At 69.8% G+C, this 54,362-nt stretch carries 46 protein-coding genes; 23 read left to right on the top strand and 23 right to left on the bottom strand.

Annotated elements, in window-relative coordinates; genetic code table 11:
- Positions 1-102: 102 nt before the first annotated feature.
- On the top strand, positions 103-1,176 hold the full coding sequence (gene ada, locus K8556_RS26185) for a bifunctional DNA-binding transcriptional regulator/O6-methylguanine-DNA methyltransferase Ada (RefSeq protein WP_223742823.1): 1,074 nt from the start codon (positions 103-105) through the stop codon (positions 1,174-1,176).
- Complete coding sequence (locus K8556_RS26190) at positions 1,173-1,856, top strand: 2OG-Fe(II) oxygenase (protein WP_223742824.1); 684 nt, start codon at positions 1,173-1,175, stop codon at positions 1,854-1,856. The genes ada and K8556_RS26190 overlap by 4 nt, the downstream gene beginning before the upstream one ends.
- A gap of 374 nt (positions 1,857-2,230) precedes the next feature.
- Here K8556_RS26190 and K8556_RS26195 read toward each other — a convergent pair whose 3' ends face one another.
- Entirely contained in the window at positions 2,231-4,105 is a 1,875-nt protein-coding gene (locus tag K8556_RS26195) for a vWA domain-containing protein (protein ID WP_223742825.1), read from the bottom strand.
- A gap of 1,473 nt (positions 4,106-5,578) precedes the next feature.
- Between K8556_RS26195 and K8556_RS26200 the strand changes: the two genes are divergently transcribed.
- The 4 genes from K8556_RS26200 (at position 5,579) to K8556_RS26215 (ending at position 8,282) form a co-directional block, all read left to right on the top strand.
- Entirely contained in the window at positions 5,579-6,031 is a 453-nt protein-coding gene (locus K8556_RS26200) for a transposase (RefSeq protein ID WP_223742826.1), read from the top strand.
- Positions 5,950-6,516, top strand: a complete 567-nt coding sequence (locus K8556_RS26205) for an IS5 family transposase (protein ID WP_223742827.1) — start codon at positions 5,950-5,952, stop codon at positions 6,514-6,516. Before K8556_RS26200 ends, K8556_RS26205 begins: the two co-directional genes overlap by 82 nt.
- Positions 6,517-6,629: 113 nt before the next feature.
- Positions 6,630-7,007 (top strand): CARDB domain-containing protein, encoded by a 378-nt coding sequence (locus K8556_RS26210; RefSeq protein ID WP_223742828.1) that lies wholly within the window; start codon positions 6,630-6,632, stop codon positions 7,005-7,007.
- A gap of 153 nt (positions 7,008-7,160) precedes the next feature.
- Entirely contained in the window at positions 7,161-8,282 is a 1,122-nt protein-coding gene (locus tag K8556_RS26215) for a DUF3103 domain-containing protein (RefSeq protein ID WP_223742829.1), read from the top strand.
- Positions 8,283-8,362: 80 nt separating this feature from the next.
- Here the strand turns inward: K8556_RS26215 and K8556_RS26220 are convergent, their stop codons facing one another.
- Positions 8,363-8,920, bottom strand: coding sequence for a cysteine hydrolase family protein (locus K8556_RS26220; protein ID WP_223742830.1), 558 nt, complete (start codon positions 8,918-8,920; stop codon positions 8,363-8,365).
- 112 nt (positions 8,921-9,032) lie between these two features.
- Between K8556_RS26220 and K8556_RS26225 the strand changes: the two genes are divergently transcribed.
- Entirely contained in the window at positions 9,033-10,016 is a 984-nt protein-coding gene (locus K8556_RS26225; RefSeq protein ID WP_223742831.1) for a GlxA family transcriptional regulator, read from the top strand.
- 38 nt (positions 10,017-10,054) lie between these two features.
- Here K8556_RS26225 and K8556_RS26230 read toward each other — a convergent pair whose 3' ends face one another.
- Positions 10,055-11,473, bottom strand: coding sequence for a cytochrome P450 (locus tag K8556_RS26230; RefSeq protein WP_223742832.1), 1,419 nt, complete (start codon positions 11,471-11,473; stop codon positions 10,055-10,057).
- Between the two features lie 21 nt (positions 11,474-11,494).
- Positions 11,495-13,525: a lipoxygenase family protein gene (locus K8556_RS26235; protein ID WP_223742833.1), complete on the bottom strand. Its 2,031-nt coding sequence runs from the start codon at positions 13,523-13,525 to the stop codon at positions 11,495-11,497.
- Between the two features lie 242 nt (positions 13,526-13,767).
- Here K8556_RS26235 and K8556_RS26240 point away from each other — a divergent pair, with 242 nt between their 5' ends.
- Positions 13,768-15,831 carry a lipoxygenase family protein gene (locus K8556_RS26240; protein ID WP_223742834.1) on the top strand — a complete coding sequence of 688 codons (2,064 nt, stop codon included), beginning with the start codon at positions 13,768-13,770 and terminating at the stop codon, positions 15,829-15,831.
- A 6-nt stretch (positions 15,832-15,837) separates the two neighbouring features.
- Here the strand turns inward: K8556_RS26240 and K8556_RS26245 are convergent, their stop codons facing one another.
- On the bottom strand, positions 15,838-16,731 hold the full coding sequence (locus tag K8556_RS26245; RefSeq protein WP_014395551.1) for a 1,4-dihydroxy-2-naphthoyl-CoA synthase: 894 nt from the start codon (positions 16,729-16,731) through the stop codon (positions 15,838-15,840).
- Between the two features lie 87 nt (positions 16,732-16,818).
- On the opposite strand from K8556_RS26245, the gene K8556_RS26250 reads away from it, so the two are divergent.
- Genes K8556_RS26250 through nth form a run of 3 tightly spaced genes read left to right on the top strand, consistent with a single transcriptional unit; the run spans position 16,819 to position 18,950 of the window.
- Complete coding sequence (locus K8556_RS26250) at positions 16,819-17,136, top strand: putative quinol monooxygenase (protein ID WP_223742865.1); 318 nt, start codon at positions 16,819-16,821, stop codon at positions 17,134-17,136.
- Position 17,137: 1 nt separating this feature from the next.
- Positions 17,138-18,304: an iron-containing alcohol dehydrogenase gene (locus tag K8556_RS26255; RefSeq protein WP_223742835.1), complete on the top strand. Its 1,167-nt coding sequence runs from the start codon at positions 17,138-17,140 to the stop codon at positions 18,302-18,304.
- A gap of 10 nt (positions 18,305-18,314) precedes the next feature.
- Positions 18,315-18,950 (top strand): endonuclease III, encoded by a 636-nt coding sequence (nth, locus tag K8556_RS26260; protein WP_223742836.1) that lies wholly within the window; start codon positions 18,315-18,317, stop codon positions 18,948-18,950.
- Between the two features lie 4 nt (positions 18,951-18,954).
- On the opposite strand, the gene K8556_RS26265 is transcribed toward nth, so the two are convergent.
- The 3 genes from K8556_RS26265 to K8556_RS26275 all read right to left on the bottom strand — a co-directional run bounded on the left by K8556_RS26265 (position 18,955) and on the right by K8556_RS26275 (position 21,295).
- Positions 18,955-19,740: a hypothetical protein gene (locus K8556_RS26265; protein ID WP_223742837.1), complete on the bottom strand. Its 786-nt coding sequence runs from the start codon at positions 19,738-19,740 to the stop codon at positions 18,955-18,957.
- A 114-nt stretch (positions 19,741-19,854) separates the two neighbouring features.
- Entirely contained in the window at positions 19,855-20,160 is a 306-nt protein-coding gene (locus tag K8556_RS26270; RefSeq protein ID WP_223742838.1) for a hypothetical protein, read from the bottom strand.
- A gap of 109 nt (positions 20,161-20,269) precedes the next feature.
- Complete coding sequence (locus K8556_RS26275; protein WP_223742839.1) at positions 20,270-21,295, bottom strand: AraC family transcriptional regulator; 1,026 nt, start codon at positions 21,293-21,295, stop codon at positions 20,270-20,272.
- A gap of 96 nt (positions 21,296-21,391) precedes the next feature.
- Here K8556_RS26275 and K8556_RS26280 point away from each other — a divergent pair, with 96 nt between their 5' ends.
- The 4 genes from K8556_RS26280 (at position 21,392) to K8556_RS39865 (ending at position 27,048) form a co-directional block, all read left to right on the top strand.
- Positions 21,392-22,222 carry a hypothetical protein gene (locus tag K8556_RS26280; protein ID WP_223742866.1) on the top strand — a complete coding sequence of 277 codons (831 nt, stop codon included), beginning with the start codon at positions 21,392-21,394 and terminating at the stop codon, positions 22,220-22,222.
- Positions 22,219-22,449 (top strand): hypothetical protein, encoded by a 231-nt coding sequence (locus K8556_RS39860; protein ID WP_223742840.1) that lies wholly within the window; start codon positions 22,219-22,221, stop codon positions 22,447-22,449. The genes K8556_RS26280 and K8556_RS39860 overlap by 4 nt, the downstream gene beginning before the upstream one ends.
- Before the next feature lie 36 nt (positions 22,450-22,485).
- Positions 22,486-24,150 (top strand): M14 family metallopeptidase, encoded by a 1,665-nt coding sequence (locus K8556_RS26290; protein ID WP_223742841.1) that lies wholly within the window; start codon positions 22,486-22,488, stop codon positions 24,148-24,150.
- Positions 24,151-24,321: 171 nt separating this feature from the next.
- A complete protein-coding gene (locus tag K8556_RS39865) occupies positions 24,322-27,048 on the top strand; it encodes a CHAT domain-containing protein (protein ID WP_223742842.1) in 2,727 nt (908 codons plus the stop codon).
- A gap of 12 nt (positions 27,049-27,060) precedes the next feature.
- Here K8556_RS39865 and K8556_RS26300 read toward each other — a convergent pair whose 3' ends face one another.
- The 5 genes from K8556_RS26300 to aspS all read right to left on the bottom strand — a co-directional run bounded on the left by K8556_RS26300 (position 27,061) and on the right by aspS (position 33,513).
- A complete protein-coding gene (locus tag K8556_RS26300; RefSeq protein ID WP_223742843.1) occupies positions 27,061-27,942 on the bottom strand; it encodes a cupin-like domain-containing protein in 882 nt (293 codons plus the stop codon).
- Positions 27,939-28,718 carry a cupin-like domain-containing protein gene (locus K8556_RS26305; protein WP_223742867.1) on the bottom strand — a complete coding sequence of 260 codons (780 nt, stop codon included), beginning with the start codon at positions 28,716-28,718 and terminating at the stop codon, positions 27,939-27,941. Before K8556_RS26305 ends, K8556_RS26300 begins: the two co-directional genes overlap by 4 nt.
- Before the next feature lie 518 nt (positions 28,719-29,236).
- A complete protein-coding gene (locus tag K8556_RS26310; RefSeq protein WP_223742844.1) occupies positions 29,237-30,226 on the bottom strand; it encodes a cupin-like domain-containing protein in 990 nt (329 codons plus the stop codon).
- 61 nt (positions 30,227-30,287) lie between these two features.
- Positions 30,288-31,541, bottom strand: coding sequence for a carbohydrate porin (locus K8556_RS26315; protein ID WP_223742845.1), 1,254 nt, complete (start codon positions 31,539-31,541; stop codon positions 30,288-30,290).
- Between the two features lie 154 nt (positions 31,542-31,695).
- Entirely contained in the window at positions 31,696-33,513 is a 1,818-nt protein-coding gene (gene aspS, locus K8556_RS26320; protein WP_223742846.1) for an aspartate--tRNA ligase, read from the bottom strand.
- A 190-nt stretch (positions 33,514-33,703) separates the two neighbouring features.
- Between aspS and K8556_RS26325 the strand changes: the two genes are divergently transcribed.
- From K8556_RS26325 to K8556_RS26340, 4 genes are all read left to right on the top strand, one after another.
- The gene (locus tag K8556_RS26325) at positions 33,704-34,801 is read left to right on the top strand and encodes a hypothetical protein (protein WP_223742847.1); all 1,098 of its coding nucleotides are present in this window, start codon (positions 33,704-33,706) and stop codon (positions 34,799-34,801) included.
- A 24-nt stretch (positions 34,802-34,825) separates the two neighbouring features.
- Complete coding sequence (locus K8556_RS26330) at positions 34,826-36,121, top strand: hypothetical protein (protein ID WP_223742848.1); 1,296 nt, start codon at positions 34,826-34,828, stop codon at positions 36,119-36,121.
- An 11-nt stretch (positions 36,122-36,132) separates the two neighbouring features.
- Complete coding sequence (locus K8556_RS26335; RefSeq protein WP_223742849.1) at positions 36,133-36,909, top strand: hypothetical protein; 777 nt, start codon at positions 36,133-36,135, stop codon at positions 36,907-36,909.
- 198 nt (positions 36,910-37,107) lie between these two features.
- Positions 37,108-37,347 carry a YHS domain-containing protein gene (locus K8556_RS26340; RefSeq protein ID WP_223742868.1) on the top strand — a complete coding sequence of 80 codons (240 nt, stop codon included), beginning with the start codon at positions 37,108-37,110 and terminating at the stop codon, positions 37,345-37,347.
- A 24-nt stretch (positions 37,348-37,371) separates the two neighbouring features.
- On the opposite strand, the gene recJ is transcribed toward K8556_RS26340, so the two are convergent.
- Entirely contained in the window at positions 37,372-39,087 is a 1,716-nt protein-coding gene (gene recJ, locus K8556_RS26345) for a single-stranded-DNA-specific exonuclease RecJ (RefSeq protein ID WP_223742850.1), read from the bottom strand.
- A 170-nt stretch (positions 39,088-39,257) separates the two neighbouring features.
- On the opposite strand from recJ, the gene K8556_RS26350 reads away from it, so the two are divergent.
- A complete protein-coding gene (locus K8556_RS26350; RefSeq protein ID WP_223742851.1) occupies positions 39,258-39,842 on the top strand; it encodes an outer membrane beta-barrel protein in 585 nt (194 codons plus the stop codon).
- A gap of 66 nt (positions 39,843-39,908) precedes the next feature.
- On the opposite strand, the gene secF is transcribed toward K8556_RS26350, so the two are convergent.
- From secF to K8556_RS26380, 6 genes are all read right to left on the bottom strand, one after another.
- A complete protein-coding gene (gene secF / locus K8556_RS26355; protein WP_223742852.1) occupies positions 39,909-41,078 on the bottom strand; it encodes a protein translocase subunit SecF in 1,170 nt (389 codons plus the stop codon).
- 31 nt (positions 41,079-41,109) lie between these two features.
- Positions 41,110-42,882 carry a protein translocase subunit SecD gene (secD, locus tag K8556_RS26360; protein WP_223742853.1) on the bottom strand — a complete coding sequence of 591 codons (1,773 nt, stop codon included), beginning with the start codon at positions 42,880-42,882 and terminating at the stop codon, positions 41,110-41,112.
- Positions 42,882-43,235 carry a preprotein translocase subunit YajC gene (gene yajC / locus K8556_RS26365; RefSeq protein WP_223742854.1) on the bottom strand — a complete coding sequence of 118 codons (354 nt, stop codon included), beginning with the start codon at positions 43,233-43,235 and terminating at the stop codon, positions 42,882-42,884. Before yajC ends, secD begins: the two co-directional genes overlap by 1 nt.
- A 151-nt stretch (positions 43,236-43,386) precedes the next feature.
- Positions 43,387-44,583, bottom strand: coding sequence for a tRNA guanosine(34) transglycosylase Tgt (gene tgt / locus K8556_RS26370; protein ID WP_223742855.1), 1,197 nt, complete (start codon positions 44,581-44,583; stop codon positions 43,387-43,389).
- A gap of 5 nt (positions 44,584-44,588) precedes the next feature.
- Positions 44,589-45,677: a tRNA preQ1(34) S-adenosylmethionine ribosyltransferase-isomerase QueA gene (gene queA / locus K8556_RS26375; protein ID WP_223742856.1), complete on the bottom strand. Its 1,089-nt coding sequence runs from the start codon at positions 45,675-45,677 to the stop codon at positions 44,589-44,591.
- A gap of 51 nt (positions 45,678-45,728) precedes the next feature.
- Entirely contained in the window at positions 45,729-46,835 is a 1,107-nt protein-coding gene (locus K8556_RS26380; RefSeq protein ID WP_223742857.1) for a SpoIID/LytB domain-containing protein, read from the bottom strand.
- Between the two features lie 114 nt (positions 46,836-46,949).
- Between K8556_RS26380 and K8556_RS26385 the strand changes: the two genes are divergently transcribed.
- The 3 genes from K8556_RS26385 to K8556_RS26395 all read left to right on the top strand — a co-directional run bounded on the left by K8556_RS26385 (position 46,950) and on the right by K8556_RS26395 (position 48,514).
- Entirely contained in the window at positions 46,950-47,498 is a 549-nt protein-coding gene (locus K8556_RS26385; RefSeq protein ID WP_223742858.1) for a hypothetical protein, read from the top strand.
- A 38-nt stretch (positions 47,499-47,536) separates the two neighbouring features.
- A complete protein-coding gene (locus K8556_RS26390) occupies positions 47,537-47,872 on the top strand; it encodes a hypothetical protein (RefSeq protein ID WP_223742859.1) in 336 nt (111 codons plus the stop codon).
- 63 nt (positions 47,873-47,935) lie between these two features.
- A complete protein-coding gene (locus K8556_RS26395) occupies positions 47,936-48,514 on the top strand; it encodes a hypothetical protein (protein ID WP_223742860.1) in 579 nt (192 codons plus the stop codon).
- Positions 48,515-48,527: 13 nt separating this feature from the next.
- Here the strand turns inward: K8556_RS26395 and K8556_RS26400 are convergent, their stop codons facing one another.
- The 3 genes from K8556_RS26400 to K8556_RS26410 form a co-directional block, all read right to left on the bottom strand.
- Positions 48,528-49,763, bottom strand: coding sequence for a KamA family radical SAM protein (locus tag K8556_RS26400; protein ID WP_223742861.1), 1,236 nt, complete (start codon positions 49,761-49,763; stop codon positions 48,528-48,530).
- A complete protein-coding gene (locus K8556_RS26405; RefSeq protein WP_223742862.1) occupies positions 49,763-51,133 on the bottom strand; it encodes a KamA family radical SAM protein in 1,371 nt (456 codons plus the stop codon). Before K8556_RS26405 ends, K8556_RS26400 begins: the two co-directional genes overlap by 1 nt.
- A 116-nt stretch (positions 51,134-51,249) precedes the next feature.
- The gene (locus K8556_RS26410; RefSeq protein WP_223742863.1) at positions 51,250-54,012 is read right to left on the bottom strand and encodes a serine/threonine-protein kinase; all 2,763 of its coding nucleotides are present in this window, start codon (positions 54,010-54,012) and stop codon (positions 51,250-51,252) included.
- Positions 54,013-54,362 lie beyond the last annotated feature (350 nt).

The raw sequence follows: 54,362 nt of genomic DNA on the forward strand, positions 1-54,362 counted from the left end.
GCCCTGTTCCAGGGCGGCCCGAATTCGACCGCAAGGCGCGGAGTGCTGGCCTGGGGACCGGGGGTTAGGTTTCGCCTCGGAGTCAACGAAGGGAGGCGGAGCATGGCGACGAAGACGGAGGCGCTCGCGGCGGCGACGGTGGGCGACCCGCGCTGGGCGGCGGTCGTCGCCCGGGACGCGGCGGCGGACGGGCGCTTCTTCTATTCCGTGAGGACGACGGGGGTGTACTGCCGTCCGTCCTGTGGCGCGAGGACGCCGCGACCGGAGAACGTGGGGTTCCACGCGACGGTGGCGGCGGCGGAGCAGGCGGGGTTCCGGGCATGCAAGCGGTGCAAGCCGGGGGAGCCCTCGCTCGCCGTGAAGCACGCGGACCGGGTGGCCGAGCTGTGCCGCTTCATCCAGGCCTCCGAGGAGCTGCCGAGCCTGGACGCGCTGGCGGAGCGAGCGGGGCTGTCGCCGTATCACCTGCACCGGGTGTTCAAGGCCGTGACGGGGCTGACGCCGAAGGGCTACGCGGCGGCGCAGCGAGCGGAGCGGATCCGCACGGGCCTGACGAAGCGCGGCTCCGTGACGGAGGCCATCTACGACGCCGGGTTCAACTCGAGTGGCCGCTTCTACGAAACCTCCAGCCAGGTCCTGGGCATGACGCCGACGAACTTCCGCGCCGGGGGCGCGAACACGGAGATCCGCTTCGCCATCGCGGAGTGCTCGCTGGGACCCATCCTGGTGGCCGCGAGCGACCGGGGCGTGTGCGCCATCCTGATGGGGGATGATCCGGACGCGCTGGCGAAGGACCTCCAGGACCGCTTCCCGCAGGCGACGCTGGTGGGCGGGGATGCTGCTTTTGAGCAACTGGTGGCGAAGGTCGTGGGCTTCGTGGAGGCGCCGCGCGTGGGGCTGGACCTGCCGCTGGACGTGAGGGGCACGGCGTTCCAGCAGCGCGTGTGGCAGGCGTTGAGGGAGATCCCGGCGGGGAAGACAGCGAGCTACACGGACATCGCGGAGCGGATTGGCGCACCGAAGTCCGTGCGGGCCGTGGCGCAGGCGTGCGGCGCGAACGCGCTGGCGGTGGTGATTCCGTGTCACCGGGTGGTGCGCAATGACGGCGCGTTGTCTGGCTACCGGTGGGGCGTGGAGCGCAAGCGCGCGCTGCTGGAGCGCGAGGCGCAGCGGTGAGGGATTGGGAAGCAACGGGCCGGGAGCTGGATGCCCGGGGGTGCGCGGTGCTGGAGCAGTTGCTGACGCCTGATGAATGCGAGGCATTGGCGCTGATCTACGACCTGGACGACGCCTTTCGCAGCCGCGTGGTGATGGCGCGGCATGGGTTTGGCCGGGGTGAATACAAATACTTCGACCATCCGCTGCCGGAGCTCGTGACGAGGCTGCGCACGGCGCTGTATCCGCACCTGGTGCCCATCGCGAACCGCTGGAACACGGCGATGGGAATCGACGTGCGGTATCCGGACGCGCACGCGGACTTCCTCGCGCGCTGCCATGAAGCCGGGCAGGTGCGGCCCACGCCCCTGCTCCTGCGCTACGGCGTGGACGACTACAACTGCCTGCACCAGGACCTGTATGGGGAACACGTCTTCCTGCTCCAGGTGGCCATCCTCCTCTCCGAACCCGGGCGGGACTTCACGGGCGGCGAGTTCGTGCTGACGGAGCAGCGCCCCCGCATGCAGTCCCGCGCGGAGGTCGTCCCGCTGCGCCAGGGAGACGCGGTCGTCTTCGCGGTGCACCACCGCCCGGTCCAGGGCACGCGGGGCACGTACCGCGTCAACCTGCGTCACGGTGTCAGCCGCGTGCGCTCCGGGCAGCGGCACACGGCGGGGATCATCTTCCACGACGCGGCTTGAACCCATGAACGTGGACACCGAACACTGACCGAACAGGCACTAGCAACCACCTCCACTCCAACACAAACAGCACATCTAAAAAACCAGAGATGCTACCGGCCGCAAAACTCTACCGCAACAAGGCTCACATTCTACTCAAGAGGCGACGCAGGCCGCGCCTTTGCAGCATGACCGCCCGCTTTGAGCGCAGGCATGGGCTCTGGAAAGACTCTGGCACTACCTCTCGATCGTGGAGCGCACGCTGGTCGAGAAGCCCCCCGTGCGCCACCTTCGCTTTCTCGAAAACACAATGACGATGTCCACTGCTGACTCCTCGCACTCGGCAGATGCATCACACTCCATCAATGCATCTGCCGAGGCATCACCAAGCGTTGCTAGCGGCCACACGCAGCACGGAGTTCGAATCCCAACGCACGATACGCGCCTCCATGAAAGGCAAGACCAGGCACATACTCCCATGTGCTCGAAGTGCGCCCCCTCATGTACGCAGGCTGAAGCTGAGTCGATGGCGACTGATCCGCACAGAAATACACATCATCTCGCGCCGTCCGATCGAACGCAGCACCGACGTAGATTCGACCTGACACCACCACGTTCGACGCAATGCCCACTTCGGTCGGAGTAAAGCAATCTGACGTGAGTGCTCTCCCCGAGAACGCGACTTCAGCCAGAGGTGTTCCCGGCGCCCCGCCCGAACCATTATCATCATAGACAACCACGGTTCCGGACCACGATCCAGCTCCAACGCTGCTTCGAGCACGAACCGTGATGGCATCAAGACGAACAGGCACCGCACCTACATCGAAAGCCCCAACATACTCACCAACGCCAGTGACAGAAGCTATCCACCCATAGGAATTTTCGAACACCCCATCATTCGGAACCCTATTACCAACAAAAACCTCGCACCCATTTGCCACAACTCCATCGCAGTTTGCATACCCAGGAACGCAATCAATCGAACACCCACTCCGACAGGCGGGAGTAGCGTTGGGCGCAGCAGCGCAGACACTGCCACAGGCAAGACAGTTGTCCTTGTCTGCCTGAGGATTAACGCATCCTGTCGCACAGGCGATTGTCCCTGCGGAACACGCACACACACCATTCCCCATGCATTCAGACCCTTCCGTGCATACGCCGCACGATCCGCCGCAACCATCAGGTCCACAACTGCGACCAGAACACTGTCGCGTGCAGCAGGCACCGGTTGCTTCACTGCAAATCTGGCTTGCATCACATGAACCACACGTGACACCGCCGACGACACCGCACGTCCTCCCTCGACAAGGATTCAGCACAAGTTCAGGGCGGCAGTCGATTAGATTGAAGCCAGTGGCATCATACTTGACTTGCAGCGTGCCGGACTTTCCCCCACTCATGACGCGGATAGACAGAGAGCGATTCGGCCCCTCCAGAGGGCTGCAAATCCCGACTACGTAGTTCGATCGCGAACGAGCATCGAGCCGATTGGCAATTTCCGCAAATTTGGCAACGATAGCATTCGGATCACTAACGAAACACCTATCAGGCTCCCCGGCAAGCTCACAAACCACATTGACATCAAACTCCGCCGACGACTCCTTGACCGGAATTGCAAAAGCTTCAAACCCGTCCTCAGGCATTGCTCTCAACTTCGACAGAGCCTCTGACTTGAGCCGTTCGGAATCGCCCGTTTCATGTACACCATCCGTCAGCAACACAAGTGAGCGCGAGGTCAGCGAACTCTCTCCAGTTGGAGCCTGCATTTCAAGGTATTCAAGCGACTTGATATAGGCGCCGTAAAGATTTGTGGATCCGCGTCCGGGATCTTTCTCGAGAGTTTGAAGAGTGGCCTCGATCATTTCCGGATCGGAGGTGAAATCCAGGGCCAAGCTCGACGCCGCTGTGCTTCCGAAAGCATAAATGGCGACCTTGGGACGAAGCCGCAGATCTGGCTGCTCTGTTAGTATTGTTCGAACAAGCTCTCGTGCGCCCTGAACAACCTGCGCCTGCCGACCAGGGGTTCGAGTGATTGAGAAGCTCATATCGAGAACAAGCATTACATATGAACGAATATTATCGTTTCGCTCGACCAGAGGCACCGAACCGCCCTCCGAGCCAAACTCATGCCCCGTCTCATCATTAATGATTTTGATCTGGTCGCCAGTCTGAAGGCCTGCCATCGGTGCGCCTTCGCAGGTCTCGACCACAAAGGGAACTCGTACGCCAGCAATCTCCGGGCTAACCCAGACTTCGCCGCGGCGGCTCACTCGGAGTCCTTTACAGATCTCCTGCCCCGAACCACCATCGGTAGGTTTTGGTGCGGGGTCATCTGAATCAGGGCACCCGCAGAGAATGATTACACTGAGGATTACTAGCAGTGCCCGTCCATTGATAGCGCCAACCCAGGCATCGGCAGTTCGTTGAGTCATCACGTACCCCCCACGATGTCCTATTGAGTATACTCGATCATGAGAATCGGTGATTACAGCAGGGCATACTCCTTCCGCCCCTCATTCGTTACACCGTCGGACACACCTGACCGCCGCAAATGCAGTCCCACGCGGAGGTCGTTCACTTGAGCAAGAAGAAGCGCGGTCGCTTTCTCGGTGCATCGCCGCCCGGACCAGAGCACGTGGGGTATGCATGCACCGCGTCAATCAGCGGCACTGAGTCAGTCGAGTGGGCTCTGCTGGTAGACACGCTTCGGGAATCAATTCCCGTGAACCGGAGCAGCCTTGATCACAAAGTTGCACATTCGAGTCCACAAGCACGCAACAGTATCAGTACAAATGCAATAGTGGCTTTCCCCAGGGGTAAACCCCACCCACACAAAGCGCCCTTCATTTGCCGTAAGCGCTCACGGGGTGGTGCGCGCCTGCGGGGTCAGTGAGTCAGCGAACGGTGGGCCTCACCGCGCTCGACGTGGGCTGGGGGCGGATTAGAAAGACTGGAACATCGCCACGCCCGACCCGAGAGATGCGCGTATCGCGGAACGGGAGGCGCATCTGCGCAAGCACCTCGCGTAACTCCTCGAAGCCTCCGTCCTTGGACCCGCCGGGGTACGCCGCCGAGGAAGTCGGAGCCGACAGGGCGCAAGCCAGGAGGCCAGCCTGGACACAGGGGCGGCAAGCGCGAGTTGCTGCCGTCGGACAAGGTGGCGCAGGGGGTGACGGTGCCCGCACCGGAGCATTGCACGGACTGCACCGGGCCTCTGTTGCGACTGGAGCGCACGCCTCACGCACGACTCCACCAGGTAGTGGAGTCGCCGCGCATCGTGCCTGAAGTGAAGCAGTACGATTTGCACGCGGGATGGTGCGCCGGGTGCGACAGATGGCGCAGCGCACGGCTGCCGACGGGAGTGCCCGAGGGCGCCTCCGGTCCGCGCCTGACAAGCTTCATCTCCCCTTGCACCGGGCGCGTCCGCCAGTCCAAGCGGCGGGGGCAAGAGTTGCTGGAGGACGTGCTGGGCGTGGAGCTGGCACTCGGCAGCGTCAGCAACCTTGAGCAGGCGGTGAGCAGCGCCCTGGCGGCGCAGGTAGACGAGGCCCGTGCGTATGTCCGGACGCAGTCGGCCGTGTGCATCAGGCTGAAACCAGGTGATGGCAAAAGCAAGCCAGGCACTGGCTGTGGGTTGCCAGTACCGCGAACCCTCATCTCTGACAGGTGGTGTACCGACAACCAGGCCCTGTCTGATGGATGTGAGAGCGCCGGTTGTTGTCTCCGCAAAGAGGCAGGCCGAGATGATGCGCTACGAGTTGGACGAGCGGCAGTGGAGGGCCCTGGCCCCTCTGCTGCCGCACCAGGGGCGAGGTGGGGCCTGGAGTGACCACCACACGGTGCTCAATGGGATTCTCTGGCGCCTGCACACGGGCGCTCCCTGGCGCGACCTGCCCTCGCGCTATGGCCCCTGTCAGATCGTCTATGACCGCGTCGTGCGCTGGCGCAAGGACAGCACCTGGCTGCGGATGATGCACACGCTCCAGGCGCAGATGCGGACCCAGGACGAGTTGGACTTGAGCGTCCTCTTCGTCGACTCAACCGTCGTGCGTGCCTCCCGCGCCGCTGCGGGAGGCGGCAAAAGGGGAGCCTACACGAGCCCGAAGACCACGCCTTGGGGCGCTCGCGCGGGGGCTTTTCCACCAAGCTCCACCTCACCTGCGAGTCGCATCGCCACGTGCTCTCCGTCGCCCTGATGGCGGGACAGGCCAGCGACTTGACGGGCGGCGTCCACGCCCTGGACGCGGTCCGCGTCCAAGGCCCACGCGGGCGCGCGCGCCAGCGGCCGGGCACCCTGGTGGCGGACAAGGGCTACCGCTTCGAGGCCGTACGCACCTGGGCCCGGAAGCACCACGTGCGCGCCGTGCTTCCGCGTCGCGCGGACCAGACCCGCTTCAACGCTCGATGCCGCACGAGCTTCGACCCAGCCCTCTACCGGCAAAGCAATGTCATTGAGCGCGCCATCGGCCATTTAAAGGACAAGCGCGCCATCGGCACGCGCTACGACAAGCTCGAGATCAACTACCTGACCCTGGTTCAGGTGGCGCGCATCTTCTCCTACCTGCGCCGCCTGCATCCATCAGACAGGGCCTGGCGGCGGCCGCGAATGCCTGCGCTCCGCAGAGCTTCTACATCCAGGTCGAAGCGGACTTCGGGCTTCCGTGGGGCGACGACACGCTGATTGGCACCACCAAGCTCCCGGACTTCTACTTCACGGCCGGGACGCTGACGCCCACGACCATCACGCCGGGCGGGACCACCAGCTTCACGGCGGACCTCTACACGGCCTGCCCCGTGAGTTCCGCGTCCACGATTGGGGGCTTCCTGACGAACGCCAGCTACAACGTGCTCAGCTACATCGGTGGGATTGGCGTGGGCACGGGCGCGGGGACGCTCTCCGTTCCGTCGACGTCCATCACCTTCTCGTCGGCCATCGCGCCCGGGACCTACTACCTGGTCCTGGTGGCGGACGTGGACGCGGTCATCTCGGAGAGCAACGAGAACAACAACCAGGGTGCGTTCACATTGCAGGTCGTCGCGAGTCCGCCCTTGACGGTGCAGGATTCGGCCAGCGTGCTGGATTCCGACCTGCCCGGCCCGGTCCGCGCGAAGCTGGAGCAGTACGCCCCCACGATCGGGTTCGTGGACGGCTACGCCTCCATGTCGCGCTGATGAAGTGAGCCAGCCGCCGCAATCTTGTTTTCCCAGTGTATCTGGGAAGGCAGACTGTGATGGATAATGGCCCGGACAGCGTTGCCGTGCACCTGCGGCTGCTGTCGCAGTCCCCTCGCTCACTCACCGGAGAATCCAATGAAGCGGATAGGGATGATCATCGCGCTGTTCGTCTGCGTGACCGCGGCCTCTCAAGCTCGAGCCGCCGCCATGAAGCCAGCGGCGCTGCGCGAACGCATCAGCGTGTCGCTGGCCGCCGACAAGCGTGAGGTGGCGCTGACCCTGGCGAAGCAGGACACGGTGCTGCGAAAAGCGCTCGCTTCCCGCTTGAGCGGCGAGCACCTCTCCGTGGATCTGAAGCAGTGGCTGGGCGCCGTGTCGGCCCCGTCCTCTGTCAGGGGCGTGGCGGAGCGAGCGGACCTGAACATCCGCCGGCTCAAGGGCATCGATCGGGAGCTCGACAGCCTGCTTCAGCTTCGTCTGGCCAGCGCGTCCATGCTGGCGGCATTGCAGCAAGGCGTTGAGCCCCTCTACGCATACGAGCCGGATGGCGATGACGCCCAGTGGCGATTCATCGAGGCCTTCGATGGCCTGGGCCGCGTGCACCACCTCGACGTGCACCGCATGCCCGACCAGCCGGTGCTGGTGGTGGACCTCGACGCGCGCAGGGACCTGGCCGCCGGCATCAAGCTGATGCGCGAGCAGCTCGTGGCACTCGGGCAACGTCCCCTGCCCGCCCTGGACACGGCCGCCGCGGCGACCAGCACGCCGGTGACCATCCTCGATCGCATCTACCTGAACGACGACCAGGAGCCCTGGATCTCCGGTAACGCGGAGGTCTATGCCATCGTCAACGGTGTCGACCCCAGCCGTGACGCGCCGCAGGTGGACATCGTCGACATGCCCTATCTGGACGTGGCCGGCAGGACCTACTCCCCGAACCAGGTCCTCATCTTCTGGGAGCGTTACCGCTGGGCGGCGGCGAACGTCATCCTCATGGAGCACGACGACAACACCAGCTACCAGGAGCTGGTGAGCTACCTGTTCAATGTCGCGAGCCAGATCCTGACCGCCATGGGCCAGCCGGAGATTGGCGCCCTGGTGGCCCTGGGCAGCGGGCTGGTGGACCGCATGCCAGGCGAATGGTTCACCAACGACGACGACTACGTCGATTCGTTCTACACCCTGGAGAAGAACCACTTCTACACCGACTACAGCGGAGCACGCGGTAACGCGGTGGTGTCGCTCAGGCCGTACGAGCTCGCGAGCCAGTAACCGTCGGCAGGCACGGGAAGCCGTACCGGCGCTGCTGGCCGGCGGTGGGGGGCGAGGTGGCCATGCTCGCCCCCTCCTGGTCAGCGTCCGGCCTGGGCCAGGAAGTCGGCGGTCGGCAGGACCCTGGCGTAGCCCATCCCCAACGCGGCCAGGAACGCGGCATGGACCTGGGGCGCGGGCACGTGCTGGCCCTGGAACTCCAGGCTCCGGGCCGCGCACGCATCCCCAAGCACGGTGACCGTGTAGCCCAGGTCCGCGGCCGCCCGCACGGTGGCATCCACGCACATGAGGGTCATCATCCCCACGACCACCAGGTGCTTCACCTCCAGGGCCCGCAGACGCTCCTGGAGGTCCGTCTCACGGAAGCTGTTGGGGAAGTGCTTGAGCACCACCGCTTCACCCTGTCGGGGCGCGACTCGAGGATGGATCTCCGCGCCCGGAGTCCCCGGAAGGAAGAAGGTGGCGCCGGGCTGCGGTGATTCGTGGCGGATGTGGATGACCGGAGCGCCGAGCTCCCGGAAGCGGTCCAGGGCCGCCCGGGCCTCCGTGGCCGCGGCATCCGAACGATCCAGTTCGAACCGCCCCCCGGGGAAATAGTCATTCTGGATGTCGATGAGCAGCAGTGCGGTGTTCTCCACGGACGTCCTCCTTCATTCGGGTCCTGGTGCGTCGCCACGTCGAATACGCGGGCCCGCGCCCGGGGGGGAGTGTCCGGATTGACAAATCCGGGGCGGAAACCGACAAACGCGCATGCCTGCCGGGTCCTCGTCGATTCGTGTCGCGGTGCTGGCCCTGGAGGGCTGCGTGGCCTCCAGCGTCTCGGGCCCGCTGGACGTGTTCGCCATGGCCAACCGCCTGAGCAGGGACCAGGGAGGCGGAGAACCCTTCACGACGGAGCTCGTGGCGCCCCTCCCCGGCCCCGTGCGCAGCTTCCATGGCCTGATGCTGGGCCCGGCGCGGGTGCCGGAGCCGACGGAACGCTTCGACGTCGTCATCATCCCCGCGCTCGTGGGCGACCTGGAGCAATGCGTGGCGGAGCGCTCCACCCGGGACTGGCTGGCGGGACAGCACACGCGAGGCGCGAAGCTGGCGGCGGTGTGCGCGGGCGCCTTCCTGCTCGCCGAGGCAGGGATCCTGGAGGGCCGGGAGGCCACCACCCACTGGGGGCTGGCCCGGGACTTCGCGACCCGCTATCCGCGCGTGGCGCTCAAGCCGGAACTGCTCCTGGTGGACCATGGCGACGTGCTCACCACGGGCGGCATCACCGCCTGCCTGGACCTCTGCCTGCACCTGGTCGCGAAGCAGGTCTCCGCGGAGCTGGCCGCGCTTTGCGCCAGGATGCTCCTGGTGGAACCCGGCCGGCGGTTCCACGCCCCAGACAGGGTGCACGCCACGCCTCGCGACCACGGCGACACCGCCGTGCTGCGCGCCCAGGAGTGGCTGGAGGCCCACCTCTCGGAGCCGGTGACCCTGGCGGGAGCGGCCGGGGCCGCGAGCCTGGGCGAACGCACGCTGCTGCGCCGGTTCCGCAAGGCCACCGGCGATACGCCCCTGGACTACGTCCAGCGCCTGCGCATCGAGGCCGCCCGGCGACTCCTGGAGACCACGCCTCGAACCGTGGAGGACATCTCCCAGTCCGTCGGCTACGCCGACACCACGTCGTTCCGGCGCCGCTTCAAGGCTCGCACCGGACTGTCTCCAGGCTCCTACAGGAAGCGGTTCGCGCTGCGCTAGCGTTGCCGTGCGCCACTTCCACCGGGAGGGCCTCCGTTCTAGGCGCTCCGGGCGCGTACGTCCTGGAGTGCCGTGGCTGTCCGCGCGACGAGCCTCCCCGTGACGCCCTTCGGCAGCACCACGCCGAAGAAGAAGCCCTCCTCGAAGGGCTCCGTCGAATCCAGGTGGACCTTCACGCGGGAGGCAATCGTCGTCAGCGCCGTCTTCAGGAACACCATCGCGAAGTCCGCGCCCACGCACGCGCGTGGCCCTCGCCCGAAGGGGAAGAAGTGGCCGCTCCCCAGCGGGTCTCGCGTCGTGCCTCCGTCCAGCCAGCGCTCGGGCGTGAACGTGTCCGGGTCCGGCCAGTGCGCCGGGTCGCGGTGCAGGTGCTGGTTCGAGATCATGATCATCGCCCCCGCCGGCAACGTGACCCCGGCGAGCTGCGTGTCCTTCGACGGCGTGCGCGTCATCACCCGGACCGCGGGCAGGATGCGCAGCGCCTCATAGGCCACCGCCTCCGCCCACTTCGCGGACTCCAGCTTCTGGAACGTCAGCGGCCCGTCCGCCACCAGCGCAGCCGCCTCGGTGGCAAGACGCGCGTCGGCCTCGGGATACTTGTTGAGCTGGTGGAACGCCCCCACCAGCGTGACGCTGGAGGAGAACGCGCCTCCGAAATACGTGCCCCCGAGCATGTGCGCCAACACCTGATCATCGATGCCCGGGGTCTCCCGCAGGTAGCGGGACATGACGTCCATGGCCCCCGGGTCCCGCCGCTTGCGAGCCTCACGGATGCGGTCCACGAAGTGCCCGTAGAAGCGGGCCTTCACCGCCTCGAAGTCCTTGGGCGGCTTCACGAACTTCAGCGGCAGCTTCGACTGGATGCGTGCGTCCGCCGCCCTCGCGAGCAGCATGAAGTCCTCGAACACCTGATCCGGCAGCTTCTCCCCCACCTGCGCCACCGAGAACGCGTCGAACGTCATCCGGCGCAGCGCGGGCGTGAAGTCGATGCGGTCCTGCTTCAGCAACGCGTCCACGGACTCGGAGATGGCCGCCTGCATGGGGCCCACCATGTCCGCCAGCGACTCCGCGGCCCACGGCCGGGCCGTGGGCTCCAGGGCGCGCTTCTGGACCCAGTCCCCGCGCAGCTCCGCCGTGAAGGCCGTGTCGTCCGTCGTGGACGGACGGATCTGCTCGCTGATGTTGCCCTTCTCGAACTCCATCCGGCGCGGGGACTCGTAGACCTCCGCGATGAGCGCCGGGTCGTTGAGCACCAGCCCGGGATTGGGTCCCATCCAGATGAGCGTGACGCCGCCGTACTCGCGGCCATAGCGCGCGCAGACATCCCAGGGCGAAGCCCCCAGGAAGTCCCCGGCCGTGCCGAGGATCCCCGGCTGGGGGCCGGGCAGTGACGCGAACGGCTTGCGCTTCGCGCCGAAGAACAGGTTGAAGATGCCGCGAGAGAGGGCGTTGGGCACGGGCGGTGGCTCCTGACAGCGCTAGACGGTGATGCCGCAGGGGATGCGGTCGGCCTGCAGCACGGTGTAGGGCACCGCGCTCTGCGCGTTGCGCGCCTTCACGGCCTCGCTCTGCGCGCGCAGCCGGGAGTGGAAGCGGTCGCGGATGGCGATGAGCTCCGGCTCCTGGAAGTAGTCCTCGCGCCAGCCGCCCTCGTGGAGCAGGTACTCCTCGTCGTCCCCGAAGCTGGACAGCGCGCGGCCCACGGCCACCTGCCAGAGCATCTGCGTCTTGGAGGGAATCATCGCGTCGATGTCCTTCTCCCCCAGGACGCCCTTCTTGCGCGGCGGAGGCTGGCGCATGCACAGCGGCGCGTTGGGCACGAAGGCGTAGTGCTCGTACTGGAGGTAGTTCACCGCCGCGTGCTGGACGCTCACCGTGAAGAGGACCGTGGTGAGGATGTCCGTGAGGTCGGATACGCGCTTCAGCTCCGCGCACGGGAGCTTGTCCACGGGCAGGCCGTGCTCGGTGAGGTCCTTCCACCAGCGCTGCATGTCGGTGTCGTGCACCAGGTCCTCGTCGGACCTGTAGAAGTGCCCCAGCACGCCGCCCACGTACTCCTCCAGGGCGTCCCACAGCAGCAGCGCGTCATCCCGGTACGGGTAGTTCGGGAGCACCGCGGGGTCGAGCACGCCGCGCCGCTCGATGTCCGGGCGCGGCTGGTTGTCCGTGAGCTTCCAGGCCCGGTATCCCTTCTTGCCCAGGAACAGGTGCCCCTGGTCGGGGCCTCCGGTGGCGATGAGGTCGTCGAACACGCCGCCCTCCGCGAGCAGGCCCTTCCGCGCGCCCTCGTTGATGGCGAGCGTGTAGCGGAAGTGGCGCCGCAGCAGCTTGTAGACAGGGTGCGGGTCCGGGAGGTTGCGCATCGTCGCCACCACGAACGGCTCCGCCACGAAGTGGGTGCGCAGCGCGTGGCCCACCATCTGGTGCGCGTTGCCCTCGCTGCACCGCAGGTAGATCTTCGCGGCCAGCCAGTCGTGCGGACTGTCATTGGGCGTGAACACCGGATCCAACTCCGGATCCCGCCCGAGCTGGATGGCGATGGGCCGCAACTGCCGCGTGTCATCCAGGTACAGCAGGCACCGGGACGCGGGCGCCCACCGGCGCTCCTCGACGCCCGCCTTGTCCGTCTTCTTGAACATGGGCACGTCGCCCAGGATCTCGAAGTCGAGGAGGAACACGCGCTTGCCGGACAGCGCCTGCTGGAGCGTCGTGCCGGGCGAAAGCTGCCCCTTCAGCGCGTCGTCCGTCACGGGCATGCCCTCCGGCAGCGCGGTGATGGACTGGATGTGGACGGGGCTGATGCCCTGGACGGCCTGACGGGCGAACTCCACGTCGTCCTGCCAGCGCTGGGCGAGCTTGGGAAGCTCCAGCCCCTTGAAGAAGTCGAAGATGTCGACCAGGCCGTTCCACGCCTTGGTGAGCACGGGCATGTGCAGCTTGATGGCCGCCAGCGTCTTCGCGATGACGACCTCGTAGCTGCCGTCCACGAGCCCCCGGTAGAGCTCGTCCTTGGGGAGCGGGCGCGCCTCCGAGATGTCGAGCGCGCCCGGCAGGCCCGCGGTCGCCTCCGCGGGGCGCCACGGATACATGCGCTGGCGGGCCTGGAGCAGCTCGTGCCGGGCGGCCTTCTCCCGCTCGTGCGGGACGTGCTGGGGCAGCCGCGCGGTGCCCTCCAGGACGTCCGCGGTCGTCTTCGCCAGGACCCAGCGGTAGTACGGGAAGAACCAGTGCCTCCCCGTCGCGGTGACGGTCACCGAATCCAACAGCCAGTCGCCGCCCACCCCGCCGCCCGCGTTGGAGAAGCGCAAGAGCAGCAGGTCGCCCAGGTCCTCCGCCTTGACGACATAGGCATCCACCGCCCCGGCCTCGAAGTCGTTGTGGAAGCGCTTGTCCAGGGTCTGCGGCGGGCTTTCACCCTTCGTGCCCACCAGGACCACGGAGATGGTCGCGTTCGTTCCGGCACCGAGCTTCGAGTTCGTGCGAATCGTTAGCGTGTAATCGACAGTCATGGATTTCCCCACTAGCACGTCAAACCCAAGGTACGCCGATGAAGTCGCGGCGGACAAGCCACGGCTCGCGCCGGGCCGCTCATCGCAGGCGCGTGCCTGGGAGCCGATAGTGGATCGCCCCCAGGGATGAAGGCCCGGGCCACCGTGGTAGCTTCCGGCGCGATGAAGCGCGCTCCTGATCGTCCCCTGTGGGTGGGTGGTTCCGCCAAGACCTCACTGCATGGGATTGAGGCCCGGCGCTGATGCGGACCGCGTGGCGCCGGCTGTTGACCTCGCTGGGGTTCTCGTCGAAGGCCGTGGAGCCGCCGCTCCTGGAGGCGGAGGAGCTGGCCCGGTGGTACGCGGGGCTGGGGCTGAAGGAGCGGCTGGCGGTCAGCCGCAACCTGGTCCAGCAGGTGCGCGCGCCGCGAGCGCTCCGGGACGTGTCGGCCCTCCCCGCCGTCGTCACCGGCAGGTTGATGTTCGAGCATGACGGGCCCCAGGGCCCCATTCCCCTGCACCACATCAAGGTCGAGCTGTGGGACCGGGACTTCGGCACGCCAGACGACTTCCTGGGAGAGGGCTTCACGGCGGCGGATGGTTCGTTCGCCATCCGCTACGACCCGGCGGACGCGGGTGAAGGCGACCTGCCGGACCTGGAGCTGCGCTTCTTCGAGCCGCAGCACACGTTCCGCCAGGACGGCCGCGTGGTGGAGACCTGGAGGCGCATCGGTTCGGAGCGGGGACCGGATGACCACGCGGGGCGGGAGTACGACTTCGGGACGCTGCGGCTGCCCTACTGGGAATACGATCCGACGACGCCGCTGGCGCGCCTGCTGGTGGTGGAGGAAGGCACTCCGCCGACGGGGTACGCGCCCGGACGCGCGCTGGCGATGCTCAAGGCCGTGGCGCCCATCGAGCTGGTGAAGCGTCAGCACCAGTTGCAGATCCGCCTGGGACAGGCGCCAACCCTGGCGAAGATCCAGGCGGACTACCCGGAGACGACGACGGTCCGGATGGAGCGCGAGTCCCCAGGCTCCTCGCGGAGCGATGCGTGGTTCGGGGAGCGCCTGCTCAACGGGATGTTCTCCAGCGTCCTGGACCGCGACCCGGAGGTGCCTGGGGACGACCAGGCCTTCCGGCTGTACCTGCCGTGGAACGCCTATGAGCAGGACGGCGTGCACTGCCTGCCGGACGTGGACCTCCGGCTGCGGCTGGTGGACGGCAAGCTGATGCCCCAGCGGATCATCCTGGGCATGCGGGAGCCCGGTGCGACGGCGCCCGGCTCACCCGTGACGCGCCGGACGTACACGCCCGCGGACGGCGCGGCCTGGGAGGCGGCGAAGCGGATGGCGCGGGTGAGCGCGACGCTGGACGTGGAGCTGGGCAACCACCTGGGGCAGTGCCACTTCAACGTGGAGCAGTACGCCATCGCCGCGCACCGCAACCTGCGCCGCAATCCCTTGCGCTGGCTGCTGATGCCGCACCTGCGCGAGGTGGTGTTGATCAACCACGCCGCCAACGGGTTCCTGGTGGGCCCCACGGGGTACATCTCGCGGGCCAGCGCCTTGACGGAGCGGAGCATCAACCAGCGGCTGGAGCACCTGCTGGGGAGCTACGACTGGAAGGGCTTCGCGCCCGCGACGCCGGTCTGCGAGGGGCACCGCTACGCGCACGCGGGGCAGCTCTTCTGGAAGCTGCTCGGGGAGCACATCGACGCGTTCTTCGCGGAGCACGGCGCGGCGATTGAAGCGCAGTGGCAGGAGGTGCACCGGTTCTCCGACGACCTCGTCGCGCACTCCGCGCCCGCGTTCGTCTGCCGTTATCTCCGGGCGAAGGTGCCGGGGAAGGACGCGCCGTGGTTCGTGCGCTCGGAGCGCATGGACCTGGACGCGAAGGTCACCGAGCCCCGCGCCAGGGCGGTGAGCGCGGTGACCCGCACGCAGACGCCCCAGCCCGGCGAGGTGGAGGCGCTGAAGCACCTCTGCCGCTACGTCATCTTCTTCGCGACGTTCCGGCACGCCTGGGCGAACAACCTCCAGTGGGAGGACGCGGGAGAGGTCCTGTACGCATGTCTGGGATTGCGCTGGGGCAAGGGCGGCGCGCTGTCCCCGGAGGAGGACCTGGACGTCGCGCCGACCCCGGATGAGGCGACGGAGATGCTGTGGATCTCCTGGATGCTGTCCAAGACGAACTACGGCTTCATCCTGTCCAACGAAGAGGAGGACGTGCATCCCCGGCTGCTGGAGCTGCTCCGGGCCCACGCCGCGGACTTCGCGGCCCTGGGCCTGGACGTGCGGACGGTCAGCTCCCGCATCAACATCTGAGCGGCCTCAGTACGTCCAGGGGAAGCGCTTGAAGTCGCGCTTGCGCTTCTGCACGAACGCGTCGCGGCCCTCCTGCGCCTCCTCCGTGCCGTAGCCCAGACGCGTGGCCTCGCCCGCGAAGAGCTGCTGGCCCACGAGCCCGTCGTCCGGGAGGTTGAAGGCATACTTCAGCATCTTGATGGCCGTGGGGCTCTTGGTGTTGATCTCCGCCGCCCACTCCAGCGCCACCTTCTCCAGGTCCTTGTGCGGCACGGCCTTGTTGATGGCGTTCATCTGGAACGCCTCGTCCGCCGTGTAGGCCTGGCCCAGGAAGAAGATTTCCCGCGCCCGCTTCTGCCCCACCTGCCGCGCCAGGAGCGCGCTGCCGTAGCCCGCGTCGTAGCTGGCCACGTCCGCGTCCGTCTGCTTGAACATCCCGTGTTCCTTGCTCGCGATGGTCATGTCACACACGACGTGCAGGCTGTGCCCGCCGCCCGCCGTCCAGCCCGGCACCACCGCGATGACGACCTTCGGAAGGAAGCGGATCTGCCGTTGCACCTCCAGGATGTGCAGGCGTCCCAGGCGCGCGGGGTCCGCCGCGTCCTCGCCGGGCTCGTACTTGTAGCCGTCCTTGCCGCGGATGCGCTGGTCGCCTCCCGAGCAGAACGCCCACCCGCCGTCCTTCGGCGACGGCCCGTTGCCCGTGAGCAGCACCACGCCCACGTCCGTCATGAAGCGCGTGGCCTCCAGCGCCCGGGCCAGCTCGTCCACCGTCTTCGGACGGAACGCGTTGCGCACCTCCGGCCGGTTGAACGCGATGCGCACCGTGCCCTGATCCACCGCGCGGTGGAACGTGATGTCCTTGAACTTGTGGCCTTCCACCGGCTGCCAGCGGGACGCGTCAAAGAGGTCCGAGACCATGCGCTGTCTTGCTCCGAATTGGGGAGAGTGAACGGCCCGGAACCCTACCGGTTTCCGCTCGGGGACGCCCGCGCTACCGTGCGCGCCATGTCCACGAGCCTGCTCGTCGTCCATGTCCACGTGCACGTGCTGCCCCAGCACGTCGACGCCTTCCTCCAGGCCACCCTCGCCAACGCCCGCGAGAGCGTGAAGGAGCCCGGCATCGCCCGCTTCGATGTCTGCCAGGACAACGAAGACCCCACCCGCTTCGTCCTCGTGGAGGCCTACCGCACGCCGGACGCTCCCGCCGCGCACAAGGAGACCGCCCACTACCTCACGTGGCGTGACACCGTCGCCCCCATGATGGCCGAGCCCCGCGCCGCCCGCCGCTACACCAACCGCTTCCCCGACGACGCGGCCTGGTGACATGTCCACCGCCCCCTTCGAGTTCGCCACCGCCACCCGCGTCCTCTTCGGCCCGGGCCGCGTCCAGGAAGTCCCCGACCTCGTGCGAGGCCTCGGCGGGCGGAAGGTGCTGCTCGTCACCGGCACCAACCCCACCCGCGCGGAGCCCGTCCGCGCCGGGCTCGAACGGCTGGGCATCCCGTCCGCCTCCTTCCGCGTCCCGGGCGAGCCCACCGTCGAGCTGGCGCGCGAAGGCACCGCCGCCGCCGTGGACTCCGGCTGTGACGCCGTGGTCGCCATCGGCGGAGGCAGCGCGCTCGACGCGGGCAAGGCCATCGCCGCGCTCGCCGCCAACGGGGGCGACCCGCTGGACTACCTGGAGGTCATCGGCCGGGGACAGGCGCTGACGAAGCCGTCGCTGCCGTTCGTGGCCGTGCCGACCACGGCGGGCACCGGCTCGGAGGTGACGCGCAACGCGGTGCTGGGCTCGAAGGAGGCCGGCGTGAAGGCCAGCCTGCGCAGCCCGATGATGCTCCCCCGCGTCGCCCTGGTGGACCCGGACCTGCTGGAGCACGCGCCCGCGGACGTGCTCGCGGCGGGCGGCCTGGACGCGCTGTCGCAGCTCATCGAGCCGTTCCTGTCCATCCGCGCCCAGCCGCTCACGGACGCGCTCGCGCGCGAAGGCATGCGGCGCTCGGCGCGCTCGCTGCGCAAGGCGGTGCTGCACGGCCCCGGTCCAGCGGAGCGCGAGGACCTGGCCCTCGCCAGCCTCTTCGGCGGCCTGTGCCTCGCCAACTCAGGGCTGGGCGCGGTGCATGGCTTCGCGGCGCCGCTGGGCGGGATGCTCGGCGCGGCCCATGGGGCGCTGTGCGCCGCGCTGCTGGGGGCCACGCTGGAGGTGAACCTGGAGGCGCTGCGCTCGCGCGCTCCGGGCCACCCCGCCCTGCCCCGCATCCAGGAGGTGGCGGTGCTGCTCACCGGCCAGTCCAACGCCCGCGCCGAGGACGGCATCACCTGGGTGAAGGACCTGGTCCACGCCGTGCGCATCCGGGGCCTGCGCGACATGGGCCTCACCGACGCGGCCCTCCCGGAGCTCGTCACCAAGGCCCGCGCCGCCAGCAGCATGAAGGGCAATCCGCTGCCGCTCACGGACGCGGAGTTGACGGCGCTCGTCGAACGGTCGATGTGAGGACCCACCCATGAAACCCGCCGCCCTCGTCCCCGTGGTGCTCGAACGCCTGCGCGAGAAGTATCCCGACGCGAAGTACGAGCTGAACTGGAACACGCCCTTCGAGCTGCTGGTGGCCACCATCCTGGCCGCGCAGTGCACCGACGAGCGCGTCAACCGCGTCACCGCCGAGCTGTGGAAGAAGTACGACGGCCCCCAGGCGCTCGCGGACGCGGACACCGCGGAGCTGGAGGAGGACCTGAAGCCCACCGGCTTCTTCAAGCAGAAGACCAAGACGGTGCAGGCCATGAGCCGCGCGCTGCTGGACGCCCACCAGGGGGAAGTGCCTCCTCGCATGGAGGCCCTGGTGGAGCTGCCCGGCGTGGCGCGCAAGACGGCCAACGTGGTGCTCAACACCGCGTTCCAGCAGGCCTCCGGCGTCATCGTGGACACGCACGTGGCCCGCGTCAGCCAGCGCCTGGGCCTGACGAAGCAGGAGAAGCCGGAGGCCATCGAGGCGGACCTGATGAAGCTGGTGCCCAGGGACGACTGGACCTTCTTCGGCCCCGCCGTGGTGCTGCACGGCCGCTACACCTGCGTGGCCAAGAAGCCCAGATGCGCGGAGTGCCTCCTCAACGACGTGTGCCCCAAGCTGGGCGTCGCCTGAGCCGTCACAGGTGCGCGAGCACCGCCAGCGTCAGCACCCAGTCCAGTCCGAGCTGGAGGAAGTAGTAGGTGGAGCCGTCCAGCGAGGAGCCAAACCCGGTGCCCAGGTGGCCCAGGGGCCCCGCGAAGAACTTCATGCCCACCTCGGCCCCCAGGTTGATGGGGTTGCGCCGTGAGCCCTCGACCTCCAGGTAGGGGCCCACGAGCGCCCGGGCGTAGGGCGCGAACCAGTTCGTCACGAAGTGCTGATAGCCCACGGTGGCGTTCAGCGACGCCCGCCTGGGGTCCGCGCTCACGTTGAGGCCCAGCGTCAGCCGCCGCGCCTTGAGCCCCATGGGCTGCACGTTCACGTCCAGCGCCAGGCCCATGCCGCCGTCGAACGGGACGCGCCAGCCGAACGCGAACTCCGTCGTCGACTTGTCGATGGCCAGCGCCTCGTAGCGGAGGTGCGCCGCGCCCGCCACGTCCCCGCGCGCGTCCTGGAGGTCCGCGAGCGCCAGCGTGGCCTCCTCCGAGTCCTCGTCGTACGCCTTGCGCAGCGGCGGCTCCGCGCCGTCCAGGTCGCCCCGCGACAGCCGGTCCTTGCCCTGCGACAGGCACGCGGACGTGGAGCCCATCGCGCACGCGAGCCCGAAGGCCCGGTCCGCCTCCTCCAGCCGGTGGTCCACCTGGAGCTGCTTCGCCCAGGTCTCACAGGCCCAGGCGCTCCCGGCGTCGCACTTCTCCTCCAGGGTGGGGGCGCGCGTCACCTCGCTCGTCGTCACGCACGCCACCGTCAGCAGGCACGGCAACAGGCACAGCCAACGGCCAGGGGACGCACGAGGACCACGGACGGGTGGGGCCGCAACCATGGTCCACATTCAAACACACCGCCGGGCCGCGGCGCGTCTGGCACGTTGCGTCTTTCAGCGCTCCTCGCTCGGCCTGTCCGTGCGGTGCGCGTCGGCCTTCTGCTTCTCGGAGGCCGTGTCTCCCGAGCCGCCCACCCCCTGCCGGAAGCCCTCAGCGGCCTCGCGGCTGGACTCGCGGACGCTCTGCGCGGCCCGGCTGGCGCCGTGCTGGACGTCCTTGGCGGCCTTGCCCACCTCCTGCCCGGCCTGACGGGCGTTCTCGTTGACGGTCTGCTGCTGGTGTTCGTTGCACCCGGTCGTGAAGCCCACGGTGCCGATCACCCCCAGCACGACGAGCCCGTTGAAGCGGCGTGTCCACATGGTCGTCTCCCCCGAGGGTCCCGGCCCTCTGGGGTGAAACGTAGGCACGCCTGCTCCCCAACGAAGGCCTGGCTTCCCTACCGGAAGGGCTCGGGGCGCCGCTTGCCTGTCAGCCCCCGGCCGCATGGGCCTTGCGGAAGGCCTCCGGGGACGTGCCCCACCAGCGCTTGAAGGCGCGGTGGAAGGCGACCGGATCCGCGTACCCCAGCAGGAAGGACACCTCCGCGATGGACATGCGCCGCTGGAGGTAGCCCTGGGACAGCTCGCGCCGCAGCCCCTCCACGATTCCCGCGTAGGTGCGGCCCTCCGCCGCCAACTGGCGCTGCAAGGTCCGGGAGGGGACGCGCAGGGCCCTCGCCACCGAGGCGAAGGAGAAGTCGCCTCCCGCCAGCGTCCGCCGCACCTGCTCCCGCACCCGGTCCGACAGGGTGTCCGCGGCGGGCAGCCGCTCCAGGGCGCGGCGGGCGTGATGCTCGAACACGGCGTTGAGCAGCGCGTCCGCGTGGACGAAGGGCCGGTCCGCGTCCCCGGCGGCGAACTCCAGGTCGTTCGCGGGGGCGTTGAACTCCAGCGGGCAGCCGAAGAGGGCCTCGTGCTCGCGCGGATCCGCGGGCGGCGCGTGGACGAAGCGCGCGCGCAGGGGCCGCACGTCCACGCCGGTGAAGACGCGCACGCCCGTGGCAAGCTGCACCAGCGCGATCTCCGCGAGGTGCCGGTGCGCGGGCCGCCATGAGGGCCCCACGGGGGTGAAGCGCATCCGCACGCCGCGCGGCGTGTCCTCCACGACGAAGCGCTCTCCGTCGCCCCAGACGCGCTGGTAGCGGCAGCCGCGCACCATGGCCTCGCGCAGGTTGGCGCTGGTGAGGATGACGAGCGACGCGGGGTCGTCCGCGTCCATCACGTCCATGCCCGCCATGTGCAGCCCCAGGTTGTCATCCCCGGTGAGCGCCACGGCCCGCTCCAGGATGTCGTCCAGCACGGCGTAGGGGATGCGCGCCTCCGGGTCGCCCAGGTCCGACCCGCGCAGCCCCACCTCCGCGCAGAGCCGCTCCGAGGGAACGCCGCGCTTCGCCGCCGCGAGCAGCCCCTGCCGGGCCAGGCGGGCGGAGAGCGAAGGAGGAGCGGAGGACGCCACGGGCCGCAACGCTAGCGACCGCCTGGCGCACGCGGCAAGCCGTTCTGGCGCCAGCGGTCAGTGCACCCGACCCGCGCGGGCGGCACCTTGTCCCGCATGGACTCCACCGAGCACCCCGCCCTGCTGCCCCGCCTGCACCTGTTCGAGCTGATGGATCAACCCTGGTATCCGCGCGCGGCGCGCAACCTGTCCACGGACTACCTGCACACGGTGTCCACGCGGATGGGGCTGTTCGACGCGGCGGTGGACGTGCTCGCGAAGGGGCTCCAGGCGTCCGGCACGGACACGCTGGTGGACCTGTGCTCCGGCGGCCAGGGGCCCGTGCCCGGACTTCAGCGGCTGCTGGAGGCGCGCCACGGCCTGAAGACGCGGGCGGTGCTCACGGACCTGTACCCCAACGCGGAGGCCGCCGGGCAGGCCCGTGCGGAGGGCGCCACGTACCTCTCCCGGCCCGTGGATGCGCGGCGGGTGCCGGAAGACCTGCGCGGCATGCGGACGCTCTTCAACGCCCTGCACCACTTCCGGCCGGAGGAGGTGCGCGAGGTGCTGGAGGACGCGCAGCGGCGGGGCGAGTCATTCGCGGCCTTCGAGGTCGTGCACCGCACGCCGGGCGGAGTGCTGGGCACGCTGCTCGTGCCGCTGCTGGTGCTGCTCTTCACGCCGTTCGTCCGGCCGCTGACGCCCCTGCGCCTGCTGTTCACCTACGCGGTGCCTCTGGCGCCGCTGGCGCTCGCCTGGGACGGGCTGGTGTCCACGCTGCGGGCCCACCGGCCGGAGGAGCTGAAGGCCCTGACGCGGAGCCTCCAGCGCCCCGGCTACACGTGGGAGGTGGGCGAGGTGCGTGAGAAGGGCAAGGGCGCCGTCACCTACGTGCTCGGGATGCCCGCGCGCAGAGCGCTCCGTGCATCGCCACCGCGCTGGGAGTGACTCCGCGCACCGTCCAGCGCTGCCGCCGACGCTGGCGTGAGCAAGGGCTGGCGGGACTGGCTTGCGCGAGCCAGATGCCGTGGAACGCATCGTCCGCGCGCTGGAGCCGTTCGAACAGCGGGGATGTGGCCAGGTCCATGGAACGCCCCCTCACGCTGCCTTCGCGGCCGGTTTCATATGGGACACCGCCACGGCGCGGCAATGCGGCCCACTCCACGCGTGCTTGACGCGGCAGGGCCGGAGCGCTCGGATGCGCGGCACCTATGCCCACTCCCAAGCTGCTCACCCGCGCGGAAGCCACCGACTATCAGGAAACGTCCCGCAGCGCCGACGTGGTCGCCTTCGTCGACGCCCTGTGTGCCCAGACCAAGCTCGCGAAGCGCGTGGACTTCGGCCAGAGCGGTGAAGGCCAGCCGCTCATGTCGCTCATCCTGAGCGACCGCAACTGCTTCACGCCGGAGCTGGCGAAGAAGCAGAAGAAGCTCATCGTGATGGTGGAGGCCAACATCCACGCCGGTGAGGTGGAGGGCAAGGAGACCCTCCAGGCGCTCGCGCGCGACCTCACGCTCACGTCCCTGGGCAAGAAGCTGCTGGACCGGCTGTGCATCGTCTTCGTCCCCAACTTCAACCCGGACGGCAACGACCGCATCAGCAAGGGCAACCGCGCGCTGGATTTGAAGAACCTGGAGGGCCAGGTGAACCCGCCCGGCGGTGTGGGCATGCGCTACACGGGCGAGGGCTGGAACCTCAACCGCGACAACATGAAGCAGGAGGCGCCGGAGACGCGCGCCCTGGCGAAGCTGTACCAGACGTGGTGGCCGCACCTCTTCGTGGACTGCCACACCACGGACGGCAGCATCCACGGGTTCGACCTCACCTTCGACATCCCCCACGGCAACGCGGAGCTGCTGCACACCTCGCGCGACTACAACCGCGAGCTGGCCGAGCGCGTGTCCGCCGCGGTGAAGACGAAGCACGGCTTCGACAGCTTCTGGTACGGCAACTTCCGCAAGGAGGGCGACCCGCGCTCCGGCTGGCACACCTACCCCGCCCTGCCCCGCTTCGGCAGCCACTACCGCGGCCTCCTGGGCCGGCTGGACGTGCTGCTGGAGACGTACAGCTACATCGACTTCCCCCGCCGCTGCGCCGTCATCCGCGCGTGGGTGCTGGAGCTCATCCGCGACGCCGCCCGCTACGCCAAGGAGTACCGCCGGGTCACCGACTTCGAGGAGGCCGCCATCATCGCGCGCGGAAAGAACCCGGACGTGCGCGAGTGGGTGGGCATCAACTACGGCGTCGCCCAGCGCGCCACGGACGGGGCGCTGGTGTTCGACTACCCGGCCTACGTGAAGGAAGGCGACACCGCCGCCATCCTCTCCTTCGACGAGGCGAGCATCCAGGAGCGCCGCTACCCGGGCAAGCGCAAGAAGGTCTACAAGACGCCGCACCACCGCACCTTCGTGCCCACGCAGGCCGTGAGCACGCCGGCCGGCTACCTGGTGCCCGCGTCGCTCGCCGCGCGCCTGGACGGCCACGGCATCCGCTACGAGAAGCTGGCCAAGGCGCAGCGCTTCCAGGTGGACAGCTACCGCATCGCCCGCAAGGAGGAGACCTTCAGCCCGGACGTCGCCGCCAACGTGCCGCCCCCCGGCCAGGACGAAGTCCCCTTGAGCCAGAAGCCCAAGCCCGTGCGCTTCGAGACCATCCTCACCGTGGCCCCCGAGCGCTCCGAGCAGGACTTCCCGGCCGGCACCCTGCTGGTGGGCACCGACCAGCGCACAGGCACGCTCATCACCTACCTGCTGGAGCCGCACTCGGACGACGGCTTCTGCCGCTGGCAGTTCCTGGATGACAGCCTGAAGGTGGGCGAGCTGTACCCCATCCACCGGCTGGTGGAGTCCACGCGCGCCCCCCAGAAGGTGGAGTAGGCGTCACACCGCCGGACAGTGCCTCGCCCCCGGGTCTGTCATGCCCGGGGGCATTGGCCGTAGACTGGTGCCCGCAGGACCCGCGGAGATGGTGCGGGGGCACGCGGGAGGCCCCGGATGACTGGCATGCGGCAAACGTCCCGAGGCGCGCGCCTTCCGGGACGGACAGGCGTGGCGCGCGTCTGGGGGCTCGTGGCCCTGGCGCTCTGCATGACCGCGGGCTTCGTCGCCATGCGCGTCTGGAAGCAGCGGGACGCCGGGCCGGAGACGCCGGCGCTGTGGCTCGCGGACGCGACCCACCGCTCCCTGGAGGTGCGGCTGAGCCTCCCCGGCGCGGACGTGTACCGCCCCCATGCGCCCCCCCGGCGGGACGCGCTGGCCCCGCCGGTGCCCCTGGGCGCGCTGTCCCGCCTGGAGGAGCGCGGCGACGTGCACGGCGTGGGCGTCAGCTACCTCCTGCATGGGGACACGGAGCAGGCGCTCGCGTACCTCCGGCGCGCGCCGCCCTCGCTGGACCGCGACAGCGACCTGGCCGCCGTCGCCATCCTGCGCGGCCGTCACGACGAAGCCCTGACCCTGCTGGACGCCACGCTGGAGGCCATGCCCGAGCACCCGCAGGCGAGCTGGAACCGCGCCCTGGTGGCGCGCGAGCTGGGGCTGACGCTGCTCGCCGCCACGGCGTTCGAGGCGGTGGCCGCGAAGGGAGAGCCCGGCTGGAGCGACGAGGCGCGCGAGCAGGCGCGGACGCTGCGCGGCCGGTTCCAGGCCCGGGCGGAGGCCTGGAAGGCCACGCGCGAGGCATTCCACGCCCGGCTGCGCTCGCCCCAGGCGCCCCTGCCCGTGGAGGCCGCGGCCCGCTTCCCGGGGCTCGCGCGAGAGAGGTTCTACGAGCTGCTGGCGACCGCGGAGGGCTCCGGGCAGGTGGAGTCCCTGCTGCCGCTCGCGAAGGTGCTGGACCACGCGGCCGGCGGGGGCGCGGTGCTGGAGGACACGGTGCGGAGGCTGGCGATGGCGGACTTCGCGCGCCGGGCGCCGCTCGCGAAGGAGTACGCGAAGCTGGTGCAGGACGCGCACCCCAACCCCGCGAGCCTCATCGAACGGCTGCGCCAGGAGCCCACGGCGAAGGACCTGCTGCTGGGCGCGCTGCTGCGCACGCCGGGCGTGGCGCGCACGCACGAGGAGCTCCGCGCCCTGACGGCGGGAGAGACGGACCCCTGGATCCTCTCGCGCGTGGCGCAGGAGGCCGCGCGGCTGGACGACCTGTCGGGACAGGGGACGCAGGCCGGGGACCGGCTGCGGGAGGCGCTGGGCGAGTGCCGCGCGAAGAAGCTGCCCCTGCGCTGCGTGGATCTGCTCATCCGGTTGAGCAGCCGCGCGACCGCGTCGAACCGGCTGGTGGAGGCGGAGGAGTCCGCGAGGGCCGCGTGGCAGGAGGCCGCCGCGCTGGGCGAATGGGAGCGCGAGGGACAGGCGCTGGTGATGCTGGCCAACGCGACGCGCTTCCAGGTGCGGGTGGCGCTGTCGCGTGCATACCTCAGCGAGTCCCTGGCCCGTCAGCCCGATGACTGCCTGGCGCGCACCCAGGCGCACCGCAACCTGGCCTCGCTGGCGCTGATGCGCTTCCGTCCGCAGGAGGCGCGGCAGGAGCTGGAGGAGTCGCTGGCGTGCGGCCAGACACCCGGGCTCCAGGGCGCGTGGATCCTCGCGGACCTGGCGCGGCTGGCGCCCCGTCCGTCCGACGAGGCGCGCCTGATGGCGGAGCTGGCGCGGGTGAGCCCGCTCCGGGAGAACGCGGGGCGGCGCGTGCTGGCCACGCTCATCCGGGGGCGCTTCACGGTGGACCGCGACTGGCGCGAGGGCCAGCGGGTGCTGCGGCAGACCATCGCGGAGGCGGAGCCGCTCCTGCCGGTGAACGCGGACGCGCGAGACGCCAGGGCGGTGGCCTTCCAGACGCTCGCGGTGAGCGCGGGCCACGCCGGGGCCTTCCGGGAGGCCATGGACGTGGTGGCCGAAAGCCTCCAGGTGCCCGTGCCGGAGGGCTGCGTGCTGGCGGCGGCGGTGGAGGCGGAGCGCACCGTGACGGTGGTGCGCGGGTCCCGGGGCCAGGTGCAGGGGCACTATGACGCCTCGCGCACGGTGCCCCTGCGCGACGACCTGACGGGGCTGGTGCCCGGCGAGCTGGTGGAGCTGCTGCGCGACTGTCCGCGCGTGGCGGTGCTGGCCGCGCCGCCGCTGGACAGCCGCGCGGGCATCCTGCCGGCGGACCTGGCCTGGAGCTACCGGGTCGGGACGGGCCTGCCCGCGGCGTCCCCCGCGAAGCCGCCCCTGCACGTCGTGGTGTCGGACGTGGAGCCGCCCCTGACGCTGAAGCTGGCGCGGCTGCCCTCGGCGGCGGACGCGGACCTGGCGGGCGCGCAGCGGCTCTTGCGGCTCAAGGGCGCGCAGGCCACGCCCGAGCGCGTGCTGGAGGCGATGGAGGACGCCACGGACATCGACATCCACGCGCACGGCGTGGTGGACCGCGCGCTGTCGGACGCCACCGTCATCGCGCTGTCGCCGCAGCAGGACGGGCGCTACGCGCTCACCGCGGAGGAGCTGCGGCGCCGGCAACTGCGCGGCGCCCCCCTGGTGGTGCTGGGCGCCTGCAGCGCGGCCCGCCTCCCGCCCATCCTGCATGAGACGTCATCGCTGCCGCAGGCGTTCGTCGCCTCCGGAGCGCGGGCCGTCTTCGCCGCCACGGCGGAGATCCCCAACGACGCGGGCGCCTTCTTCCGCGCGGTGCGCGAGCGCATCCAGTCCGGTGAGGAGCCCTCCCAGGCGCTGCGGGCCGAGCGCCTCGACTGGCACCAGAAGCACCCCCACATGCGCTGGGTGGACAAGGTGCTGCTGTATCAGTAGCGCCCGCGCCCTTCAGTCGCGAGGAGGCAGCGGCGAAGGCCGTGGCTCCGCGTCGGCGTCCCACGTCACGTTCGGCTCCGGCAGCGCGAAGGCCTCGAACGACACGGCGACGCCGCCCCCGGGAGCGCTGAAGCCGTACCACCAGCCCACCGGCAGCAGCAGCCACTCCCCCGGCGACAGCGTCACGTCCAGGCGCAGGGGCGCGTCGTCAGGCTCTGGCGACGCCAGGGCCACCCGCCGCAGCTCGAAGGCCGGGACGAGCTGGAGCCGCCGCTCCCCGTGCACCTGCGCCAGCAGCACGTTGCGCCGCGCCGCGCGCAGGGGGACCTCCGCGCCGGGCGGCTCCCACCACAGGCGGGGCTCGCACGCGCGGGCCTCCTCCGCCGTGAAGCCCCGAAGCGGCGTCAGCCCCCGGGCCAGGGGGGCCAGCCGCGAGTCCTCGAACAGGGGCACGCAGCACGCGTGCCGCGCCTCGCGCTCGCCCAGCAGCGCGGCCACGCTCCCGGGGCGCCAGGCCTCCGGCTCCAACGACGCGCTCCACTCCGCCCGCAGCACCACGGGCAGGTTGTCGAAGTAGTAGCGCTCGAAGAACGCGGCGGGCGTCAGCGCGTCATGCCGGTCCACGCGCGGCGGCCCCTCCGTCTGCTGGAACAGCTCCGCGTACACGTCCAGCAGCCCCTCCAGCTTCCGCTGCATGCCCACCGCCCGCAGCGCGCCCGCGACGAAGGGCTCCTGCTGCTCCACCTCCACCGCCCGCCGCGCCTGCTCCGCGGGCACCCCGGCCTTCTCCAGCGACGCCACCAGCTCCTTGGGCGCCGTGCCGCGCACCAGGTTCTCCACCAGCCACCGCCGCCACTCGGGGGTCAGCGGAGAGACTTCGCTCGAACCGCTCATCGGTGCTCCTCCGGAGGCGTGGCGCCCAGCCAGCCCTCCCGCCAGCAGGTGTTCATCCCAGGCGTCTGTTCGAAGCTCACGAACGTCACCGACAGGCTCGGCTCCAGCGCCCGCAGCGCGTGCCACCACCCCACCGGGAGGAAGAGCGTGTCCCCCGGCCCCACCTCCACCGTGTGCAACGCCACCCGCGCGAAGTCCGGGAAGCGCCCCACGTCCGGCGCCAGCACGTCCACCGCGCTGTAGAAGCCGCGCACGTTGGCCATCCACGGCGTCTCCCACGACGGCGCCAGCCACACCTGCTTGCGTCCCCACACCTGACAGAACAGGACGTTGAGGTGATCGTGATGCAGGTTGGACAGCGTCCCCGCCGGCCCCAGCCAGAGGTGGACGCGGTCGGGCTCGCGCAGGTCCGGCTGGATGTAGCCCTCCGGCGCGCGCAGGTCCTCCAGGAGCGGCCGGAACGCGTCACGCAAGAGCAGACTGTTCCGAGCCACCAGATACATGTCGTTCGCCGGTGCGCCGTCGAACCGTGCCAGCAATTCCCGCAGCGGCACGTCCCGGCGCAGGCGGTCCGCGTGCAGGTCCGGCATCGCCTGGGCGTCGCGCCCCGCCATCACCTCCACCGTCTCGTCCCCGAAACGCTCGGCCATCCACGCGGGCGTCCACCGCGTCCGCGCCGGCCAGTCCTCCATCAACCCCTCAATGACAACCGGCCGGTTGCGCCGGTAATAGTCATTGAAGAATTCCGCTGGCGCCAGCCGCGACCGCCGCTCCACGCGCGGCGAGGGCAATGCCTGTCGTCGCGACGCCGACCGCGCCTCCAGCAACGACTCAAGCAATACCAGACGTGTCGTGAATTCACGCGCCCGCGTCACCGCCGCATGTCCCTCCGCGGCCCGAATCGTTTCCCAGACAACCCCTGGCGCGACTCCCTCCGCCTCCAGACGGGCCCCGAGGCTCGCGGCGGACACCCCACGCGCAAGGTTCTCCGCGAGCCACGTTTTCCATACAGGGGGGAGCAAAGACGTCATCGCCCGCCCCCCTGAATCGGGCTGAACCTTTTGGGTCGTCCACATCCACCCCGAGCGGACTCCATGACGCCTCCCGAAAACTCATACAGAATCGTCCCGAACCCCAATCCCCCGTGTGACCCCGCGCAGGAGGACCCCAGCCGCAAGCGGACGCCCGCGGCCCCGCCGCCCACGCCGCCGCCGTCCACCCCGCCCCTTCCTGAAACGCCGAAGGACGAAAACCTCAACGGCTGACGAGCAGTCATTGAAGCGGTCGGCACACCTCAACCGAAGGTGTGCCACCGCGCGTTCCCGCCCGGCACCTCCAGCGACTGGAACGTCAGCGACACGCTCACGTCCAGCGCCAGCACCTGGTGCCACCAGCCCACGGGGATGAAGAGCATCTCCCCGGGGCCCACCACCACCTCGTGCACGTGCGCGGAGGCGAAGTCCGGGAAGCGCTCCAGGTCCGGCGCCGCCGCGTCCACCGGGCTCCACACGTGCTCGCGGTTGTACACGCGAGGCGTCTCGAAGGACGGCACCAGCCAGAAGCGCTTGCGCCCGTGGACCTGGCAGAACAGCACCGAGTCCACGTCATGGTGCAGCGCCGTGTGCGTGCCCGCCGGGCCCACCCACAGCTTGAGGCTGCCGTGCTGCCGCTTCGGGTACACGAAGCCCGGAGCCGGCCGCAGGTCGTCCAGCAGCCCCCGCAGCTCCGGCCGCTCCAGCGCGAAGTTGCGCGCGGTGAGGTACAGGTCATTGGAGGGCCCGCCGTGCTCCAGCCGGTGGAGGAAGTCCGCGAGCTTCATCACCGTGCGGCACGCGTCCGGCGACATGTCGTGGTCCGCGCGGGCTTCACGGCCCGCCATGACCTCCACCTCCACGTCGCCGTAGTCCCGCGCCAGGGCCTCCGGCCGCCAGCGCTCCAGCAGCGGCCAGCCCTCCAGGAAGTCTTCCAGGACGACGGGCCGGTGCGCGCGGTAGTAGCGGGCCTGGAACTCCTCCGCGGACACGCCCCGCCGCCGCTCCACCGTCCGGCGGGACTGCGCATGCAGCGCCGCGCGCACGTCCAGCAGCGACACCACCTCCGCCCCCAGCGCCCCGCGCGAGCCCCCGGCCTTCACCGCCGGGTGCCGCCGCGCGCACGCCACCTCCGCGCGCGCCTCCTCCGGGGCCACCCCTCCGGCGACCAGCGCCCGGGCCAGCGCCTCCTCCGGCACGCCCCGCAGCAGGTTCTCCGACAGCCACGCATCCCACGAGGGTGACAGGGCCATGGCCCCACTCTAGGCCACCCGCGAAGCGGCACGGAAAGGGGGCCCTCCGCCCACATGGGCCCTACAGCGTCAGCGCGCCCTTCAGGCCCAGGACGAGGATGTTGCGCGCGGCCTCGTCACCGCCGGGGCGGATGTATTGGAGGTTCGGCCGCAGCACGAGCCACGGCGTCGCGTGGAGGCTGTAGTACAGCTCGCCCAGGTACTCCGTGCGAGGTATCGGCGTGTCCGGGGCCTGCGCCTGCTTCAGCCGCTGCGCGGTGACGTAGCGCCCGTTGGAGTGCGTGGCGCCCAGCGCGAAGCCCACGTCGTCATCCGCCCGGCCGAAGACGCCCGTGTAGCCCAGGCCCAGCGTGTACTGGCCATCCACCGCGGAGGTGTCCCGGTCCGCGTGCGTCAGGCGCACGAAGACGTTGAGCCCCTGCGCCTTGTTCTCCGAGCCCGCCACGTGCGTGAGCTGCTGACGCGCGACGAAGTAGAGGCCGTATCGCCCTTCGCGCTCCACGCCCTCCAGCAACACGTCCAGCGCGTTGGACGTGTCGTACCAGGCGCCCACCTTGTAGAGCCCCTCCAGCAGGTCGCCGTGGAACTTCGGGTTCCAGCCCAGCTCCAGGGGCAGCAGCACGCCCGTCGCCCCGTTGAAGCGCCCCACGTAGAAGGCCTCCTCCAGGTTGCGGGGGTTCACCTCGTACGCGGCCACCTGCACGTAGGCCACCTTCGCCAGGTCCACGCGCAGCCGGGTGCCCCACTGGCTCACCGGCCAGTTGAACCAGGAGTTGCCCACGATGCTGCCGGGCTGCGCGCCGCAGAAGGACAGGTTCTGGAAGTCGCAGGGGAAGTCCGCCGAGTCCTCGCCCATCGTGACGCGGCCCAGCTTCAGGTGCACCCGCCCGCCCCAGAAGAGCTGGTCCCACCAGAGCTGCGTGAGGCGCCCCACGTTGCCGCGCCCATACACCTCCTGCACCAACTGGAGGTTGCCCAGCGCCATGTCCGCGTTCAGGTTGTTGCCGTTGCGGTGCGTGAACGTGAACTGGAAGGTGCCGCCCTGGAGCCCCGCCAGCTCCTCCAGGTCCAGCCCCAGCCCCACGTTGAGCTGGCCCGCCTGCCGCAGCGCGTGTCCCTTGCCGCCGCGCGCGTTGTAGGCGAGCTCCGTCACGTAGCGGATCTGGATGGCCACGCCCAGCTCGTAGAGCAGGCCGCGCACCCCGCTCCAGTCACCGGTGAGGCCCGGGGGCATCTTCGTCTCGGCCGCGAAGGCCGGCCCCGCGCATAGCAGGGCCCACGCCAGCGCCCACGCCCCCCAAGCCCGTCCCCGCATCCCGCGCCCTTTCCCCTGCCCGCCACCGGTCCTCAATGGCCACGGCCACCGGGATGTCCAGCCGTGCCGGGGGGCCGTCCGTCGGCTTCCATCCACTCCCCCGGCCCTTGGGAAGGGCCCGGGGTGCGGCGAGCAACGAAGCGGCGGGGTCCCGCTACTTCTGGGGCAGCGGCACCGAGCGCACGTGCAGGTCGCGCAACTGCTTCTCGTCCACGTCGCCGGGGGCGCCCGTCATCGTGTCCGTGCCCGTCTTCGTCTTGGGGAACGGAATCACGTCGCGCAGGGACTCCGCGCCGGTCAGCAGCATCACCAGGCGGTCCATGCCCAGCGCGATGCCGCCGTGCGGGGGCGCGCCGTACTTGAGCGCGTCCAGCAGGAAGCCGAACTTCACGCGCGCCTCCTCCTCCTGGATGCCCAGCGCCTTGAACACCTCGCCCTGCACCTTCGGGTCATGCAGGCGGATGGAGCCGCCGCCAATCTCGAAGCCGTTGAGCACCACGTCGTAGCGGTGGCACTTCACGCGGCCCGGGTCGGTCCCCAGGTACTGCACGTCCTCGTCGTGCGGACGGGTGAAGGCGTGGTGCGCCGCGGCCCAGGTGTTCGTCTCCTCGTCGAACTCGAAGAGGGGCGGGTTCACCACCCAGAGGAACTTCCACTGGCCGCCGCTGCCGTACTCGGGGATGAGCCCCAGCTTCTTCGCCACGTGCACGCGCAGGTTCGCCATCACCGTGTGCACCAGCGACTCCTTCCCGAACTGGAACAGGATGAGGTCGCCCGTCTTCGCGTTCACGGCCTGGTTGATGGCCTGCCGCAGCGCCGGCGTGATCGTCTTGGACAGCGGGGACTGGGTCCACTCACCGCCCTCGCCCACCTTCGCGCGCGCCAGGCCCTTGGCGCCCGCCTGCTTCGCGAAGTCCTCCAGCTTGTCGCTCTCCGCGCGGGACAGCGCCTTCTCCGCCGGGACGACCATCGCCTTGACGATGCCCTTGTCCTGCACCGCGTCCCACATCATGGGCACGCCGCCAGCGGCGCCATGCTCGCGGATGACGTCCGTGAGCACCACGTGCTCCAGCCCGAAGCGCAGGTCCGGCTTGTCGTTGCCGTACTTCGCCATGGACTCGTAGAAGTCCATGCGCATGAAGGGCGTCGGGATGTCGATGCCCAGCACCTCGCCCCACAGCTTCTTCAGCAGCCCCTCGATGATGGTGAAGATGTCGTCCTGGGTGACGAAGCTCATCTCCACGTCGATCTGCGTGAACTCCGGCTGCCGGTCCAGGCGCAGGTCCTCGTCGCGGAAGCACTTCACGATCTGGAAGTACCGGTCGAAGCCCGCGACCATGAACAACTGCTTGTACAACTGCGGGCTCTCCGCCAGCGCGTAGAACTTGCCCGGGTTCAGGCGGCTGGGGACCAGGAAGTTGCGCGCGCCGCCCGGCGTGTACTTGCCCATGAAGGGCGTCTCCAGCTCCAGGAAGCCGTTGCCCACCATGTACGAGCGCGTGAGCGCGTTCATCTTCGAGCGCGTCATCAGCGTCTTCTGCAAAGGGCCCCGGCGCAGGTCCAGGTAGCGGTGGCCCAGGCGCTTCTCCTCGGACGTCTCCACGTTGTCCTCGATGAGGAACGGCGTGGGCTCCGAGCGGTTGAAGATGGTCAGGTCCGAGGCCTTCACCTCGATTTCACCCGTCTTCATCTTCGGGTTCACGTTCTTGCCGCGCGACAGCACCTTGCCCTTGATGCCGATGCAGAACTCCAGGCGCAGGTGCCCGGCCAGCTCATGGGCCTCCTTGCTGTCCGGCTCGAACACCACCTGGGTGAGCCCGTCGCGGTCCCGCAGGTCGATGAACACCGCGCCGCCGTGGTCGCGGCGGTTGTGCACCCAGCCGAAGAGGACCACTTCTTCGCCAACGTTCGCGGCCGTGAGCTGACCGCAGGTGTGGGTACGCTTGACCTCGGAAATGAACGGGACCGCCATGGAGACCGCCTGCGTTTGGTTCGGGAAGGAAGGCCGGGCACCATAGCGGATCGTGGAAACGACGCGTCAAGGAATCCATGGCCCCGGCACCCCCGTGTTTTCACCGCCATCTCCCTCGGAAGACGGGCGCGTGAGCAGGCAGGCGCGCACGTCCCCGCAACCCGCGGCCGCATCCCGGGTTGAAGCCTCCATGCAGGGGGAACTGGAGACCCGCCGCCGGCCCGGAGGCGTGCGCGCGGGGTGGGTGCTGCTGGCGCTCGTGGGGAGCCTGGGGGCGAGCACCGCCCGGGCGGAGGCCGCGGAGAGCTCCGTCACGCTCGAGGCGAGCGGCGGCCACGGCTATGCCCTCTGGAGCCTGCTGGGCGACGTGGGCGTGGGGGAAGCGACCTTCCTCACGCTGGGCTACAGCGGCGTGCGTCCGGAGTCCGGCACCGCGGCCACCCACCAGCTCTCCGTGGGCGTGGACCACCTGGCGGGCGCGCACTGGCTTTTGTCCGGCGCCGTCAGCCTGGGGCTGGCCAAGGCCTCGGACACGGAGCTCATCCAGGAGCGCCCCCGCCTGGACGTCCCCGGCCTCACCGCCCGGACGGGCTACGGCAGCCAGGCGGTGCAGTTGGGCGCGGCCTGGGACTCGGCGGGCTTCGGCACCTGGGAGTACGGCCTGGACGCGGGCGTGGGCGTCAGCCGCAACCCGCTGCGCCGCCAGTTGCTCACCGTCTCCGGCGGCGCCGCCACGCAGCGCTACACCCAGGAGGACATCCTCTGGATGGCCCGCCCCACGCTGGGCGCGAGGCTGCTCTGGAAGGGCCGGTGGGAGCTGGGGCTGCGCGGGGCCTTCGCCTTCTACAGCGAGGATCCGCTCACCGCGGGCCAGTTCACCGACGCGGAGACGGAGCAACTGGAGTCCCGGTTGGAAGGCCTGGCCGCCGCCCGCGGGGCCCTGACCGTCCTGCGCCGCCGCCAGTTGCGGGACCTGGGCGCGGCCGTGGCGCGGCGCCTGGGCGAGGTCAACGCCACCACCGGCTTCCCCTCCGCGCCGGTCCGCTGGGACGTGAAGCCGTCCCTCTCCTGGCGCCTCAGCCCCGCCCTCCGGGGCCAGCTCTCCTACGCCTTCACCCGGTACGTGCCGGGCGAGGGCGTGGCCCACGTGGTGGCCACCCGGTGGACGGTGCGCCCGGGCGACGCGGTGCGGCTGTGGGCCTCCGTGGCCCTCCAGCGGGACGTGCCGGAGGGCCTCCCCGCGCAGGACTCCGCCCTGCTCACACTCGGAGGGGAATACACGTTCTGAGCGGTCCGGAGTAAAACGGGCGTCATGCTCCGAACAGTCATCACCGCCGCCGTCGGGCTGACCCTGGCCACGGGCTGCGCGCCGGACAGCGAGGCCCCCGTGAAGGTCTCCGTCCTGTCACGCTCCAGCAATGGCCAGTACGTCCCCACGCAGGTCGAACTCACCACCATCGAGGACGTCGTCGGCCTGAAGGGCACCGTCGGCGACCTCCAGGGCGGTGCGCGCATCGTCATCGACGTGAACGACCCCGCGCTCCAGAACGCCACGGAGGCCACCGTCGCGGACGTACTGCTCAAGAAGCCCGGCCACGACGTGAAGGCCAGCTACATCACCCAGAAGGACGAGAAGACGGGCGAGGACGTCCTCTGGCCCGCGGACTTCCACTCCTGGAACATGGTGACCTCGTATTACAACCTCGAGCGCGCCAACGAGTACTTCCGCACCGTCGCCAACGTGAAGGTCGCGTCCTTCGAGCCCGCGCCGAGGCTCTACTACTTCCCGGAGTTCATCCAGGCGCAGGCGAGCAAGGAGCCGGCGCGCGACAACGCCATCTTCTACCCGGTGCTCCAGTCCTTCCTGGTGCTGCCGTTCGACAAGATCCAGCGCGCCCCGCTCCCCCTCAACGCGGCGGTGATGGCGCACGAGTACTCGCACCTGGTGTTCAACCGGCTGGCGTACGCCGGCCAGAACCTGCCCGTGGCGCTGTCCAACTGGTCCTCGGAGAACCCCAGCCAGGGCGCCAACGTGCTCAAGTCCTTCGACGAGGGCCTGGCGGACTACCACGCCTACGGCGCCACCTGCCGCAGCGTCAGCGGGTGTGACCCGCGCTTCATGGCGCCCTCCTTCGACGGGGGCCCCTACGCCGGGGTGACGGACGCGCGCGACCTGTCCCGCGGCGACCGCTGCATGAGCGCGCTGCTGTACGCCCGCGTGCAGCAGCAGGACGTGAACACCTTCACCGCCGACGGCGCCGAGTACCAGGTGGGCACGCTGCTGGCGACCGCGCTCTACCAGGCGGGCCGCTCCACCGGCCAGGAGGCCCAGCTCCAGCGCGACATCGTCTCCGCGTACTACGACACGGACCCCGCGAAGCCGGGCATCTTCCAGTACACCCAGTTGGTGCTGGGGGATCAGTCCCAGTTCTCGCTGGCCGTCCCCGCCGCCGCCATCATCTCGCACATCTCCGACCTGGAGCTGCGCAAGGCCGTCTGCAACGAGTTCATGGACCACCTGCAGATCCCGCGCGAACTGCTCCTCGGCGCCAACCTCTGCCCGGCGAGCGCCGCGGGCGGCACCACCTGCCCCAGCATCTTCCAGTGAGGCCCGCTCCCTTGAACACCTGGCTCAAGGCCTGCCTCGCTGGCAGCCTGCTCTTCACCCCCGCCGCCTTCGCCCAGAGCGCGGACGACGACGACCCCTACGCCTACCCGGAGGAGGAGGCCGACCGCGCCCAGCAGAAGGCGCGCCAGGAGGACGACGACGCCTACGAGCGCCGCCGCAAGCTGGTGGACGAAACGGACGAGTTCCGCGAGGCCGCCGAGGCCACCAACGACGACGGCTTCCGGGGCATGTCCCGCCTGGACGACCCCAACCTGGGCGTCGCGGTGGAGCTGGTGGGCGGCCTGCTGTTGATTGACAGCGCCCGCGGCGACTTCTCCGACAACAAGCCCGGCTTGGGCGTGCGCGCCACCTGGGAGTTCGGCCGCAACTTCTTCACCGAGAACGCGACCCTGCGCGAGGCCCTCTTCGCGGACCTGCGCTGGCTCTACGGCAGCCTCAGTGACGGCACGGAATTCATCAAGGGGGACACGCGGCTTCACTACTTCACGCTCGCGCCGGCCTGGCTGTTCCAGTTCGGCGACTCGCCCTTCGGTCTGTTCCTCCAGGCCGGGGGTGGACTCGCCTACCAGGCCACCGGCATCACCGTGGGTGAGGACGAGACGAAGGTGAACGGCCTCAAGCCCGTGGTGCAGTACGGCCTGGGCATCCGCGGCCGGCCCGCCCTGTCACGCACGCTGCACCTCACCTTCCGCGTCGAGGCCATGGGCCTGCGCCGCGGCTACGCCAACGACTTCTTCCTGGGTGGCAGCGCCGGCGTCGGCTTCTGAAGCCGCGCCCGGCCCCGTCCCCTCGGCCCCCGCGCCCTTCCCTCCAGGAAGCGGTGGCGGGGGCTGAACTTTTTCCCCTCCTTCGAGGCCCGGACACGCCCTCCTGGTTGGCATTCCCAGGAGATGGACCGCTGGCATGCCCCCTGCTTACATTCGCGTCCGGTGGGGGAGTCAGGGGCGTCGGGCTGGAGGTGGATGATGAACGGCGGACAGGAACACGGGCAGGGCAACACCAGGCACTGGGATCCGGTGTGCGGCAGGCACCTGGAGGCCCCGGAGGGCCAGCCCTCGTCGGAGTACAAGAGGCGCCGGTACTTCTTCTGCTCGGAGGGCTGCCGCACCGCCTTCGAGCGTCAGGCGGAGCGCTTCCGCCTCAACGAGCTGGCGCGGGCCGGCGCGCTGATGTCGCCGGGCCGGGTGCGCTGGGGGCTCGCGTAGCGCGGGCCGGGCCTGGGGGCGGCGTCAGGCGGCCTGACGCACGTCCTTGAGGCGCAGGGACAGCTTGCGCTGGCCGCGGAAGGTGTCGAAGCCGGCCTGGAAGGCCAGGTCCACCGGCCCCTCCACCAGCGACACGCGGTCCGCCATGCCGAAGCCAATGGCGTCCAGCTCCGGCGCGTCCACGAGCGCCAGCTTCAGGTGCCCCGCGCCAGGCGCCCCGGACTTCGCGGGCAGCACGCGGGGCCGGGCCTGCTGGCCGCGCAGCACCAGCACCGGCTCCGGGTTGCCCTGACCGAAGGGCCCCAGCCGCTGCAACGACTCCACCGCCGTCGCGTCCAGGTCGCTCGGGTTCACCACCGCGTCCACGCGGCAGCGCGGAATCATGTCCTCCGGCGTCAGGCGCTGGAGGGCAATCTTCGCGAAGGCCTCGCGGAAGGCGGGAAGCTGCTTCGCGTCGATGGTGAGGCCGGCCGCGTGCTTGTGCCCGCCGTAGCGCATGAGCAGGTCCGAGCAGCCGGTGAGCGCGTCGTACAGGTGGAACGCCTCGATGCTGCGCGCCGAGCCCTTCCCCACCCCGTCCTTCACGCCCACCATCACCGTGGGCCGGTGGAAGCGCTCCACCACGCGCGACGCCACGATGCCGATGACGCCCGGGTGCCAGCCCTCGTCGAAGAGCACGAGCCCCCGCGAGTCCTTGTGCTCCTCCGCCTGCGCCAGCGCCTGCGTGAGGATGCTGCTCTCAATCCCCTGCCGCTCCGCGTTCGCGCGGTCCAACACCTGCGCCAGCGAGCGCGCCGCCTCCACGGAGTCCGCGCAGAGCAACTGCAGGCCCAGCGACGCGTCATGCAGGCGGCCCGCGGCGTTGATGCGGGGCCCCAGGCGGAAGCCCACCTGGCCCGCGGTGACGGTGGCGTCCGGCTCCAGGCCGGCCACCTCCTTCAGCGCGCGGATGCCGGGGCGGCGGCCCTGGGACAGCTCCTGGAGGCCGTGCGCCACGAGGATGCGGTTGGCGCCGGTGAGCGGCACCACGTCCGCCACGGTGGCCAGCGCCACCAGGTCCATCAGCGCCTTGAGGTTGGGCTCCTTGCGCGTGGCGAAGTAGCCGTCGTCGCGCAGGCGCTTGCGCAGGCCCATGCAGAGGTTGAAGGCCACGCCCGCGGCGCACAGCACCTTGGTGGGGTACTCGCAGCCGGGCTGGTGCGGGTTGAGCACCGCGGTGGCGGGCGGCAGCGTGGGCGGCACCGTGTGGTGGTCCACCACCACGACGTCCAGGCCCATCTCCTTCGCGCGGGCAATCTCCGCCACGGAGGTGATGCCGCAGTCCAGCGTCACCAGCAGGCGCGTGCCGTCCTGCGCGATGCGCTCCACCGCGCCCAGGTTGAGGCCATAGCCCTCGTCCAGCCGGTGCGGGATGTACGTGGCGGGGGCCACGCCCAGCTCCTTGAGGAACAGGTACATGAGCGACGTGGAGGACACGCCGTCCACGTCGTAGTCCCCGTAGAGCGTCACCTTCTCCTTGAGCCGCACCGCGCGCAGCACGCGCTCCACCGCGGGGCCCATGCCCTTCATCCGGAACGGGTCCGGCAGGTCCGCCAGCCGGTCCGACAGGAAGGCCGACGCCGCCTCCGGCGTGCGGTAGCCACGGTGCAGCAACACCCTCGCCGCCAACGGGTGCAGCGACAGCTCACCCGCGAGCGAACCGACCTCCTGCTCGACGACATCTGGAAGCAACCACCGCATGGTGAAGGACAGTACCTCAGACGTCCGACCAAGGCAGTCCAACCCGCCCACTCACACCGCCCTCCTGCACGCGTGTTCAGACGTGCACTCGGCTGCCTCCCTGCCCCCGACCTGCACGGCGGGTGCGCGGTGCCCAGCTTGAGTGCACACCCGTGGACAGGGAGGTCCGCATGCTTCGCAGGTTTCTCCAGGGCGGTGCCCTGATGGCCGCCGTGTTGTGCGCCGGGCCCGCGCTCGCGCAGAAGAAGCAGGGGGACGTGAACGTCTTCCTGCGCGGCGGCATAGGCGACTACACGGGAGACCTGGGCGACCTGGCCAGCACCGGTCCGCTGTGGGGCCTGACGCTCAACCTCCAGCCCACCACCTTCCTCGGCTTCGAGGTGGGCTACGAGGGCTCGCAGAACAAGGTGAGCGACAGCCGCCTCTTCGACGCGCCCTCGCTGGTGCGCAACGGCGGCAGCGCGCTGGTGAAGGTGTCGCCGCCCTTCCTCACCGCGGTGCGCCCCTTCGCGGGCGTGGGCCTGGGCCTGTCCTACGTGGACGTGCGCGGCGCGGGCGCGGGGCTCTACGACTCGGACTTGATGGAAGAGGTGCCCCTCGCGGTGGGCCTGGAGTTCAACACCGGCGGCCTCACCGCGGGCGTGCGCGGCACGTACCGCCTCCTCATCGACCAGGACTTCGCGAACGTCACCTCGACGGACGACAACGGCGGCGGCCTGATGGACGCGTCGCTGACGCTGGGCGCGCGCTTCTGAAAAAGCGAAGGCCCTCGCTCCCACGTGGGGAGGAGGGCCCTCGTTGCTTCAAGACCGGCCAACAGCTCAGGCCGTCTTCGGCTCCTGCTTGGCGCCGCCGCCGTGACCCTCGCGGGCGTGCGCGCGCTCGTCCAGCCAGATGACCAGCGGGCTGGCGATGTACACGGACGAGTACGTGCCCACGAGGATGCCCACCAGCATCGCCATGGCGAAGTCGAAGATCTCGCCCACGCCGAAGATGAGCAGACCGACGAGCGACAGCGCCGTCACGCCGGAGGTGAGGATGGTGCGGCCCAGGGTGTCGTTGACGGCGATGTTGATGATCTCCGGCAGCGGCTTGCCCTTGTACTTGGCCATGTCCTCACGGATGCGGTCGTAGATGACGATGGTGTCGTTCACCGAGTAGCCCACCACCGTGAGCAGCGCGGCGATGGACGTCAGGTTGAACTCACGCCGGCTCACCAGGTAGTAGCCCGCCACCATGATGACGTCGTGCACCATGGAGATCAGCGCGCCCGGACCGAACTTGAAGTCGAAGCGGAACGCCACGTAGATGAGGATGGCGATCATGGAGTACAGCAGCGCCATGATGCCGCGGTTGCGCAACTGCTTGCCCACCTGCGGACCCACGTAGTCCACGCGGCGCTGCTCGAAGTCGGGCTTGTCCAGGCCCGCGCTCAGTGCCGAGTACACCTTGTCCGCCATGCCGCTCGCCACGACCTGGTAGTCGTAGCCGGTGCCGCCCTGGTTCGCGCCCAGGTCACGCACCTCCTGCACGCCAATGCCCGCGCCGTCCTGCACGGCCTTCTTCACCGCCTCCGCGGCCAGGGGCTGCGCGGAGCGGAAGTTCACGATGCCGTTGGCCATGTCGGCGTAGACGTTGCGCACCTCACCCAGGCCCTGGATGGCCGTCTTCGCGCGCTCGGCGTTCTCCTCCGTGAGCTGCGTGACGCCGCCCATGCGCAGGAGGAAGGAGTTCTCGTCCGCCGAGCCGATGCCCTGGACGCTGACGTCGTGCAGACCGCCGGCCTGGGCCTTCTCGCGGACCTGCGCCGCCGTGGTGGGCGTGTTGTACTTCAGCTCCACCACCGTGCCGCCGGCGAAGTCCACGCCGAAGTTGAACCCCACCGCGGCGATGCCGACGATGATGGCCAGGTTGATGATCGTGGAGATGAAGAGCGCCGGCTTGCGCTTTCCAATGAAGTCGATGTGCGTCTTGTGCTTGAGAATCTGCATGGCGGATTTCCCGAAGGCGCTCTGAGGCCCGTTAGACGGACACCGACTGCGCGTTGCGGCCGTGGACGAAGTAGGTCGTGATGACGCGCGTCACCACGATGGACGTGAACAGCGACGCCAGCAGGCCCACGATGAGCGTGGTGGCGAAGCCGCGGATGGGGCCCGTCCCCGTGAAGAACAGGATGAAGCCCGCCAGCAGCGTCGTCACGTGCGCGTCGAAGATGGTCCAGAACGCGCGGTCGTAGCCCTGGTCCACCGCCGCGCGCGCGGACTTGCCGTGCGACAGCTCCTCGCGGATGCGCTCGTTGATGAGCACGTTCGCGTCCACCGCGATGCCCAGCGTGAGCACGAAGCCCGCGATGCCCGGCAGCGTCAGCGTGGCGTTGAAGAACGCCAGGCCCGCCAGGATGAGCAGGCCGTTGAGCAGCAGCGCCACGTCCGCGATGAGGCCGGACTTGCGGTAGTACACCGCCATGAAGACGACCACGAGCGCCAGGCCCACCAGCGCCGCCAGGCTGCCCTTCTTGATGAGCTCGTCGCCCAGCGTCGCGCCCACCTGACGGATCTCGCCCACCGTCACCGGCGCGGGCAGCGCGCCCGCCTTGAGCACCAGCGCCAGCGTCTGCGCCTCGCCCAGCCACTCCTCGAAGCTGCGCCCGCTGGCGCGGCCCATGGTGATGCGCGCGCGGCCGCCGCCGATCTTCTCGTTGATGCGCGGCGCGGTGTGCACGTTGTCGTCCAGCACGATGGCCATCCGGCGGCCCACGGCGGCCTCGGTCAGCTTCTCGAACTCGCGCGAGCCGGCCGGGTCGAAGGCGATGTTCACCTCCGGCTCGTTCATCTGGCTGACGGACGCGTCCGCGCCCGCCAGGCTCTCACCCGTGAGCGGAACGTTCTTGTCCAGCAGGTAGCTGCGGTACGCGATGCAGTCGTTCTTCTTCACCGGGTTCGCCACGCACTCGGTGACGACGTCGCGGCCCTCCGGCGTCTTGTCCTTCGCGTACGCGAGCAGCGCCTCGCGGTTGGGCGAGGACAACTGCGGGAAGCCCTCGTCCTCCACCAGGGTGATCTTGCTCTCCGGCGGGGGCGGGTGCTGCTGGTACATCTGCGCGAACACCTGCGGGTTGGTGTCGTCCACCATCCGGAACTCCAACTGCGCGGTGGTGCCCACCAGCTCCTTGGCCTGCTCCGGGTTGCTGCGGCCGGGCAGCGAAATCTGGATGGAGTCCGTGCCCAGCTTGCGCACGTCCACTTCCGCCACGCCCCACTTGTCGATGCGGCGGCGGATGACGAGCATCGCCTGGTCCACGGCCTCGTCGCGGAAGCGGTTCACCTGGCCCTCGTCCGGCTTGAGCACCAGCGTGCCGCCGTTGCGGGACTCCACGGTGAAGTCGGTGAAGGTGGCGAGCACCTCCTTCTGGATGGCGTCCATGGTGCCCGGGTCCTTCGCGGTCAGCACCAACTGCAGCCGCTCCGGATCCGTGTCCGCCGTCACCTCACCCAGCTTCTTGTCGTTGACGTAGGTGGCGATCTGCTGCCCGCGGCGCTCGGTGCGCTTCTGCAGGGCCGTCTTGGTGTCCACCCGCATCACCATGTGGATGCCGCCCTGCAGGTCCAGCCCCAGGTTGAGGCGGTACTTCGCGGGGGGCGCCCACTTGGGCAGCCGCTGCTCCAGCACGGCGATGTTGTTGCGCTCGCTGCGGTCCAGGACCACCAGCGAGTAGTACGTCGGCACGAGGAACCAGATCGTCCCCAGCGTCACCGCGACGATCATCCCGAACTTCCACCACCAGCCGCGGTCCATTACTTCTCCTCCTTCTTCTCAGCGGGGGCGGCCGCCGGGGCGCCCGCCGCCGGAACGGTGCCCTTCGCACTGACAGCCGTCTTGAGCACGCGCACGCGCACCCCGCTGGCGATCTCCAGCGTCACGGTGGAGTCGTCCACCTGGTGGATGCGCCCGAGGATGCCGCCGGACGTCACGACGTCATCGCCCTTCTTGAGCCCCGCGAGCAGGTTGCGGTGCTCCTTGAGCTGCTTCTGCTGGGGGCGGATCATCACGAAGTACATGATGGCCACCAGCACGGCGAGGAAGCCGAAGGTCCCCAGGGGGGAACCGCCGGCCCCGGCCTGCGCGAGAATCAGGAAACTGTCAGCCACGCACTGCCTCGTCGTTTGGAAGGAAGGATTCGGAAACGTGGCCCCGACCCGGCGTACGGGTGGGGGCAAAACATCCGAAAGGGTGGCCTCTTAGCAAGGGCGCCCCATGTGAGCAAGTGAACGCCGGAAGCACGGCAAACCCTTTGCCCGCTCACCGACCGCTTTTGCGCTCGGCCTCCTGCGCCTGGGCCCTGGCCCGGAAGTCCCGGGCGAACGCGGCGAAGCGGTCCTCCGCGATGGCCCGGCGCACCTGGGCCATCAGGTCCAGGAAGTAGTGGAGGTTGTGCAGCGTGTTGAGCCGCATCGCCAGGATTTCTCCCGCGGCGAACAGGTGCCGCAGGTAGGACCGGCTGAACGTGCGGCAGGTATAGCACGAGCACGCCGGGTCCACCGGGCGGGGGTCCTTGGCGTAGGCCGCGTTGCGGATGACCAGCTTGCCCTCCGAGGTGAAGAGCAGGCCGTTGCGGGCACACCGCGTGGGCAGCACGCAGTCGAACATGTCCACGCCGTGCTCCACGCACGTCACCAGGTCCAGCGGCGTGCCCACGCCCATCAGGTAGCGCGGCTTGTCCCGGGGCAGCAGCGGCGCGGAGTAGGCCACGCCCGCGTGCATCGCCTCGGGCGCCTCGCCCACGGAGTAGCCGCCCAGCGCGTAGCCGGGCAGGTCCACCGCGCACACCTCCTCCGCGTGGCGCTTGCGCAGGTCGTCGTGCAGACCGCCCTGCACGATGCCGAAGAGCGACGAGCGCTCGCGGCCCCACGCCTTCACGCACCGGTGCAGCCAGCGCGTGGTGCGCGCCAGGGACTTCTCCAGGTAGGCGCGGTCCTCGGTGGACGGAGGGCACTCGTCGAATGCCATGATGACGTCCGCGCCCAGCGTCTCCTGGATTTCAATGGAGCGCTCCGGCGACAGGAAGTGCCGCGAGCCGTCCAGGTGCGACTGGAACGCGGCGCCCTCCTCGGTGATCTTGCGCTTCTCCGACAGGCTGAACACCTGGAAGCCGCCGCTGTCCGTGAGCATGGGCCGGTCCCAGGAGATGAAGCGGTGCAGGCCGCCCATCTCCCCGACGAGCGCGTCCGTGGGGCGGAGCATCAGGTGGTAGGTGTTGCCCAGGATGATCTGCGCATCCAGGGTCTTCAGGTCGTCCGGGCCCACGCCCTTGACGCTGCCCACGGTGCCCACGGGCATGAAGATGGGCGTCTCGATGGGGCCGTGCGGCGTGTTGAGCCGGCCGCGGCGCGCCTTCGTGCCGCTCTGGTCCTCGTGCAACAGCTCGAAGCGCACCAGCCCCGGGGGCACGCGGGTATCGCCCTTCTCGCCCTTTTCCCTGCCCTGCTCGTCGACCACGGCACTCACTCCTTCACCAACATGGCATCGCCGTAACTGAAGAACCGGTAGCCCGCGCGCACGGCCTCCTGGTACGCGGCGAGCGTGCGCTCACGGCCCAGGAGCGCGCTCACCAGCATCACCAGCGTGGAGCGCGGCAGGTGGAAGTTCGTGAGGAGCACGTCCACCTGGCGGAAGACATAGCCGGGCCGGATGAACATCGCCGTCTCGCCCGGCCCGCTGCGCAGCCGGCCCGTGTCCGGGTCGGTGGCGGACTCCAGCGTGCGCACCACGGTGGTGCCCACGGCGACCACGCGGCGGCCGTCCGCTTTCGCGGCGTTCACGGCGTCAGCGGTGGCCTGGGGCACGGTGAAGCGCTCCGGGTGCATGTGGTGCTTGTCCAGCACCTCCTCGCGCACGGGCAGGAAGGTGCCGGGCCCCACGTCGAGCGTCACCTCCGCGCGCTGGACGCCCTTCGCCGCGAGCTTCGCGAAGACCTCCTGCGTGAAGTGCAGGCCGGCGGTGGGCGCGGCCACGGCGCCGGACGCGCGGGCGTACACGGTCTGGTAGCGCTCGGCGTCCGCGGCCTCGGGCTCGCGGGTGATGTACGGAGGCAGGGGCAGCCGCCCCGCCGCGTCCAGGAGGCTGGCGAGCGACGTGCCCGGCGCGGCATGGAAGCGCACCCGGTACTCCCCTCCCCCCAGGGCCTCCAGGACTTCGGCGGACAGGCCCCCGGCGAAGGTGACGGACTGGCCGGGCTTGAGCCCCTTGGACGCCTGCCCCAGGCAGACCCACTCCAGCGACTCGGGCGCGCCGCCAAGCGCCGCGGAGGTGAGCGTGGCCGCGGCGGCGGGGCGGACGACCAGCAGCTCCACCCGGCCGCCGGTGCCGCTCTTCTGGCCCAGCAGGCGCGCGGGGATGACGCGCGCGTCGTTGAGGACGAGCAGGTCCCCTTCGCGCAGCAGGTCCGGCAGGTCGGTGAAGTGCTGGTGGCTCCAGGCGCCGGTGGCGTGGCTGACGACCATCAGGCGCGACGCGTCCCGGTCGGGCAGCGGGGCCTGGGCGATCTGCGCCTCGGGGAGCTCGAAATCGTAGTCGGAGAGGAGGGACGACACGGGGTTGGCGCTTGTAGCAGCCCCCGCGCCCTCACGGAACCGGCGAGGGCGTCAGTAGAGCTGTTGGAACTCGGCGCCCGGGTAGTAGTGGGAAAGGATTTCCCGGTACGTCTTGCCCTGGTCGGCGAGGGCCTTGGCGCCCCACTGGCACAGCCCCGCCCCGTGGCCGAAGCCACGTCCGGTGAACACGTAGTTCTTGCCGGACGCTTCCACGTCGAAGTCCAGGCTCTTGAGGCGCGTGTAGCCCAGCTTGCGGCGGAACGTCACGCCGTCCACCGAGGTGCCATCCGGCAGCGTCACGCGGGTCACCCGGTGCGTGGGCGTGCGGCCGGTGACGCGCATGCCGCCCGGCGCGGACTTCAGCGCGCCGCGCAGCTCCCCCTCGGAGAGGGTCGCGGACCAGCGGCTGGCGGGCAGCTTCCCGCAGGGGCAGTCGACGGGCTGCAGGTACGGCAGGTTCCGCTGGAGCGCGTCCTGGCCGGACTCGGTGCGCCCGCCGCAGGAGGCATGGAAGTACGCCTCGATGGGGGCCAGGTCGTACGTGAGCACCTCGCCCCGGGTGGCCTCCACGGCGGCGCGCGTCTTGGCGTCCTCGCGGTTCACGCCACCGTACACCTGGTGGAGCACGCTGCTGCCCATGTGGAAGGCGGCGCCATACGCGTCCAGCTTCTTCTGCAGCGCGTACGTCCGCGCGGCCACGGCCTGGGCCTTGAGGGCCTCCAGCGGGAAGGACACGGGCATCTCGCTGCCGAGCACCGCCGCCAGGTAGTCCTCCAGGGGGATGACGTTGATGAGCTGGAGGCTGTTCTTGAAGAGGCGCACCACGACGTCGCCGCGCACCTGCGCGCTGCCCGCCTTCAGGGGCTCGTTGCCGGGGCCCCCCGCGTCGGTGGCCTCCAGGCCGCCCCGGAAGCGGATGGAGTCCTCAAGGACGGGAGCCCCGTTGACCTCCAGCTTGCCGTTGCGGCGGCGCACGGTGGCCTGCCCCGACGTGACGGCGACATAGGTGCCGTCCTCCGCGTCGGGGCCGAAGCCCAGGCCCCGGCCGCTCACGCGGACCTCGTCGCCAGGGTCGTCCATGGCAATGCGCATCGTCTCCACGGCGAACGCCCGCGACGACGCGAGCAGGAGCAGCAGCAGTGCCACACGTTGCAACATGGTCCAACAGTCTAGGGGCGGGGCGATCCGCCTCAAGAAATCGGCCGGAAGCCAGGACATGTCCCTGGTAGGAGCCCACGAAATCCCCGGGCGGATGCCGCAGAATGGAGCCCCGTGACCGCCTCCGTCCCCGACGTCGCCCGCCTGTCCCCCGAGGCCCTCTCCGACGCCCTCCGCGCGCTGGAGCCCCGCGCGGCCGCCGTCTTGGTCCGCCGGCTCGTGGAGCGCCGGCCCCAGGCGGAGTGCGCGGCCTGGTACGGGATTTCAAGCGACGCGTTCTCGGCGCTGCTGCTCCGTTCAGCGGTGGCCCTGGCCCGCCAGTTGGGCCAGCCCTCGAGGCCCCCGGAGAGCCCGGAGGAGGCCACCGCCTGGGAGCGGATGCTGGCCATGGCCGTGGAGAAGGACACCGCGCCCGTGCCGGTGCCGCTCGCGCCGGTGGCGTGGTTGTGCCGGCGGCTGCACGCGCTGGGCCCCGAGGTCGAGGCCGCGTTGGACAGGGCCGCCCAGGCCGACGCGGACTCGCCCGGACGGGCGCGGGAGGAATGGCTGCGGAGGCTGGCCGTGGCCGCGCTCCTGGCCCTGACGGCGTGGCTCTACTGGAGCCGCCCCCCTGAGCCGGAGCCCCGCCCCGAGCGCCGCATGCCCTCCCCCGAGCGCCGCTGACTGGACGCGGCCTCGAGCAGGCGCGTATGGGTAGGGCCATGCGAGCGACCCGGTCATGGCTGGCCCTCCTCACGGCAGGAATCGCGCTGGCGGGCTGCGCGAAGCATGTGGACACCCGGGTGGCCGGGGACGACGACGCGGCCATCGACGGCATCGAGGCCCGCCTCGACGAGCTCCGCGCCCGCGAACAGGGGGACGACCTCACCTGCGCCGAGCAGTGCGACGTCTCCGCGCGGACGTGCGCCACGGCGGAGCAGCTCTGCGGCCTCGTGGAGCAGCACGCGGACCGGGACGACCTCCCGCCGCGCTGCGCCAGGGCTCGTGAGCAGTGCGCGGGCGCGAACGACGGCTGCACGCGGTGTCAGGCGCCCTGAAGAAGCGGCCATGCGCTGACTCTGACTCCATGCCTATGATGGCCCGGATTGAGGAGCCTCCCCATGACCACCCGCCTCTCGTTGATGCTCGCTGCCTCGTCGCTCCTGCTGGCGACCCCTGCCCTCGCGGAGGAGGAAGGCCTGACGCCGGAGAAGGTGGCGGCCATCCAGCGCGATGAGGCCGCGGCCCAGGCGAAGGTCAACGAGGACTACGGCAACCGCAAGCCGTCGGAGATGAGCAACGCCGAGCGCGGCCAGGCCATCCGCGACCAGCAGAAGGAGTCCGCCAAGGTCATGGAGAAGCACGGCGTCTCCGCGAAGGAGTTCGCCACCTTCACCGCCCGGATGACGCCCGAGGACAACCAGCGCGTCGCCAACGAGGCCAAGCGGCTCGACGACAAGGCCAAGGCCGAGAAGGAAGCCGAGGCGAAGAAGCGCAAGGGCGACGGCGAGGTCCACATCCAGCAGGGCTTCAGCGACGCGGACCCGGTGGAGCTGGAGTCCGCGGACGGCGCGGAGCCCTCCGTCGACGTCGACGGCAGCCTGGACAGCACAGCGGGTGCGCCAGCCGTGGAGATTGGCGACACCGCCGGCACGCCCACCAAGTCCATCAGCCGGAAGTCGTCCAAGCGCCGCAGGTAGCCCCGAGGAGCCCTCAGCGGCCTCGGGAGCCCAGCTCCCGCGACCGCGCCTGCCACACCTCGTCGTACGGGCAGGAGCAGTCGGTCTCCTCCGGCTCCGGGTATGCGTAGGTCTGGCCCTTGTAGTTGCGGAACAGGGTCTCCCGCTCGCCCCGCTCGATGACGTAGTCGGGCTGGAGGGTGACCTTCCCTCCCCCACCCGGCAGGTCCACCGCGAGGTGCGGCACCGCGAGCCCGCTGGTGTGCCCGCGAAGCTGCTGGAGGATCTCCAGCCCCTTGGCGATGGGCGTGCGCAGGTGCTCGCAGCCCTCCGCGACGTCCATCTGGTGCAGGTAGTACGGGCGCACGCGGCTGCGCAGGAGCACGTGCGACAGCTCCTTGATGATGCGCGCATCCGAGTTGAGCTGCCGCATCAGCACCGCCTGGTTCTCCACCGGCACGCCATGGTCCACCAGCCGCTCGCACGCCTCGCGCGCCTCCGGCGTCACTTCCTTGGGGTGGTTGAAGTGCGTGATGACGTAGACGGGCGCGTAGCGGCGCAGCAGGCGCGCCAGCGAGTCCGTGACGCGCATGGGCAGCACCACCGGCACCCGCGTCCCGATGCGGACCATCTCCACGTGCGGAATCTCGCTCAGCGGCGCGAGCAGCGACTCCAGCCGCTCCTCGCTCAGGAGGAACGGGTCTCCCCCGGAGATGAGCACGTCGCGCACCTCGGGGTGGCTGCGCACGTAGTCGATGCCCCGGCGCATCTGGTCCTTGGTGAGCTCCGCCTCACCGCCCTTGGTGATGCGCCGCCGCGTGCAGTGGCGGCAGTAGACCGAGCACGTATCCAGGGCCAGGAACAGCACCCGGTCCGGATACTTGTGGACGATGCACTCCTCCGGGCGCGTCTTGTCCTCGCCGAGCGGATCCTCCAGCTCCCCGGGCCGCACCCGGGCCTCCGCGCGCACCGGAATGGACTGCATGCGCACCGGACACAGCGGGTGCTCCGGGTCGATGAGGGACAGGTAGTACGGGCTGATGCCCATCCGGAACAGCGAGGACGTCTCCTGCACCCCGGCGCGCTCCTCCGGGGTCAGGCGCACGTAGCGCTCCAACTGCTCCAGGTTGCGCACCGAGTGCCGCTGCTGCCAGCGCCAGTCCGTCCACTCCGCGTCGGTCGCGGAGGGGAACAACCGGGCCCGCCCCTCGGCACTGAGCGAGGGACGGGGGGACGACAGGGGCGCTGTCGCGCCCACGGAGGAGTCCATCACGCCGCCTTGGGCTGATCCCGCCACCACGCCTGGCCGGACTCCGGCAGCGTGTCGATGGGATCGAAATACTCGTACTTCCGCTCAAGTGCGTCGGCGTCGTTCGCTTCCACGCTCGTGCGGTAGTTCTTGGTCCAGTAGGAGATGCCGCGCTCGCGGTCGTACTCCGCCACCTGGTGGATCCACCGCTTCCCCACGAACGGCACGTCGCAGACGATGCGCGGCGTGGCGAAGCCCGGCATGTAGCCCATGATGTCGTGCTGGAGCTTCTGTGCCTGCGCCACCGACAGCCGCCAGTGCTCGCTGTTGGGGATCATGTCGCACATGTAGAAGTAGTACGGCAGGATCTTCGCGTGGTCGAGCAGCGTGAAGCACAGGTCCAGCAGCGCCTTGGGGCTGTCGTTCACGCCGCGCAAGAGCACGCCCTGGTTGCGCACGTCGCGGAAGCCCATGTCGAGCAGCTTGCGCACCGCCTTGCCCACGAGCGGCGTGAGCTGCTGCGCGTGGTTCACGTGCGTGTGCAGCGCCAGGTCCACGCCGCGCTCCACGGCCTTCTTCGCCAGCCGGTCCAGGCCCGCCAGCACGCTGTCCTGGAGGAAGTGCTGCGGCAGCGCCATGAGCCCCTTGGACGCCAGGCGGATGTCGCGGATGTTCGGGATGTCCATCAGCGCGCTGACGAACGGCTCCAGCGCCTGGATGGGCAGGTTCGCGATGTCGCCGCCGGACACCACCACGTCGCGCACGGTCGGCGTGCGGCGCAGGTAGTCCAGCATCTGCTCGTAGCGCTCCTTCTGCCCCGTCGCGAACTTGTGCTTGGACACCTGCGGGACGTCGTTGCCCACCAGGTCCATGCGCGTGCAGTGGCCGCAGTACTGCGGGCACGTGGGCAGCATCTCCGCCAGCACCTTCGTCGGATAGCGGTGCGTCAGGCCCTCGACGACCCACATGTCCGCCTCGTGGAGGCTGTCCCGGCTGGCGCGCGGGTGGTTGGGCCAGTCCGTGCGGCGGTCGGCGAGCGCCGGCAGCATGTACTTGCGGACCGGGTCGTTCCACAGGTCGTCCAGGTCCATGGTGTTGAGCATCTGGGGCGGGACGAGGATGGACATCGTCGCCCGCTCCTTCTGGTCCAACTCCATGCTCGCGGCCAGGTCGTCCGGCAGCAGCGCCCCGAGCGTCGCCCGCAGCTCGCGCAGGTTCTTCACGGTGTGCTTGCGCTGCCACACCGAGCTCTCCCACTCCGCCGCGGTGACGTCCTTGTAGCCCGGGATGCGCCGCCAGTCGGGCTCCACGAACTCCTTGCGAAGGGGATAGGTGAACGGCTGCTGCGCGGGGCCAGCGTCGGGCTTGCCTCGAGTGGACGTCATGCTCATGAACACATCACCTCAACGTAAGGAGCGTCGTGGGCGAGGCGTCATAGCCTGCCCCCCGACATCCCTGCTCAACAATCGCCAGGGGAACAAGATGCCCCATGGCGCAGTGCGTCCGTTCACTCCACCTTGACGTTGATGAGCTTCGCCACGTTCTCCGTGTCGATGACCACCACCTGGGGCTTGGTCGACTTGCCGTTGAGCTTGAAGACGACCTTCCGCTTGCCTACCGGCAGTTGCAGCGGATTGCCCAACGGCACAGGGCTCACACGTCCGGTGTTCTTTCCGTCCACCCAGATCTGAGCGCCCGCCGGCGAAGTGCTGCAGGCGAACTTGCCCAGCGCCGCGGCGGCGGGTTTCGGCTTGGGTTCCGGAGGAGGCTTCGGGGTCGCCACCACGGGCGGAGGCTTCGGCTTCGGCTCGGGCGGCGGGGGCTTCGGCTTCGGCTCGGGCGGCGGCGCTTCCTCCACCATGTCCACGGCGACACGCACCTCGGTGTCGCCCTTGGACGTGAAGTCGCCGGAGAACGGCTTGTAGCCCGCGCGCTTCGCCGTGAACGTGTACGTCTTGCCGATCTCCAGGTCGCCGAGCTTCGCGCCAGGCAGCTTGCCCAGGGACTTGCCGTCGACGGAGATCTCCGCGCCCTCCTGTCCTTCGAACAGGGCAGTGAACGTCTTCGCCGCGGGAGGCTCGGCGGGCTTCTCCGGGGGCGGCTCCGGCGTCGTGGGCGGAGGCGTGTTGTCCACCACCTGCGGCGGCTGCTGGGGCTCCGGAGGCTTGGGTTCCGGCGGCTTCGGAGGCGGCGCATCCGCCTTCAGGCTGAGGAGGATGGGGGCCGCCGCCTGCCCCGCGGTGACCTCAATCTGCTGCGTCACGGGCTGGAAGCCCGGAGCCGAGGCGGTCACGTTGTGGATGCCCGCGGACAGCTCGATGACCTGGTTGGCGTTCACGGCCTCGCCGTCCACGAGGACGGTGGCGCCCACGGGCGCGACGAAGTTCACGGAGCCCGTGGACGAGCCACGGACCACGAAGACCACCGCGACGAGGAGGAGCAGCGCCGCGCCCACGGCCATGCCGATGATGGCGGGCTTGGGCAGGGGCTTCTTCGGACCGGCGGCCGCCTTGGCCTTCTCGACCTTGGCGGCCGGGGCCGGCTTCGCCATCTTGGAAGCCTTCTGGGGGATGGTCGCCGGACCATCGGCCTCGTCGTCGTAGGGCGGCTCCTCGGAGTCCTGCCCATCGTCGCCGTAGTCGTCCTGGCCGTCGCCCTCGTACTCGTCGCCCTGGTCGTCGTAGGCACCGTCCGGGTCCTCTTCGGCCGCCTGGGCGCGCAGCCCGTTGTGGCGGGAGCCCACCGGGACGGTGATGTTGCCCGTGGTCTCCTCTTCCTCGGGGTCCAGCACCGGGGCCGCCGAGCCACCGCGCGAGCGCGAAGGCGGCGCCGTCGGAGCCGGACCGATCATGGTCGCGCCCGCGTAGGCCTCACCGCCCTCGTCCCCGATGATGACTTGGGACTTGGGGCCGCTCTTGCCCTTGCCGCCTCGTCCTTCGTCCTGAGCGTAGGGAGAGGCGCTCGTGTGATGCCCGGCCCGGTCGATGGGGTTCTCCGAGCGGCCGGTGATGCTGTCGTCCACGACGACGCTGCTGTCCGCGATCCGCGTCTCCGGGGCGCGGAACGTGTGCGTGGAGTCGACGATCTGCGTCTTGTCCGCGGCGCCATCCATCTCCGCCAGCTCTTCAGCGCTGGGCGGCGGGATGTAGCCAGGCGCGGGCTGCGCGGGCGCCGTGGAGGCGCGGCCCACGGGAGAACCCGTGGCGGACGGAGGCGGCGACCTCTTCTGCGCGGTGGCACGCGGAGGCGCGGCCACCGGAGGAGGCAGCGTCACACCCGAGTGTTCAATCTGGTCCGGGCGCTCGACGGAGGCATAGCGCTCCATCTTCTCCGCTTCCCGGAGCATGTCCTCGGCGAAGGCCTCCTTCATGAAGCCGGACAGGTGCTTCGACGAGTAGATGGCGTCCCCCGCGAGGAGGAAGCGCATCAGGTCCTCCTGGAGGTCCGAAGCCCACTGGTAGCGGTCCTCGGGCTCGCGCGCGAGCGCCTTGAGGACGACCTTCTCCAGCCCCGCGGAGATGTTCGGGTTGAACTCGCGCGGCAGCGGGATGTCCGCGTTGCGCACCTTCTCCAGCGTGGAGAAGTCGGACTCGCCCACGAAGAGCTTCTCGCCCGTGAGCATTTCGTAGAGCAGCACGCCCACGGCGAAGATGTCGCTGCGCCGGTCGATGGGCATGCCCCGGACCTGCTCCGGGCTCATGTAGCCGAACTTCCCCTTGAGGATGCCGGCCTGCGTCTTCTGCGAACGGTTGGCGGCCTTGGCGATGCCAAAGTCGATGATCTTCACCTCGCCTTCGTACGAGACGAGGATGTTCTGCGGAGAGACGTCGCGGTGGATGATGTGCAGATCCTGGCCGCGCGCGTCCTTCTTGCGGTGCGCGTAGTCCAGGCCCTCGCACATCTTGGAGACGATGAACACCGCCTGGGCGGTGGGCATGATCTCCTTGCGGCGGCGGTAGCGCTCCAGGAGCGTGCGGACGTCACGGCCCGCCACGTACTCCATGGCGATGAAGTACGTGTCCTCGTGCTTCCCGAGCTCGTGGATGTGCACGATGTTGGCGTGGTTCAGCTGAACGCTGATCCGCGCCTCGTCGATGAACATCGTGATGAACTCGTCATCCTCCGCCATCGTCGGAAGGATCTTCTTGATGGCCAGGATGCGCTCGAAGCCTTCGACGCCAAAAGCCTTCGCGATGAAGACCTCGGCCATACCGCCGACGTTGACGCGCTCGAGGAGCAGGTACTTCCCAAAGAAGGTCGGCTTCTTCATCTCGCGGGGCTGCCCGGCGCCGGCGAGTACGGACCGCGGCAGGCGGTGCGCAGACCGGGGGGAGCAATGACTCTAGATCCAGTGGGAACGGCGGTCAAACATCCACGATAACGCGATTCCCCAAGGAATCCGAGAACTTGGCGTCCCTTCGCCCTAAATCCGACCCACCCGCCTTCCGGCGCGGCCCCAACATCGCCTCCGGCGAGCGCGTCTCAGCGCTCAAGCTAGGTGCGGCGGCCCAGATCACTAGCCCGCAAAGACAAAGCCCCCGGGGCCTTGCGGCACCAGGGGCTTTCAAAAAGAATCCGGCAGCGACCTACTCTCCCACGCGGTTTCCCGCGGAGTACCAT

Source organism: Corallococcus sp. AS-1-12, assembly GCF_020036995.1.
Taxonomy (GTDB): domain Bacteria; phylum Myxococcota; class Myxococcia; order Myxococcales; family Myxococcaceae; genus Corallococcus.

What these genes read in the sequence shown, in the direction of transcription:
- ada (WP_223742823.1), top strand. Translation starts at nt 103, where the DNA reads ATGGCGACGAAGACGGAGGCGCTCGCGGCGGCGACGGTGGGCGACCCG.
- K8556_RS26200 (WP_223742826.1), top strand. Translation starts at nt 5,579, where the DNA reads ATGATGCGCTACGAGTTGGACGAGCGGCAGTGGAGGGCCCTGGCCCCT.
- K8556_RS26215 (WP_223742829.1), top strand. Translation starts at nt 7,161, where the DNA reads ATGATCATCGCGCTGTTCGTCTGCGTGACCGCGGCCTCTCAAGCTCGA.
- K8556_RS26225 (WP_223742831.1), top strand. Translation starts at nt 9,033, where the DNA reads ATGCCTGCCGGGTCCTCGTCGATTCGTGTCGCGGTGCTGGCCCTGGAG.
- K8556_RS26235 (WP_223742833.1), bottom strand. Translation starts at nt 13,525, where the DNA reads ATGACTGTCGATTACACGCTAACGATTCGCACGAACTCGAAGCTCGGT.
- K8556_RS26240 (WP_223742834.1), top strand. Translation starts at nt 13,768, where the DNA reads ATGCGGACCGCGTGGCGCCGGCTGTTGACCTCGCTGGGGTTCTCGTCG.
- K8556_RS26245 (WP_014395551.1), bottom strand. Translation starts at nt 16,731, where the DNA reads ATGGTCTCGGACCTCTTTGACGCGTCCCGCTGGCAGCCGGTGGAAGGC.
- K8556_RS26250 (WP_223742865.1), top strand. Translation starts at nt 16,819, where the DNA reads ATGTCCACGAGCCTGCTCGTCGTCCATGTCCACGTGCACGTGCTGCCC.
- K8556_RS26255 (WP_223742835.1), top strand. Translation starts at nt 17,138, where the DNA reads ATGTCCACCGCCCCCTTCGAGTTCGCCACCGCCACCCGCGTCCTCTTC.
- nth (WP_223742836.1), top strand. Translation starts at nt 18,315, where the DNA reads ATGAAACCCGCCGCCCTCGTCCCCGTGGTGCTCGAACGCCTGCGCGAG.
- K8556_RS26270 (WP_223742838.1), bottom strand. Translation starts at nt 20,160, where the DNA reads ATGTGGACACGCCGCTTCAACGGGCTCGTCGTGCTGGGGGTGATCGGC.
- K8556_RS26280 (WP_223742866.1), top strand. Translation starts at nt 21,392, where the DNA reads ATGGACTCCACCGAGCACCCCGCCCTGCTGCCCCGCCTGCACCTGTTC.
- K8556_RS26290 (WP_223742841.1), top strand. Translation starts at nt 22,486, where the DNA reads ATGCCCACTCCCAAGCTGCTCACCCGCGCGGAAGCCACCGACTATCAG.
- K8556_RS26300 (WP_223742843.1), bottom strand. Translation starts at nt 27,942, where the DNA reads ATGAGCGGTTCGAGCGAAGTCTCTCCGCTGACCCCCGAGTGGCGGCGG.
- K8556_RS26310 (WP_223742844.1), bottom strand. Translation starts at nt 30,226, where the DNA reads ATGGCCCTGTCACCCTCGTGGGATGCGTGGCTGTCGGAGAACCTGCTG.
- K8556_RS26315 (WP_223742845.1), bottom strand. Translation starts at nt 31,541, where the DNA reads ATGCGGGGACGGGCTTGGGGGGCGTGGGCGCTGGCGTGGGCCCTGCTA.
- aspS (WP_223742846.1), bottom strand. Translation starts at nt 33,513, where the DNA reads ATGGCGGTCCCGTTCATTTCCGAGGTCAAGCGTACCCACACCTGCGGT.
- K8556_RS26325 (WP_223742847.1), top strand. Translation starts at nt 33,704, where the DNA reads ATGCAGGGGGAACTGGAGACCCGCCGCCGGCCCGGAGGCGTGCGCGCG.
- K8556_RS26330 (WP_223742848.1), top strand. Translation starts at nt 34,826, where the DNA reads ATGCTCCGAACAGTCATCACCGCCGCCGTCGGGCTGACCCTGGCCACG.
- K8556_RS26340 (WP_223742868.1), top strand. Translation starts at nt 37,108, where the DNA reads ATGAACGGCGGACAGGAACACGGGCAGGGCAACACCAGGCACTGGGAT.
- recJ (WP_223742850.1), bottom strand. Translation starts at nt 39,087, where the DNA reads ATGCGGTGGTTGCTTCCAGATGTCGTCGAGCAGGAGGTCGGTTCGCTC.
- K8556_RS26350 (WP_223742851.1), top strand. Translation starts at nt 39,258, where the DNA reads ATGCTTCGCAGGTTTCTCCAGGGCGGTGCCCTGATGGCCGCCGTGTTG.
- secF (WP_223742852.1), bottom strand. Translation starts at nt 41,078, where the DNA reads ATGCAGATTCTCAAGCACAAGACGCACATCGACTTCATTGGAAAGCGC.
- secD (WP_223742853.1), bottom strand. Translation starts at nt 42,882, where the DNA reads ATGGACCGCGGCTGGTGGTGGAAGTTCGGGATGATCGTCGCGGTGACG.
- K8556_RS26380 (WP_223742857.1), bottom strand. Translation starts at nt 46,835, where the DNA reads ATGTTGCAACGTGTGGCACTGCTGCTGCTCCTGCTCGCGTCGTCGCGG.
- K8556_RS26390 (WP_223742859.1), top strand. Translation starts at nt 47,537, where the DNA reads ATGCGAGCGACCCGGTCATGGCTGGCCCTCCTCACGGCAGGAATCGCG.
- K8556_RS26395 (WP_223742860.1), top strand. Translation starts at nt 47,936, where the DNA reads ATGACCACCCGCCTCTCGTTGATGCTCGCTGCCTCGTCGCTCCTGCTG.
- K8556_RS26400 (WP_223742861.1), bottom strand. Translation starts at nt 49,763, where the DNA reads ATGGACTCCTCCGTGGGCGCGACAGCGCCCCTGTCGTCCCCCCGTCCC.
- K8556_RS26405 (WP_223742862.1), bottom strand. Translation starts at nt 51,133, where the DNA reads ATGAGCATGACGTCCACTCGAGGCAAGCCCGACGCTGGCCCCGCGCAG.
- K8556_RS26410 (WP_223742863.1), bottom strand. Translation starts at nt 54,012, where the DNA reads ATGAAGAAGCCGACCTTCTTTGGGAAGTACCTGCTCCTCGAGCGCGTC.